Origin of the sequence: Streptomyces sp. NPDC090077 (assembly GCF_044747545.1) — a bacterium.
Classification (GTDB): domain Bacteria; phylum Actinomycetota; class Actinomycetes; order Streptomycetales; family Streptomycetaceae; genus Streptomyces.
In genome coordinates this window covers 113296-163935 of record NZ_JBIVEG010000016.1, presented here as the reverse complement: position 1 = coordinate 163935, position 50640 = coordinate 113296, and the positions used below count along the sequence as shown (strand labels likewise).

Here is a 50640-nt window from a genome sequence, read left to right as displayed (position 1 = left end):
CTCAAACGCCGGCGAGGCTGAAATCAGCCTCGCCGGCGTTTGAGGCGCGGGGGTCTGGGGGCGGAGCCCCCAGGGAACGGGCGAAGGGCGGGTAGGGGACCCAGCCCCGCGCTGCCGCCCCCGCGGCGACCGGTGCGGGTCCGTCCGGCCGGGGGGAGTGGAACGGCCCGGGCGGACCCGTGTCACCGGCGGAGCCGCTCCGGACCGGGCCGGTGGACGGACCCGGTACGGAGCGGCCCGGCTCCGGCGGGGTCCGGCGACCAACCGGACCACCGCGGAGCCGTGGTGCGCCGCCCGCGCCCGCCATGGAGTGTCGGGCAGACAGCAGGGGCGGGCGGCGCGGTGCCGGGTCGTCGCACTGTACGAGGGGGAGCCGACGACCGGGCGGCCTCCTTGGCGAGGCTCTTAAGTGAACCGCTCCGGACCCCCCGAGCGGCAGGGTGCGGAACGCATTTATGCGCGCACTCGGTTCACACCCCGTGTGAAGGAAACGCGGAACGCCCCCGCGCGCACCGCTCAGCCACTAGCCTGAGCCGGACGAGCCCTTGGAGGGGCCCATGCAGCCCAATGCACTGCTCGACGCCCTCCTCGCCGAGGCGGGCATGTCCCACGCCGGACTCGCCGCGCATGTCAACCAGGCGGGCCGGTCCCGCGGACTCGCGCTGCGCTACGAACACACCGCGGTCTCCCGCTGGCTGAAGGGGCAGCGCCCCCGCGGCCAGGTGCCCGACCTGATCTGCGAAGTGCTGGGCGGGCGGCTGCAACGGCCCGTCGCCCTCGACGACATCGGGCTCGGCGTCCCCGGCCGGCAGAGCCCGCACGGCACCCGGCTCAGCGGCTTCGTCGACCGTGCCACCGCGCTGTGGCGCTCCGACGAGCTGGGCCGGCCCGCGCAGCTCACGGCGCAGGCCCTCACCGGCACGCCGGCCGTGATCCCGGTGTGGGAGTGGGAGAACCCGCCCGAGGACGCCGACGTCTCCCGGGTGGGGCGGCAGCGGATCGGGCCCGAGCACATCGAGGTGCTGCGGGCCGCCCGCTCGCACTACGAGCTGATGTACCGCCGGGCCGGCGGGATGGCCACCCGGGCCCGGATCGTGCGCTTCCTCGGCAGCGAGACCGCCCCGATGCTGCGCGGGACCTACTCCGACGAGGTCGGCCGTCCGCTGCACCGGGCCACCGGGTCCCTGGTGGCCGTCGCGGGGATCTGCGCGTACGACTCCGACGCCCACGGTCTGGCCCAGCGCTACTTCCACCAGGCGCTGCGGCTCGCCAAGGCCAGCGGGGACCGGGGGCTCGGGGCGTACGTGATCGCCCTGCTCGTCAACCAGTCGCTGCACCTGAAGGAGTACCGCCAGGCGGTGGCCTTCGCCGAGGCGGCGCTGCGCGCCGCCGGCCCGGACACCACCCCGGCGCTGGCGGCCGACCTGTACGCGATGCAGGCCAAGGCGTACGCGCAACTCGGCGACACCTCGGCCGCGTTGGCCTGCATCCGGCGGGCCGAGGCGGCGGCCGCGCGGATCAGGCCCGGTACCGAGCCCGCCGAGACCGGGTACGTCCAGCCCGGCCTGGTCAACGTGCAGGTGGCGGAGGCGCTGTTGAGCCTGGGGGACCTCGCCGGGGCGCACGAGCAGGCGGCGGAGGCGGTGGGGACTCCGGCGCACGACCGGGGGCGGGTGCACCGGCTCGCGATGCTGTGCGAGATCCAGCTGCGGCAGGGGGAGGCGGACCGGGCGGTGGCGTCGGCGGCCGAAATGGCCGAGCGGGCCAAGGGGATGGAGTCCCTGCGCCTGCGGGACCGGCTGCGGGCGGTCCGGGAGCAGCTGCTGAGCAGCGGGTGTTCCGGCGCGGAGGAGACCGCGTACCTCATCGACGGGGCGCTGCGCGTTCCCCTGTGAGGGCGTCAACTGCTGCCATGTTGCCACCAACGGATGCGGAAGGTGGCATTACCGTGCAGTGGACGAACCTGAGTGAGCAGACCGTGTACAAGAACCGCTGGTTCGACGTGAACCTCGCGGACGTGGAACTCCCCGACGGCCGGCACCTGGACCACTTCGTCATCCGGCTGCGGCCGGTCGCCGTCGCCACGGCGGTCAACGGGGCGGACGAGGTGCTGCTGCTGTGGCGGCACCGGTTCATCACCGACAGCTGGGGCTGGGAGCTGCCGGCCGGGGTGGTCGAGGACGGGGAGTCGGCCGAGGCGGCGGCCGCGCGGGAGATGGAGGAGGAGTCGGGCTGGCGGCCCGGCCCGCTCCGCCACCTGATGACCGTGGAGCCCTCGAACGGGCTGACCGACGCCCGCCACCACCTCTACTGGGCGGACGGGGCCACGTACGTCGGTGAACCGGAGGACGCCTTCGAGTCCTCGCGCCGGGAGTGGGTCCCGCTCAAGCTGGTCCCGGACATGATCGCGCGCGGGGAGATCCCGGCCGCCAACATGGCGGCCGGGCTCCTGCTGCTGCACCACCTGAGGCTGGGCCGCCCCTAGGGGGTTCAGCCGTACGGGTAGAAGCCCGAGCCCGTCTTGCGGCCCAGGCGGCCGGCGTCCACCATGCGCTGGAGCAGCGGGGGAGCGGCGTACAGCGGCTCCTTGTACTCGGCGTACATCGAATCGGCGATCGAGACGATGGTGTCGAGGCCGATCAGGTCGGACAGCTTGAGCGGGCCCATCGGGTGGGCGCAGCCCAGCTCCATGCCGTTGTCGATGTCCTCGCGGCTCGCGATGCCCGACTCGAACATCCGGATCGCGGACAGCAGGTACGGCACCAGCAGCGCGTTGACGACGAAGCCGGACCGGTCCTGGGCGCGGACGGCGTGCTTGTTCAGCACGTCCCGCACCAGGGCCTCGGACCGCTTGACGGTCTCCTCGCTCGTCGTCAGTGCGGGGATCAGCTCGACGAGCCGCTGCACGGGCGCCGGGTTGAAGAAGTGGATGCCGATGACCTGGTCCGGGCGCGACGTCGCCACGGCCAGCTTGACCAGCGGGATCGAGGAGGTGTTGGAGGCGAGGATCGCGTCCGGGCGGGTGATCACCTGGTCCAGGACCTGGAAGATCTCCGTCTTGACCTGCTCGTTCTCGACGACGGCCTCGATGACGAGGTCGCGGTCGGCGAACTCGCCGAGGTCGGTGGTGAAGGAGAGCCGGGCCAGGGTGGCGTCCCGCTCCTCCTCGCTGATCTTGCCGCGTTCGGCGGCCTTGGTCAGCGAGTTGTGCAGCCGGGTGCGCCCGATCTCCAGGGCCTCCCCGGTGGTCTCGGCGACCTTCACCTCAAGACCGCTGCGGGCGCACACCTCCGCGATGCCCGCGCCCATCTGGCCACAGCCCACCACGCCGACCCTGGTGATGTCGGTCGGGAGGGTAGAGAGGTCCGTCACATCGTGCCTTTCGCTGCTCATCCATCGCGGGTCCCCCGTGTTCGGCAGTGGTAACTGCATCCCGGCGCCCGCCACGCCCCCCGACGTTACTCCCGCGTTGCCCCCGGTGGCGGGCCGGGGCGGGCATGCTGGGCCCACGCAGAGCATTGTCACGGAGAGGAGCGGAGTCGTCACATGACGTACATCGGGCGGCGGGGACTGCTGGCGGGGGCGGCGGGGGTGCTGGCCGCGACGGCCGCGGGCGGCGCGGAGGCGGGGGCTGCCGAGCCGGGGGAGGCAGCGGGGGCACGGGGTGCGGCCGGGCCGCCGGGGGCGCGGCCGGTGCGGGCCGGCGCCGGCGGCCGGGCGGGGACCGCGGAGTTCCGGGGCCTGTGGATCGCGACCGTACAGAACGTCGACTGGCCCTCCGAGAGCGGGCTGTCCGCCCGGGAGCAGCGTGCGCAGCTGATCCGGCTCCTCGACACGGCGGTGGCCCGCCGGCTCAACGCGGTCGTCCTCCAGGTGCGGCCGGCCGCCGACGCGTTCTGGCCCTCGACGCGCGAACCGTGGTCGCAGTGGCTGACCGGGGTGCAGGGGCGTGACCCGGGCTGGGACCCGCTGGGCACGGCCGTGGCCGAGGCGCACGCGCGCGGGCTGGAGCTGCACGCCTGGTTCAACCCGTACCGGGTGGCCAACCACACCGACCCGTCCCGGCTCACCGCCTCGCACCCGGCCCGGCGCAACCCCGGATGGACCGTCGCCTACGGCGGGAAGCTGTACTACAACCCGGGACTGCCCGCGGTGCGGGCCTTCGTCCAGGAGGCGATGCTCGACGCGGTCTCCCGCTACCGCGTCGACGCGGTCCACTGGGACGACTACTTCTACCCGTACCCGGTGGCCGGGGATTACTTCGACGACGACGACGCCTTCGCGGAGTACGGGGGCTCCTTCACCTCCCGCGCCGCCTGGCGCCGCAGCAACACCGACACCCTGGTCCGCGAGATGTCGCAGAAGCTGCGGGGGCGCAGCCCTGCGGTCCGGTTCGGCATCAGCCCCTTCGCGGTGTGGCGCAACCAGGGCACCGACCGGCTGGGCTCGGCCACGCGGGCGCTGCAGACGTACGACGACCTCTACGCCGACACCCGCAAGTGGGTGCTGGAGCGCTGGGTCGACTACATCGCCCCGCAGGCGTACTGGCACATCGGGAACTCCGCGGCCGACTACGCCGAGGTGGTGCGCTGGTGGGCGAAGACCGTCGCCGGCACCGGGGTGGACCTGTACGTGGGGGAGGCGCTGTACCGCTGCGACCCGGCGAGCTCCACCGCCGCCTGGCGCGATCCCGCGGAGCTGTCGAAGCACCTGACCCTGGCCCGCCGGTACGCCGAGGTCCGCGGCCACTGCTACTTCTCGGGGAAGTACGCGGTCGCGGACCCCAATGGAGCGCTGGCCAGGGTCGTCGCCGACCACTACCCGACGGCCGTGCCGCCGCGCTGACTCAGCGCCAGGTGGCGGACTTGCCCTCGGGCTCGTCCGGGTGGCGTACGACGCAGTCGGGGCCGGGGGACATGACGGCGTCGTGACCGTCCGGGAAGTGGACCCGGTACGGGGGGGCGCCGTTCTCGCCCAGGACCTCGACGATCTCGCCCACCCTGTCGTGCTGCCCCACGACCCTGCCGTGCTGCACCAGCTGGTCGCCCTCGGTCGCGCGCATCTGCTGACCTCCCTCGGAGCCGGTCCGATCCGGTGCCAGTAGTTTAGGCCGATCCGAGGCTATTTGACCCGTTGAGTCACGGTGATGCAGACGAGGACCGCGCAGGCGGCCAGCGGTGTGGCCGGGGACAGGTGCTCGCCGAGCAGCGCCACCGACCACACCAGGGTCAGCAGGGGCTGGGCGAGCTGGAGCTGGCTGGCGCGGGCGGTGCCGATCTCGGCCATCCCCCGGTACCAGACGTAGAGCCCGAGGAAGGTCGACCCGGCCGCCACCCACACCAGGCCGGTCACCCCGTGCCAGTTCAGGTGCACCGGCTCGGAGGCCAGCGCGAACGCCGTGCCGGTCACGCTCAGCGGCAGGCACAGCACCAGCGCCCAGCCGATCACCTGCCAGCCGGGCAGCGAACGGGCCAGCCGTCCGCCCTCGGTGTAGCCGGCCGCGCACACGAGCAGGGCCCCGAACAGGTAGGCGTCGCCGGCGGAGACGGTGCCGCCGCTCTGGGCCAGGGTGAAGGCGAGGATCACCACGGCCCCGGCGACGGCCGCGCCCCAGAACCGGCCCGACGGGCGGCTGCCCGTGCGCAGGGCCGCGAAGGCGGCGGTGGTCAGCGGCAGCAGCCCGACCACGACGGCGGCGTGCGAGGTGGTGGAGGTCCGCAGGGCCAGCGTGGTCAGCAGCGGGAAGCCCACCACCACCCCGCCCGCCACCACGGCGAGCCCGGCCCAGTGCTCCCGGGCCGGCAGCGGCACCCGCCCGGCCAGCAGGAAGGCGCCCGCTATCGCGCCGGCCAGGACGCTGCGCAGGGCGACCAGGGACCAGGGGCCGAAGCTCTCCAGGCCCCAGGCGGTGGCGGGGAAGGTCAGCGAGAAGGTGACCACCCCGAGCAGGGCGAGGGCGGTACCGCTGCGGGCGGCCGTCCGGCCGCCGCCCACCGGCACCGCTATCGGGGTCGGGAGAGTAGCGCTATTCTTTGCTGTCATGTACGAGCGTAGCAGTGTGGCCGAGCTGGCAGAATCCCTGCGATCCGAACTCGACCGCTACCCGGTGGGTGGAAAGCTCCCGTCGAGCCGGGCCATGGTCGAGCGCTACCGGGTCAGCCCCGTCACCGTGTCCCGGGCCCTCGCGCAGCTCGCCGCCGAGGGCCTCGTCGTCACCCGCCCCGGCGCCGGGGCCTTCCGGGCGCACCCGCGTACGAGCGGCCCCGCGCCCGGGGACACCTCCTGGCAGGAGGTCGCCCTCAGCGCCGAAGGCGCCGGGGAGGTCGTCCCGCGCTCCGTGGACGCCAGCGGCGTCGCCAACTCCCTCGCCGTACCCCCATCCGGGGTCATCGAGCTCAGCGGCGGCTACCTGCACCCCTCCCTCCAGCCCGAGCGGGCCATGGCGGCGGCCCTCGCCCGCGCCGGACGCCGCCCCGGGGCGTGGGGGCGGCCGCCCATGGAAGGGCTGCCGGAGCTGCGCGACTGGTTCGCCCGCGAGATCGGGGGAGCGGTCGGGTCGGTCGGCGCCGCCGACGTGCTGATCACCGCGGGCGGACAGAGCGCGCTGACCACCGCCGTGCGGGCGCTGGCCCCGCCCGGCGCGCCGATCCTGGTCGAATCGCCCACCTACCCCGGCCTGCTGGCCATCGCCCGCGCCTCCGGCTGCCGGCCGGTGCCGGTACCGGTGGACGCCGAAGGGGTCCGGCCGGAGCTGCTGGCCGCCGCCTTCGAGGCCACCGGCGCACGGGTCTTCGTGTGCCAGCCGCTGTTCCAGAACCCGACCGGCGCCGTGCTGGCCCCCGGGCGGCGCGCCGAGGTGCTGCGCATCGCGCGGGCCGCAGGCGCCTTCGTGGTCGAGGACGACTACGCGCGCAACCTCGCCCACGAGGACGCGGGCCCGCTGCCCCCGACGCTCGCCGCCGAGGACCTGGACGGGGTCGTGGTCCACGTCCGGTCCCTGACCAAGGCCACCTCGCCCAGCCTCCGGGTCGGCGCGCTCGCCGCCCGGGGGCCGGTACTGGACCGGCTGCGGGCCATCCAGGTCGTCGACAGCTTCTTCGTGCCCCGGCCCCTCCAGGAGGCCGCGCTCGAACTCGTCGGCGCCCCCGCCTGGCCCCGCCACCTGCGGACCGTCGCCGCCGAACTGCGCCACCGGCGCGAGGTCCTCGCGGGCGCCCTGCGGCGGGAGCTGCCCGGCGCCGAACTCACCCACCTGCCCACGGGCGGCTTCCAGCTCTGGGTGCGCCCCGGCGGCGACGGCGACGAGGCCGGCTTCACGGCGGCCGCCCTGCGCGCCGGAGTCGCCGTCACGCCGGGCCGCCCGTACTTCTGCGCCGAACCGCCCGCCGCGCACGTCCGGTTGAGCTTCGCCGGGGTATCGGGGCCGGGCGAGCTGGTGGAGGCCGTGCAGCGGCTGCGGGGAGGGCTGCCCGAGGGGCTGCTCGGAGGGAACGGCGGGCGCGGGTAAACCCCGTTGAGGGCCCGGCGGAACCCCTCTAACCTGCGGGTATGACCGAGATAGAGATCACGTCCCTGGCCGTCCGCCCCGAACTGGCGCCGCGGCTCTGGGACATGGAGGACTCCTGGCCCGAGTTCTCCCGGCACGACCCGATCGCCTGGCTGCTCTACCCGCGCCTGGTGGCCGAGTTCCCCGAGTACGTCTTCATCGCCACCGACGGCGACGAGGTCGTGGCCCGGGCCTTCAGCGTCCCCTTCGCGCTGCACACCCCCGAGCGCGACGGGGTGCTGCCCGGGCAGGGCTGGGACCGGGTGCTGATGTGGGCCTTCTCCGACCAGAGGCGGGGTGTGAAGCCGGACACGGTCACCGCCCTGGAGATCTCGATCGCCCGCGGCCGGCAGGGCGAGGGCCTGTCCGGGCGGATGCTCACCGTCATGCGCGAGGCGGCCCGCGCGGCCGGGTTCACCGAGGTCGTGGCCCCGGTCCGGCCCAGCGCCAAGCCCGCCGAGCCCGAGACGCCGATGGCGGAGTACGCGTACCGCACCCGCGAGGACGGGCTGCCGTACGACCCGTGGCTGCGGGTCCACGTCCGCGCGGGGGCCGTCATCGACTCGGTGGCCCCGGTGTCGATGACCATCAGCGGCACCCTCGACCAGTGGCGCCAGTGGACCGGACTCCCCTTCGACACCCCGGGCCCGGTCCGGGTGCCCGGGGCGCTCAGCACCGTGCACTGCGACCCGGAGCACGACCGCGCGGTCTACCTGGAGCCGAACGTCTGGGTGCGCCACCCGCTGGTCGCCGCCGCGGAGGTCTCCGGGTGATCGTGGTCCGGGCCGCCGGCCCGGGTGACGGCGACGCCCTCGGCGAGATCCACGCCGCCGCCTGGGAGGCCGCGTACGCCCCGTTCTTCGCGGCGGAGTTCGCCGCCGAGGGAGTCCGCAGCCGGCGCACCCGCTGGCACGCCCGGCTCGCCGAGGACCCCAGGACGCTGCTGCTGGCCGAGGTGGACGGCCGCCCCCTGGCCATGTCCTGGTCCTCCCCGTCCGGTACCCGGCCGGGCCTGGCGGAGATCCTGAGCTGCTACGCCCACCCCGACGGCTGGGGCACCGGCGTCGCCGCCGCGCTCATGGACGCGACGCTGGCCCGGCTGCGCGCGGACGGCTTCGCCCGCGCCCACCTGTGGACCCTGCGGGACACCCCGAGGTCCCGCCGCTTCTACGCCAAGTGCGGTTTCGCCGAGACCGGGGCGGTGCGGGGCACGGACTTCGGCGACGGCCGGCCGCTCGTACAGGTCGAGTACGAACGGGAGTGCTGATCCGGACCCCCCCTAGGGGGTCTTGCAGCGCTGGCTCGCCAGGGCGAGGGCGACCCCGGCGTCATAGCCCTGGCGGTAGCCCGGGTCCTTGTTGTCGCCCGGCGCGTTGACCTTCGTGCAGGACCTGAGGGCGTCCGCGAGCCCCTGCCGGTAGCCGAGCGCGTACTGGTCCTGGGCCTGGGTCCGGGCCTCCTCGACCGGGGTGCAGGCGGTCCGCTCGCTCCGGTCGGGGGTGGGGGCGTTCGCCCATTCGACGGTGTAGTTCCCCTGCGGGACCGGGATCGTCTCGGTCCCCTTGTGGATGACCATCTTGTACGCACCGCCCGTCTCGGTGACCTTCAGGTCGCCGCTGAACCCCGACACCGCCAGGAGCAGGGAGCCGGGCTTCGCCGGGTCGGGGGACGCGGTGCAGGAGGCGGCGGGCAGGGCGCCGGGGGCGGCCCCGGCGGGCGCGGCGGCGCCGAGGGCGGCCGCGGGGGCGAGCAGAGCGGCGAGGAGTGCCAGGCGGGTGTGCCGTTTTCTCATGTCGACCATCCGTTCCGTGAACGGGGCAACGGGGCGGGTGCACCGGAATGCGCGACCCTCAAGTATAGCGAGCGGGGCATTTCGGACCCGGCCGGTCCGGTCGACACCCCTGATCCGGCGCGTGAGCATGGAAGGGAGACGCCCGCCTCGTTCTGCCCCGCCGAAGGAAGTGATGGGCATGAGGAAAAGCACCCGGCTGTCCGTACTCGCACCCCTGCTGGTCTCCTCGCTCGCGATCGGGCCGGCGGCGTTCGCGCAGGCGCCCGCCGCGGACGCCCGCGTACCCGCCGGGACGTGCAAGCTCCAGGCCGGCGGCTACAACAATCCGTCGTCCCTGAAGCTCACCGGCAACGGGTTCCCGGAAAACACCACGGTGGAGATCAAGAGCGACGGCGGCTACGCCAACAGCTACAAGGTGCCCACCGGCGGCAACTTCCAGCTCAACGGCCTGCCCTACGGCACCTACACGGTCGCCGGCACCAGCTGTTCCGGAGGCGGCCCGGCGAAGCAGGGTGACCAGCAGCAGCCGAACACCGACGCGGCCAAGACCGAGTACGACAAGGGCTACCGGTCGGGCTTCCAGGCCGTCAAGGACAACTGCCAGGCCAAGCCCCCGCAGACCGCCGTCCCGCCGGACCAGAACTGGACGGACGGCTACAACGCCGGTGCCGCCCTCGCCGCCAAGACCTTCTGCGGCGGCGGCCAGAACACCGGCACGAAGGACAAGAAGCAGGAGCAGCACGACGCCGGCTACAAGAAGGGGTACGACACCGTCCAGCAGACCTGCAACACCTCGCCCCCGAAGACCGCCGTGGCCCCCGACCCCGACTGGCTCCAGGGCTACACCGAGGGAGCGGCCGCCGCGGCGGCCAAGTTCTGCAACTAGCGCCGACGGGATTCCGGGCGCGCCGACGGCCACCGCAGCAGACCTTTGCATAAAACTGCATAGGTACGTATAGTCATGCCATCGAGGAGGAGGGTCCGATGGTGGTACGTGTAGCGGTGGCCGGAGCGAGCGGATACGCGGGCGGTGAAGTCCTGCGCCTGCTGCTCGCGCACCCCGAGGTGGAGATCGGCGCGCTGACCGGCCACTCCAACGCCGGACAGCCCTTCGGCCCGCTCCAGCCGCACCTCGCCCCGCTCGCCGGACGGACCCTGGAGGCCACCACGCCCGAGGTCCTCGCCGGTCATGACGTGGTCTTCCTGGCCCTGCCGCACGGGCAGTCCGCCGCCGTCGCCGCGCAGCTCGGCGACGAGGTCCTCGTCGTCGACATGGGCGCCGACCACCGGCTGAAGGACTCCGCCGACTGGGACAGGTTCTACGGCGCCCCGCACGCCGGCACCTGGCCCTACGGGCTCCCCGAGCTCCCCGGCGCCCGGGCCGCCCTCGCCGGGACCCGGCGCATCGCCGTCCCCGGCTGCTTCCCGACGGCCGTCTCCCTCGCCCTCTACCCCGCCTACCAGGCGCGGCTCGCCGGGCCCGAGGCCGTGATCGTCGCCGCCACCGGCACCTCCGGCGCGGGCAAGGCCCTCAAGGCGAACCTGCTCGGCTCCGAGGTCATGGGCACCGTGACCCCGTACGGCGTCGGCGGCGCCCACCGGCACACCCCCGAGATGGTGCAGAACCTCTCCCCGCTCGCCGGGGAGCGGGTCTCCGTCTCCTTCACCCCGCACCTCGTACCGATGCCGCGCGGGATCCTGGCCACCTGCTCCGCCAAGGCCCTGCCGGGCACCAGCGCGGAGTCGCTGCGCGCCGCGTACGAGAAGGCCTACGCCGACGAGCCCTTCGTCCGGCTCCTCCCCGAGGGGCAGTGGCCCACGACCAAGGCGGTGTACGGCTCCAACGCCGTCCACGTCCAGGTCGCGTACGACGAGTCCGCGCAGCGGATCATCGCCATCAGCGCGATCGACAACCTCACCAAGGGCACCGCCGGCGGTGCGGTGCAGAGCATGAACATCGCCCTCGGGCTCCCCGAGGCGCTGGGTCTTTCCACGATGGGAGTGGCGCCGTGAGCGTGACGGCTGCACAGGGATTCACGGCGGCGGGCATCGCCGCCGGGATCAAGGCGAACGGCAACCCCGACCTGGCCCTCGTGGTCAACAACGGGCCGCGACTGGCCGCCGCGGGCGTCTTCACCTCCAACCGCGTCAAGGCCGCCCCCGTGCGCTGGTCCGAGCAGGTCCTGCGCGGCGCGACCGTCAGCGCCGTGGTCCTCAACTCCGGCGGGGCCAACGCCTGCACCGGCCCCAAGGGCTTCCAGGACACCCACGCCACCGCGGAGAAGGTGGCGGAGGTCCTCGGCGGCGAGCACAACGCGGGCGAGATCGCCGTGGCCTCCACCGGCCTGATCGGGCTGCTGCTCCCCATGGACAAGCTGCTCCCCGGCATCGAGGCGGCTGCCGCCGCGCTCTCCGCCGACGGGGGTGAGGACGCGGCCGTGGCGATCAAGACCACGGACACCGTGCACAAGACCGCCACCGTCTCCCAGGACGGCTGGACGGTGGGCGGGATGGCGAAGGGTGCGGGCATGCTCGCCCCGGGCCTGGCGACCATGCTCGTGGTGCTGACCACGGACGCCGACGTGGACTCCGCGACCCTGGACAAGGCGCTGCGGGACGCGACCCGCACCACCTTCGACCGGGTCGACTCCGACGGCTGCATGTCCACCAACGACACCGTGCTGCTCCTGGCCTCCGGTGCCTCCGGGCAGGTCCCCTCCTACGAGGCCTTCGCCGAGGCCGTCCGCACGGTCTGCGACGACCTGGCCCGCCAGCTGATCGGCGACGCCGAGGGCGCCAGCAAGGACATCCGCATCGAGGTGATCGGCGCGGCCAGCGAGCAGGACGCCGTCGAGGTCGGCCGGTCCATCGCCCGCAACAACCTCCTCAAGTGCGCCATCCACGGCGAGGACCCCAACTGGGGCCGGGTCCTGTCCGCGATCGGCACCACGAAGGCGGCCTTCGACCCGGACCGGCTCAACGTCGCCATCAACGGCGTCTGGGTCTGCAAGAACGGCTCCGTCGGCGAGGACCGCGACCTGGTCGGCATGAAGGACCGCGAGGTCCGCATCACCGCCGACCTCTCCACCGGCACCGAGACCGCCGTCATCTGGGCCAACGACCTCACCGCCGAGTACGTCCACGAGAACAGCGCGTACAGCTCATGAGCACCGCGAGGCGCCACACCGCGCTCCCCAAGGCCGAGATCCTCATCGAGGCGCTGCCCTGGCTGACCCGGCACAACGGCAAGGTCGTCGTCATCAAGTTCGGCGGCAACGCCATGATCGACGAGGACCTGAAGGCGGCCTTCGCCCAGGACGTGGTCTTCCTGCGCCAGGCCGGCCTGCGGCCCGTCGTCGTCCACGGCGGCGGCCCCCAGATCAACGCCCAGCTCGACAAGCAGGGCCTGGTCAGCGAGTTCAAGGCCGGCCTGCGGGTCACCACCCCGGAGGCCATGGACGTCGTCCGCATGGTCCTGGCGGGCCAGGTCCAGCGGGAGCTGGTCGGCCTGCTCAACCAGCACGGACCGCTCGCCGTCGGGATGACCGGCGAGGACGCCCACACCATCACCGCCACCAAGCACACCCCGCAGATCGAGGGCGAGGCCGTCGACATCGGCCGGGTCGGCGAGATCACCGCCATCGACACCGGAGCGATCGAGGCCCTGCTCGCGGACGGCCGGATCCCGGTCATCTCCTCCATCGCGCGCAGCGCCGACGACGGCCACGTGTACAACGTGAACGCCGACACGGCCGCAGCGGCGCTCGCCGCCGCGCTCGGCGCCGAGACGCTGATGGTCCTCACCGACGTCGAGGGCCTCTACGCGGACTGGCCCAACAGCGACGAGGTCATCAGCCGGCTCACCGTCAGCGAGCTGGAGAAGCTGCTGCCCGAGCTGTCCAGCGGCATGGTGCCGAAGATGGAGGGCTGCCTGCACGCGGTGCGCGGCGGCGTCAGCACCGCCCGCGTGATCGACGGGCGGGTCCAGCACTCGATCCTGCTGGAGATCTTCACCGACGAGGGAATCGGCACGATGGTCGTGCCCGACGCACAGGGAGGGGACAGCACGTGAGCGCCACCCAGGGGACGGCCGGTCAGGAGACCGGCAACGAGCGCTACGCCACCCGCTGGAAGGGGGCGCTGACCGACAACTACGGCACCCCCGCGCTGGCCCTCGTACGCGGTGCGGGCGCGCAGGTCTGGGACGCGGATGGCAAGCAGTACACCGACTTCGTCGGCGGCATCGCGGTCAACGCCCTCGGCCACGCCCACCCGGCCGTCGTCGCGGCGGTGACCGGGCAGATCACCACCCTCGGCCACGTCTCCAACCTCTACGCCTCCGAGCCGGTCCTCGCGCTCGGCGAGCGGCTGCTCCAGCTCTTCGGCCGCGAGGGGCGCGTGTTCTTCTGCAACTCGGGTGCGGAGGCGGTCGAGGCGGTCTACAAGATCGGTCGGCTGACCGGGCGGACCCACATGGTCGCCACCGACGGCGGCTTCCACGGCCGGACCATGGGCGCCCTCGCCCTCACCGGCCAGCCCGGGAAGCAGGGGCCCTTCCTGCCGCTGCCCGGCGACGTGACGCACGTCCCCTACGGAGACGTGGAGGCCCTGCGGGCCGCCGTCACCGAGGAGACCGCCTTCGTCCTCATCGAGCCGGTCCAGGGCGAGAACGGCGTGGTCGTCCCGCCCGCCGGCTACCTGACGGCCGCCCGGGAGATCACCCGGGCCACCGGGACGCTGCTCGCCCTCGACGAGGTGCAGACCGGCATCGGCCGCTGCGGCAGCTGGTTCGAGTACCAGCAGCACGAGGGGGTCGAGCCCGACCTCGTCACGCTCGCGAAGGGCCTCGGCGGCGGTCTGCCCATCGGCGCGGTGGCCGCCTTCGGACCGGCCGCGGACCTGCTCCGGCCCGGCCAGCACGGCACCACCTTCGGCGGGAACCCGGTCGCCTGCGCCGCCGGCCTCGCGGTGATCGACACCATCGCCGCCGACGGACTGCTCGACCGGGTCAAGGCCCGGGGCGAGCGGCTGCGCTCCGGAATCGAAGCTTCCGGCCACGGGCTGGTCTCCCACGTCCGCGGGTCGGGCCTGTTGCTGGGTATCGTGCTGACGGAGCCGCTCGCACCGAAGGTGCAGCTCGCGGCCCAGCAGGCCGGATTCCTGGTCAACGCGCCCGCCCCCGACGTGGTACGGCTGATGCCCCCGTTCGTCATCACCGAGGCCGAGGTGGACGCGTTCGTCCGGGCACTTCCCGGCATCCTCGACGAAGCGGGACGATCCGGAGAATGAGACGACGATGAGCCAGGCGCAGGAACCCGAGCAGAACGGCGGCCCCTCCGTTCCGCAGACCCGCACCGCCCGCCACCGCCGGATCGTGGACATCCTCAACCGGCAGCCGGTCCGCTCCCAGAGCCAGCTGGCCAAACTGCTCGCCGACGACGGGCTGAGCGTCACCCAGGCGACGCTCTCCCGCGACCTCGACGAGCTGGGCGCGGTCAAGATCCGCAACACCGGCGGCGAGCTGATCTACGCGGTCCCCAGCGAGGGCGGCTTCCGCACCCCGCAGGCCCCGCTCGGCGAGTCGGCGAAGGAGGAGCGCATGCGGCGCCTCTCCGGCGAACTGCTGATCTCGGCGGAGGCCTCCGCGAACCTCGTGGTCCTGCGCACCCCGCCGGGAGCGGCCCAGTTCCTCGCCTCGGCGATCGACCAGGCCGAACTCCACGCGATCCTCGGCACCATCGCGGGCGACGACACCCTGATGCTCATCAGCCGCGACCCGGCCGGCGGCCAGGCCCTGGCCGACCACCTGCTGCGGCTGGCGCAGAAGGAGGGCTAGCAGGCCCTCCCTCAGTACCGGGTCACGGCCAGCGGGCCGTCCTCGGTGCCGATCGCGATGTGCGGGCGGCGGCGGGGGTCGGCCCAGCGCAGCAGCTCGCGCAGGGCGCGGCGGGGGACGGAGACGCAGCCGGCCGTGGCGCCCTTGCCGTTCACGTGCAGGAAGATGCCCGCGCCGCGGCCGCGCACCGGCTCGTCGTAGTTGAAGCCGATGACCAGGGCGTGCGCGTACTGCTGCTCGTACGTCACCAGGTGCTCGGACTCGCCCGGCGCGCAGTCGGCGGGCAGCGGTTCCGTCCAGCGGTTGTAGGCGGCCGAGGCGTTGTCCTGGCACCACCACGAACGGTCCGTCACCCGCCGGTACCGGTAGGACGTTCCGGCCGGTGCGTGCGCGATGCCGAAGGCGTACGGCAGCCCGAACAGGCCCGTCGGGGTGGTGTCCGTGCCCTGGATCCGGGTGGTGCCCTCGGTCAGGCCGTTCGCGCCGAACCGGGCCGGCGCGCGGCCCGCCTCGAACCAGCGGCCCGCCCGTTTGTCCCACCAGGTCAGCACCCCGGTCGTGGACCCGGGCGCCGGGGCGACGGCGGTGATCAGCTGGCTGCCGCCGCCGGTGTCGGCGAGGCGGGCGGGGAGCGGGCCGGGGCCGTACGGGAACAGCCCGGCGAGGATCAGCGAGCCCGTGAGCAGGGCGGTACGCAGCACCTGTCAGACGGTACGGCCGCCCGGCCCGGCGGCCGCGCAGGCAGGCCGTGGCGGGGTGTCACAGCAGCCGCAGGTGACGGACGTCCAGGACCTGGGCCGCCCGTGCCAGCAGCGCGCCGAGCTCCGCCCGGTGCGCCTCGCCTTCGCCGAGGGTGCTGAGCCAGTTCCAGTTGATCACGGTGCTCCGCGCGTACCGGCCCAGCACCGGATCCGGGTCCGTCATCATGGCGACGGAGGCGCGCAGTTCGGCGCTCCCGCCCCGGCCGCGCAGCAGCCGGAACGCGGCCCTTCGGGTGTGCGCGGGCCACTCGGGGCCGGTCCGGTCGGCCAGCGCGTCGGCGTCCGGCCGTTCGGCGACGCGGAGCAGGCCGAGCGCGGCCTCGCGGGACACCGAGGCGGAGGGGTCCTCCAGCAGCGCGAGCAGCACCGCGTCCTCGACGACGAGGCCCAGCCCGCGCAGCGCGGCCAGGGCGGCGGCCCGCACCGCGCCGTCGGGGTCGTGCAGCAGGGGGTACAGCAGCGGCCCGTCGGCCTGTTCGGCCACCTCGCGAAAGCCCTTCACCGCGTACGCGCTCACCCGCTCCGGGTCCGTGACGAGCGCGCAGAGGTACGCGTACGGGTCGCCGCCGTCCTGGCGCAGCAGCCAGCGGGCGCAGGCCCGCACCCGGCCGGCCCGGTCCGTCAGGTGGTCGACGGCCTCGGCCGCCCGCCCGGCCCGGCGCAGCGCGGTGACCCCGGCGGCCCGCACGGGCGCGAAGCGGGAGGCGAGCAGGGCGTCGACCGCCCCGTCGTCCGGCCCGCCGGCGGCCATCGCGGCCAGTGCGGCGTCGGTCCACGTCCGGGCCGTCACCGGATCGCGCTCGGTGGCGGCCCGCCGGGCGAGCTCCTGTGCGCCGTACTGCCCGCAGGCGGCGGCGACCCGGGCCGCGAAGCGGCGCGTCGGCCGGTCGGCGCTGTCGGCCAGGTGCTCGAACATGCCCTCGCGCTGCCGGGCGGTCAGCGAGTTCCAGCTCCAGGTCGTCGAGGCCAGCCCGGGACGCCACCATGCCGCGAGGAGGGAGTACCGGCCGCTCAGGGCGGCCTCCAGCTGCTCCACCGCCCAGCCGCCGTGCGCGCGCCCGCCCAGCCGCAGGGCGAGCGGGACGAGGGCCGTCAGTACGCGGGCGGGGTCGTCGGCCATCGGCAGGTTCAGCGCCCGGCGGGCCCGGTCCCGGTTGCGGACGGGGTGCTGGGCCACCACCTGGCCCAGCACCCTGCGGGCGCGCCGGCGGACCTGGGGGACCCGGTCGGCGCACCGGATCAGGACGAGTTCGAGCGGCGGCCGGCGCCACGCGGCGAGCGCGGCCTCGCGTATCCGCCCGTCGGGGTGGCAGAGCCGGGCCTCCAGGCGGCGGGCGCCCTCGGGGGTGCCGTGGGAGAAGCGCAGGACGCGGCGCACCTCCTCGTCGAAGGCGATCCAGGCCTCCGGGCCGTTGCCCAGGAGCCGCCCGGCGACGGGGGAGAGGTCCCCCTCCAGCAGCCCCCCGGCCACCGTGCGCCCGTACGACGCGTGCTCGGCCGCGCTCCACATGTGCCCTCCCCGGATCGGTGCGCCCGATCGTAGGCGGCCGCGGGCGGAACCCGCCCCCGATATACGGGCAGGTCAGCGGTGGGGCACCGGAGCTCGATTGACGAAACATACGGAGCAATGCATAGTTATGCCTACACCCCGGCCGGTCGCGCGTCGCATCCCGCCGTGAATCGTTTGACGCTGTACCGAGACGGACTCCCCGCTTCCTGCGCGGCGGGGAGACCGTCGCACCACCACCCTCATGAGGAGCAGCAGCTGTGAGCAGCAACAACGGTGACGTCCGGCTCTGGGGCGGCCGGTTCGCCGACGGCCCGTCCGAGGCCCTCGCGAAGCTGTCCGCGTCGGTCCACTTCGACTGGCGCCTCGCGCCGTACGACATCGCCGGCTCGCGCGCCCACGCCCGCGTCCTCGCCAAGGCGGGCCTGCTCACGGCCGACGAGCTCGGCCGCATGATCGCGGGCCTCGACGCGCTGGAAGCGGACGTGGCCGACGGCTCCTTCACCGGCACCATCGCCGACGAGGACGTGCACACCGCCCTGGAGCGCGGCCTGCTGGAGCGGCTCGGCCCCGACCTCGGCGGCAAGCTGCGCGCGGGCCGCTCCCGCAACGACCAGGTGGCCACCCTCTTCCGGATGTACCTGCGCGACCACGCGCGGATCATCGGCGGGCTGGTGGCCGACCTCCAGGACGCGCTGGTCGGCCTCGCCGAGGCGCACCCGGACGTGGCCATGCCCGGCCGCACGCACCTCCAGCACGCCCAGCCCGTCCTGTTCGCCCACCACGTGCTGGCCCACGTGCAGTCCCTGTCCCGGGACGCGGAGCGGCTGCGCCAGTGGGACACCCGGACCGCGGTCTCCCCCTACGGCTCGGGCGCCCTCGCCGGCTCCTCGCTCGGCCTGGACCCGGAGGCGGTCGCGGCCGACCTCGGCTTCGAGCGGGGCTCGGTCGGCAACTCGATCGACGGGACGGCCTCGCGCGACTTCGTCGCCGAGTTCGCCTTCGTCACCGCGATGATCGGGATCAACCTGTCCCGGATCGCGGAGGAGATCATCCTGTGGAACACGAAGGAGTTCTCCTTCGTCACCCTCCACGACGCCTTCTCCACCGGCTCGTCGATCATGCCGCAGAAGAAGAACCCGGACATCGCGGAGCTGGCGCGCGGCAAGTCGGGCCGCCTCATCGGCAACCTGACCGGTCTGCTGGCCACCCTCAAGGCGCTGCCCCTGGCCTACAACCGGGACCTCCAGGAGGACAAGGAGCCGGTCTTCGACTCCTGCGACACCCTGGAGGTGCTGCTGCCGGCCTTCACCGGGATGATGGCCACCCTCACGGTGAACCGGGAGCGGATGGAGGAGCTGGCCCCGGCGGGCTTCTCGCTCGCCACCGACATCGCCGAGTGGCTGGTCAAGCAGGGCGTGCCCTTCCGGGTCGCGCACGAGGTCGCCGGCGAGTGCGTCAAGGAGTGCGAGGGGCTCGGCATCGAGCTGGACGAGCTCACCGACGAGCAGTTCGCGAAGATCTCGGAGCACCTGACCCCCGAGGTCCGCACGGTCCTGAACGTGCCCGGCGCGCTGGCCTCCCGCAACGGCCGCGGCGGCACCGCCCCCTCGGCGGTCGCGGTCCAGCTCACCGAGCTGAAGGCGGACCTGGTCATCCAGCACGCCTGGGCGGCCCACAAGCAGTAGCCCTACGGCACTGCCCCGAACCCCCGCGGCCCTGCGGCCCGCACGCCCGGACCCCCGGGCCCTGCACCACCGCACGCCGCGGCACGCCCGGAGGGGCGGCCGGAGCACCGCTCCGGCCGCCCCTCCGTCGTTCACCGGGCCCAGTCGGCCAGGGCGTCGAAGTCCGCCCGGGTCAGGCCGATCCGCTCGTCCACGTACATCAGCAGGGCGTGCGCCGGATGGTGCTGGTCGACGTACTCGCGGTCCATGGCCGTGATGTCGTCGTCGATCCAGGCGAAGGGCCGCGCGCCCGCGTACTCCAGGACGTACTGCGTCTTCCAGAACGTGCCGCGCGGCGCCCGGCCGTGCATCACCGGCCAGTCGACGAAGGGGAGCCGGGGCAGCCCGAGGTGCGGCCCTATCCAGTCGTTCGCCTCGTCCTTCCAGGTGGTGGCCCAGACCAGGTCGTACGCGTCGGCCAGCGCGAGCAGCTCCGCCCCGTGGCCGTGGTTCAGCCACACCCGCAGCGGCTTGCCGTCGGTGAAGCCGGTGGGCCGCATCCGGTGGGTGGTGTAGCCCTCGGGGCGGCGCTCCGCCTGGGCGGCGTAGGGGTTCAGGGGGCCGTCGACGTCGATCAGCAGCAGTGGCTTCATGGCTCCAGGCTTCCTCTCACGGTGCCCTGCGGGCAGCCGATTTTCCTTGATCGAATCGAATGAGTGAGACAACGACGTCTCATTCGGGTTATGCTTGTCTCATGGCCATGGATCGTGACCAGGTGCTCCGCGACGCGGCGGCCCTGCTTTCCCGCAAGTCGACCGCGACGATGGACGAGGTCGCCCGCGCGGCCGGCATCGGCCGCGCCACCCTCCACCGGCACTTCGCCGGCCGCGACGCCCTCGTGCGCGCCCTCGAAGAACTCGGCATCCGCGAGTTCGAAGGGGCCTTCGACCGGGCGTGCCTCGACGAGGGCCCGGCCGTACAGGCCCTGACGCGGCTGGTCGCCGAGGCCGAGCCCAACGCCCAGCTGCTGGCCTTCCTCGTCACCGAGAACCAGCTCTTCGAGGGCGACCAGGTCAACGAGGGCTGGGCCCGCCTCGACGCCCGCGTCAACGCGCTCTTCAAGCGCGGACAGCAGGAGGGCGACATCCGCATCGACCTGAGTGCCGCATGGCTCACCGAGGCCCTCTACGGCCTCATCGGCGCCTGCGCCTGGGCCGTGATGGACGGCCGGGTCGCGGCCAGGGACTTCCAGTACATGATCACCGAGTTGCTGCTCGGTGGCGCACGACGGAGTGTGGAGTGATGAGCCGTACCGAACAGCTGAACCGGCGGACGGGGGCGGAGGAGAAGAGCGGGGGGCGCTGGCTCGCCCTCTCCGTGCTCGTCCTCGCCGTCCTGCTGGTCGCGGTCGACGCCACCGTACTCGGCCTCGCGACCCCCGCCCTCAGCGAGGACCTCAAGCCGTCCGGCACCCAGCTGCTGTGGATCGGCGACATCTACTCCTTCGTCATCGCCGGCCTGCTCGTCTCCATGGGCTCCCTCGGCGACCGCATCGGCCGCAAGAAGCTCCTCCTCACCGGCGCCACCGCCTTCGGCGCCGTCTCGGTCCTGAACGCCTACGCGACCAGCCCCGAGATGATGATCGTCGCCCGCGCCCTGCTCGGCGTCGCCGGCGCCACCCTGATGCCGTCCACCCTCGCGCTGATCCGCAACATCTTCCACGACCCGCGCGAACGCAGCCTCGCCATCGGCATCTGGGGCGCCACCGCCTCCGCCGGCGCGGCCGTCGGCCCCGTCGTCGGCGGAGCCCTGCTCCAGCACTTCTGGTGGGGCTCGGTCTTCCTCATCAACCTCCCGGTGATGATCGCCCTCGTCCTCGTCGGCATCCGGCTGCTGCCCGAGTCCAAGAACCCCGTCGCGGGCCCCTGGGACCTGATCAGCGTCGCCCTGTCCCTCGTCGGCGTCATCAGCGTCGTCTACGCCGTCAAGGAAGCCGCCACCCACGGCGCCACCCCCGGCGTCTGGATCGCCGCCGCCCTCGGCGCCGGCTGCCTCTACGCCTTCGTCCGACGCCAGTTCGCCCTGGCCTCCCCGCTGCTCGACATGCGGCTCTTCAAGCACCGCGGCTTCTCCGGCGCGGTCCTCGCCGACCTGCTGACCGTCTTCGGCCTCTCCGGGCTCGTCTTCTTCCTCTCCCAGTTCTTCCAGCTGGTGCAGGGCCGCGACCCCCTCGAAGCCGGCCTCGCCGAACTGCCCGCCGCCATCGGCGCGGTGGCCACCGGCCTGGTCGCCGGCCGGTACGCCCGCAAGTACTCCGTACGCGTCATCGTCACCGGCGGCCTCGCCGCCATAGGCCTGGCGCTGGCGGCGCTCACCGTGATCCACCGCGAGACCGGGTACCCGCTGCTCGGCGCCGCCCTGCTCGTCGTCGGCCTCGGCGCCGGGTTCTCCTTCACCGTCACCGCCGACGTCATCCTCTCCAGCGTCCCCAAGGAGCAGGCCGGTTCGGCCTCCGCCGTCTCCGAAACCGCGTACGAACTCGGCGCCGCCCTCGGCATCGCCCTGCTCGGCTCCGTCGTCACCGGCGTCTACCAGGGCTTCACCGCCCCGCCCTCGGTCCCCGCACCGGTGGCCGACGCCGCGCACGAATCGCTCGGCGGCGCCGTGGAGGCCGCCAAGGCCCTGGACCCCGCCACCGCCCACACCATGGTCGGCGCGGCCCAGGACGCCTTCGTGGACGGCCTGCGGCTCGCCTCGGGCGTCGGGGCCGCCGTCCTGCTGGCCACCGCGGCGGCCGCCTGGTTCCTGCTCAGGGGCCAGAAGCTCCAGGACGGCGTCGAACACTGACGCACCGCCGGGCGGTGGTGTCCCGTACCGGTCCACGGAATTGACAGTCCGTCGGACCCCGGGACACCATCCCGGCGATGGAGATCAACGACCTGACCCCGGCCGAACGCCGCGTCGTCGTCGCCTTCCCGCGCGGCGAGGCGGTCGACTTCCGCGAGCGTCCCGACGAGACCTCCCACGACGGCGCCGACTGGGGCCCCGGACGCAGCGTCCGCGCCGAGGTGCTGCGCAACCTCCTCGTCGGGGGCGCGGCGGAGGAGGGGCACGTCGCCGGGATCAAGCTCTACGGCGCCCGGATCACCGGCAAGCTCGACCTGAAGTACGCGGTCGTCGACCACCCGATCCGGATGCGGTCCTGCTGGTTCGAACGCAAACCCATGATGTACGGGGCCCAGCTGCGCGCCCTCGTCCTCGGCGACTCCACCCTGCCGGGCCTGACCGCCGCCACCGTACGCGTCGAGGTCGTGCTCAGGCTCTCCGGCTGCCGCATCGACGGCCCCGTCCGGCTCGCCGGAGCGAAGATCGCCGGCGGCCTCTTCCTCCAGGGCGCCGTCATCCGCCAGGGCGCCCTGCCCGACGAGGCGGACGAGCCCCCGCTCCAGCTCAACCACGCCGAGATAGGCACGGACATCATGGCCGACGGCCTCACCGTCCACGGCCAGTTCCGCATCAACGGGGCCGGCGTCGCCGGACAGATCAGCCTCGACGGCGCCCGGCTCGTCAACCCCGGCGGCATCGCCCTGCACGCCGAGACCCTGACCGTCGGCAGCGACGTACGCGGCCACCGGCTGCACGCCGAGGGCATGCTCAACCTCACCGGCGCCCGCATCCCGGGCCAGGTGATACTGACCGGCGCGCGCCTGTCCAACCCCGGCGGCGTCGCCCTGCGCGCCAGCTCCGCCGTCATGGGGGAGTTCTGGCTGCGCAAGGCCCCCACCATCGACGGCATCGTCAACCTGCGCCGCAGCCAGTTCGACATCCTCTGGGTCGAGCCGTCCGTCTGGCCGCCCCTGGTCCGCACCGACGGGCTCAGCTACCGGCTGCTGCACCCCCACCTGCCCGCCGAGGAGCGGCTGCCGCTGCTGGAACGCGAGGAGGACGGCTACCTGCCGTACGCCTACGAGCAGCTGGCCGCCGCCTACCGCACCGTCGGCGACGAGGCCGGCGCCCGCACCGCCCAGCTGGCGAAGCTGCGCCGCCACCGGCGCACCCAGCCCCGGCACACCCGCCTGTGGGGCCTGCTCCAGGACGCCACCGTCGGCTACGGCTTCCGCCCGATGCGCGCGGCGGCCTGGCTGCTGGCCCTCACGCTCACCGGGACCGTCGCCTACGGGATCACCCCGCCGCGGGCACTGAAGGCGGGGGAGGCGCCGGAATTCAACCCGCTCTTCTACACCCTGGACCTGATGCTGCCGATCATCGGCTTCGGCCAGGAGGGCGCCTTCGCCCCGGCCGGCTGGTACCAGTGGCTGTCCTACCTGCTCATCGTGACCGGCTGGCTGCTCGCCACCACCACGGCGGCGGGCGTCAGCCGGTCACTCCAGCGCCAGTGAGCCCGACCGGACTCAGGCGGCCTTCGCCTTGGTCGCGTACATGTCCACGTACTCCTGGCCCGACAGCCGCATGACCTCGGCCATCACCGAGTCCGTCACGGCGCGCAGCACGTAGCGGTCGCGGTCCATGCCCTCGTAGCGGGAGAACTCCATCGGCTCGCCGAAGCGGATCGTGACCCGGCCCGGGCGCGGCATGCCCGCGCCGCCGGGCTGCAGCTTGTCCGTGCCGATCACCGCGAACGGGATCACCGGGGCGCCCGTCATCAGGGTCAGGCGGGCGATGCCCGTGCGCCCGCGGTAGAGCCGGCCGTCGGGGGAGCGGGTGCCCTCGGGGTAGATCCCGAAGATCTTGCCCTCCTCCAGGATCCGCCGGCCCGTCATCAGCGCGGCGACGCCGCCGTTCGCACCGTCCCGGTCCACCGGGATCATGCCGGCGCCCGTGAAGAACCACGCCATCAGGCGGCCCTTGAGGCCCTTGCCCGTCACGTACTCGTCCTTGCCGATGAAGTGCACCGTGCGGTCGCACACCAGCGGCAGGATCATCGAGTCGATGAAGGTCAGGTGGTTGCCCGCCAGGATCACCGGCCCCGTCCCCGGGATGTTGTCGAGCCCCTCCACCTTGGTGCGGAACATCAGGCGCATGACCGGTCCGACAGTGGCTTTGATGAGCGCGGTACGGAACAACGTGAGCCCTCCGGCATCGAAAAGCGGCTTTCGCACCACACGGCGGTAGTGCAGGTGAGGACGATACTCGCGGGTCGCCCCTGTTGGCACATCGGGTTCACGAGGTGGATACGCAGTGTTGACACACGTTTCCGCCATGTTCCGGCGGAGCCCACCCCCGCGCCACCCTCCTTTGCCTACCATCGCCACGCCGATCCGGGCCTGAACGCCCCCCGGAGATCCCGGGGCCGCGGGCCCGTTCCAGAGCGAGGAGTGGCACGGATGACACAGGGTGGGGCAGCGCGGCGCACGGTGCTCGGAGCGGCCGTACTGGCGGCCGGAACCGGAATCACCGGACTGACGGCGGGAACCGCCTCCGCGGCGGACGACCGCTCCGACAGCGGCCACGGTGACGGCGGCTACCGCGACCTGCCCGTCCCGCTGGTCATCGGCCACCGCGGCGCCAGCGGCTACCGCCCCGAGCACACCCTCGGCTCCTACCAGCTGGCCCTCGACCTCGGCGCCGACGTCATCGAGCAGGACCTCGTCCCCACCAAGGACGGCCACCTCGTCTGCCGCCACGAGAACGAGATCGGCGGCACCACCGACGTCGCCGACCACCCCGAGTTCGCCTCCCGGCGCACCACCAAGACCGTCGACGGGGTCTCCGTCACCGGCTGGTTCACCGAGGACTTCACCCTCGCCGAGCTGAAGACCCTCCGCGCGAAGGAGCGCATCCCCGCCGTCCGCCAGCGCAACACCCTCTACGACGGCCGGTGGGCGGTCCCCACCTTCGAAGAGGTGCTGCGCTGGGCCAACCGCGAGGGCCGGCTGCGCGACAAGCGGATCTGGCTGCACGTCGAGACCAAGCACCCCACCTACTTCCGTGGACTGGGCCTCGGCCTGGAAGAGCCCCTCGCCAAGCTGCTGCGCCGCTACGGCCGCGACGGCCGCGACGCCGCCGTGTTCCTCCAGTCCTTCGAGCCCTCCAGCATCCAGCGGCTCTCCCGCCTGGTGTCCGCCCCGCGCGTGGTCCTGCTCTCCGCCGCCGGCACCCGCCCCTGGGACTTCGAGGTGGCCAAGGACCCGCGTACGGTCGCCGACCTGGTCAAGCCCGAGGGCCTCAAGTGGATCGCCGGCTTCGCCCAGGGCATCGGCCCCACCCTCGACCTGATCGTGCCGCGCGACGCGGCCGGCAAGCTCGGGACCCCCACCACCCTCGTGCGCGACGCCCACGCCAAGGGCCTGGTCCTGCACCCCTACACCGCGCGCAACGAGAACAGCTTCCTGCCCGCCGAGTACCGCAAGGGCACCGACCCCGCCGCCTACGGGGACGCCTTCGGCGCCTTCAAGAAGTACTTCGAACTGGGCATCGACGGAATCTTCACCGACAACCCGGACACCGGACTCCTCGCGGCGGAGGCCTTCCGCCCCGGCCGCGGCGTCAACCGCTAGGCCCCCGCGCCCGAACGGGTGGGCCGGGCCCGGCGGGGAAACCGCCCGGCCCGGCACCCGCGTCCCGCCCGGCATGGACCTGATACAGGAACCCGACCTGCTCACGGAGCTGGGCCCGCTGCTCTCCGCCGAAGCGGCCGCGGAGGCCCCGGCCGCCGGAGTGGAAGCCGCAGACCTGGAACAAGCCGTCTGGGTACGGTTGCTGGAGCGCGGCCCGCGCACCCCCTTCCCCGCCGGCCGCGCCCGCTGGCTGCGCCGGGCGGTGCGCGCCGAGGCCCGCCGCGCACGGCGGCGGGCGCGGCGCGAAGTCCCGTACGGGGCCATCCCGGCGGACGTGACCGGAGAGCCCGAGGGCGCCCTGCTCCACGGCGAGGAGAACCGGGCCCTCCGATCGGCGGTCGCCCGATTGCCGGGACGCTGTCCGGAACTGATGGCCGCACTTCTGTCGCCCAGGGACCTGACTTACCGTGAAATCGCAGGAGAGTTGGGTATCTCACAAGGAAGTTTGGGACCAGTACGTTCCCGTTGCCTGGGATGTCTGCGCAGAATGCTGGCTGTCGAGGTTGCGGCTCCCGACCCATGGGGAAAGGAGCGGTAGACCGGAGAGCTACCAGGTGAGCGGGAGGCATGCGCACATGGGCATGAGCGTGACCATTTCGGCGGCGGCCGCCGAAGACGCCGAGCAGATTTTCAAGCTGCAGTATCTGGCGTTCCAGCGGGAGGCCGAGCTGTACGGCAACTACCTCATCCAGCCCCTCACCCAGTCCCTGGACTCCCTGAAGGCGGAGCTGGCCTCGGACACGGTCCTGGTGGCCCGTCTCGGCGACGAGGTGGTGGGCGCAGTGCGCGGCAGCGTCGGCGAGGACGGCACGGCGAGCATCGCCAAACTGTGCGTGCACCCCCGCCTCCAGGGCCACGGCCTGGGCGCCCGGCTGCTGCGCGGGGTCGAGCAGGCCCTCGCCGGGGACGGCGGCACGACCCGCTTCCGCCTGCACACGGGCCACAAGAGCGAGTCCAACCTGCGGCTCTACCGCAAGGCCGGCTACGCGCAGGTCGGCAACCGCACCGCCTCCGACGGCGTGCACCTGGTGATCCTGGAGAAGGACGCCAAGGACACCGACTACGCCGTCAGCGCGTAGCGCCCTTCCGGTCCGGGGGCGTTCCGCAGCAACGGCGGAACGCCCCCGGACCGGTTCCACGGCCGGGTGCCGCAGGGTTCGGCGCCGGGAGCTAGCGCTTCGAGCGGAGCCAGAGCATCCCGGTGACCGGCAGGATCACCGGGATGAAGAGGTAGCCCATCCCGAAGTCCGACCACACGGTCGCGTCGGGGAAGGCCTCGGGCCGCACCAGCGTCCACGTCCCGACGGCGAGCACCCCGGCCAGTTCGACGCCGCAGCACACGAGCGCCGCCCGGCGGGCCCTCTCCCCGCCCCGCACCAGCGAGTACGTGATGAAGGCGTAGGCCACGGCCGCCGCCGCCGAGAGCGCGTACGCCAGCGGTGCCCGGTCGAACTCGGTGGCGATCTGGTAGACCGACCGCGAGAGCGCGCCGACCACCATCACCCCGTAGAGCCACACCAGCAGCAGCCCCGGACCGGAGACCAGTCGCTTGCGCCCGGCGGGCGGGGCGGTCGTCGTGTCAGGCACCGGATCCCCAGATGTCGTAGAGCCGTACTTCCAGCACGGCGAGGACGACCGCGCCCGCGGCCACCGTCACCGAACCCCACTTGGTGCGCTCGGTCAGCGAGAGCATCCCGGCCGCCGGGACCGCCGCGAAGGCGCCCAGCAGGTAGGCCACGAAGATCACCGTGCCCTGTTCGGGCTTCTCGCCCCGGCCCAGCTGGACCAGGCCGATCACCAGCTGCGCCAGGACCAGCACGGTCACCACGGCCATGCCGATGAAGTGCCAGTCCTTGGTCGGCTGGTCCCGCCATGCGGCGTGGCCGCACCAGGCGGCGAGGGCGAGTGCGGCCGCGCCGATGGCGACCGTCAGGGCGACGAGCATGCAGCGAGGGTATTACGGGCCTAAAGACCCGATGCGCCCGCCCCTCGGGGCGGGCTTTCCTGGAACGCATGAAGATGCACGCCGAAGCCCTGCTGTTCGACAACGACGGCACCCTCGTCTCCTCCATGGAGTCGGTCCACCGCTGCTGGGCCCGATGGGCCCGGGAGCACGGCATACCGGAGGAGGAGTTCGCCCGGGTGGAGCTGCACGGCCGCCCGGCCGCCGAGATCATCGCCGAGCTGCTGCCCGAAGGCGTACGGGCGGACGCGCTGGCCCGCGTCCAGGTCCTGGAGCTGGCGGACGTGCCCGGCGGCGTGGTCCTCCTCCCCGGCGTCAAGGAGCTGCTGAACGCCCTGCCCGCCGCCCGCTGGGCGGTGGTCACCTCCGCCACCCGCCCGCTGGCCGAGGCGCGGCTGCACGAGGCGGGGATCGACTTCCCGGAACTGGTGACCGCCGAGGACGTCACGCGCGGCAAGCCCGACCCGGAGCCGTTCCTGCTGGCCGCGCGGCGGCTGGGCGTGGACCCGGCGCGCTGCGTGGTCTTCGAGGACGCTCCCGCGGGGCTGGCGGCCGGCCGGGCGGCCGGCATGCGGACCGTGGCCTTGACCACAACGCACCCGGCCGCCGAGCTTGCTGCGGACGTGGTCGTCAGGGACCTGTCGGCCGTGTCCGTGCTGGTCAGCAGGGGTGGAGTCACCCTGGAGACGGAGGCCTGAAGGTGACTGGTTCAGTCCAATCCTGTCCGGAATGCGATCGGATCCTGTCCGCTATCCGGACAGCATTGATCGGTGAGTCGCCATGTCTGCTTTACTGGGGCACATGACCACGACGAGCAGCCGCACCCTTGCGACCGAGGCGACGATGACGCCCGGTGCTCGTTGTATGTGTCGAATGTGCGCCTTCTGAGGGCCCCTTCACGCAGTCTCGCGCCCCGAAGCGAGACCGGCCGAGCAACTCCGCCGCTCCAGTCGCAACACGCTGCCGACTGACCCCCGGTACGGACCGCTCCTGCCCCGCGCACGCGTCGACGCCATCCTTTTGTGACGGTTAGACCCGTATCGCGTCCCCAGATGTTTGCCCCGTGCACGGCATCCGCACCCCGTGCACTCGACAGCGACGGAAATCCTGTGATCACCACATCGGGCCTCACGAAGGTCTACCAGTCCCGTGGCCGCGAGGTCACCGCCCTGGACGGCGTCGACCTGCACGTCCGCGAGGGCGAGGTCTACGGAGTCATCGGCCAGAGCGGTGCCGGCAAGTCCTCCCTCATCCGCTGCGTGAACCTGCTGGAGCGCCCCACCACCGGCACCGTGACCGTGGACGGCGTCGAGCTCACCGCCCTCGCCGGCCGCGGCCGCCGCGCCGGCAAGGAGCTCCGCGAGGCCCGCAGTCGCATCGGCATGGTCTTCCAGCACTTCAACCTGCTGTCCTCGCGCACCGTGCAGGCCAACATCGAGCTCCCCCTGGAGATCCTCGGCGTCTCCGGCCGCGAACGCTCCCGCAAGGCCCTGGAACTCCTCGACCTCGTCGGCCTCGCCGACAAGGCCAAGGCCTACCCCACCCAGCTCTCCGGCGGCCAGAAGCAGCGCGTCGGCATCGCCCGCGCCCTGGCCGGCGACCCCAAGGTGCTCCTCTCCGACGAGGCGACCAGCGCCCTCGACCCCGAGACCACCCGCTCCATCCTCCAGCTGCTGCGCGACCTCAACCGCCAGCTCGGCCTCACCGTCCTCCTCATCACCCACGAGATGGACGTCGTGAAGACCATCTGCGACTCCGCCGCCCTCATGAAGAAGGGCCGGATCATCGAATCCGGCACCGTCGCCGAACTGCTCGCCACCCCCGGCTCCGAGCTCGCCGGCGAACTCTTCCCGGTCAGCGGTGCCGCCACCGGACCCGACCGCACCGTCGTCGACGTCACCTTCCACGGAGAGGCCGCCACCCAGCCGGTCATCTCCCAGCTCTCCCGGACGTACAACATCGACATCTCGATCCTCGGCGCCGCGATGGACACCGTCGCCGGCCGCCAGATCGGCCGCATGCGCATCGAACTCCCCGGCCGCTACGAGGACAACGTGGTGCCCGTCGGCTTCCTGCGCGAGCAGGGCCTCCAGGTCGACCTCGTCGACGACGACTCCGACCTCGACTCCGAGATCGCCGCACTGGTCAAGGATGGTGCCAAGTGACCTGGTCCGAGATGCAGCCCCTGCTCACCCAGGGCACCTACGACACCCTCTACATGGTGCTCTGGTCCACCCTGGTGACCGTCCTCGGCGGACTGCCCATCGGCATCCTCCTCGTCCTCACCGACAAGGGCGGCCTCCTGCAGAACCAGCCGCTCAACAAGGTCCTCGGCGTGATCGTGAACATAGGCCGCTCGCTGCCGTTCATCATCCTGCTGATCTTCCTGATCCCGGTCACCACCGCCGTCGTCGGCACCTTCATCGGCCCCACCGCCATGATCGTCCCGCTCGCCATCGGCGCCGTCCCCTTCTTCGCCCGGCTCGTCGAGACGGCCGTCCGCGAGGTGGACCACGGCCTCATCGAGGCCGTCGAGTCCATGGGCGGCGGCATCCCCACCCTCATCGGCAAGGTCCTCCTCCCGCAGGCCCTGCCCTCCCTGGTCGCCGGCGTCACCACCACCGTGATCACCCTCGTCGGCTACTCCGCCATGGCCGGCGCGGTCGGCGGCGAAGGACTCGGCTCCAAGGCCATCACCTACGGCTTCCAGCGCTTCGAGACCGGCTTCATGTTCGCCACCGTCGCCGTCCTCATCGCCCTCGTCACGGTCATCCAGCTGATCGGAGACGGCGTGGTGCGCGTCCTCGCGCGCCGCGGCCGGACAGCCTGACCGGGCCGCCCCCCACGGGCGTCCCCACGGGCGTCCTCCCCAGACTTCCCCACAAAGGAAAGCCCGCACTTGTCGTGCTTGGGCAACCACCCCGCGAACACCCGCGAAAAGCAAGAAAGGCACTCTTCGTGCGCAAGAACACCAAGCTCACCGCCATCGCCGCCGTCTCCGCCGCGCTCGCCCTCGGCCTCACCGCCTGCGGCAGCTCCTCGGACCCGTCCACGGCCAAGAAGACCGAAGGCGGCAAGGTCGACGAGACCAAGCCGCTGGTGATCGCGGCCTCCCCGAGCCCGCACGCCGACATCCTGAACTTCGTCAAGGACAAGCTCGCGGCCAAGGACGGCCTCAAGCTGGAGGTCAAGGAGTTCACGGACTACGTCCTGCCCAACACCGCCACCGAGCAGGGCCAGGTCGACGCCAACTACTTCCAGCACAAGCCGTACCTCGACGACTTCAACAAGAAGAACGGCACGCACATCGTGCCCGTCGTGAACGTCCACCTGGAACCCCTCGGCCTCTACTCCAAGAAGGTCAAGGCCCTCACCGACATCAAGCCGGGCCAGACCATCGCCGTCCCCAACGACACCACCAACGAAGGCCGCGCCCTCCAGCTGCTCGCCGCCAACAACCTGATCACCCTCAAGGACGGGGTCGGCACCGGCGCCAAGCTGTCCGACATCACCGACAAGAAGGGCCTGGAGTTCAAGGAGCTGGAGGCCGCCACGGTCCCGCGCGCCCTGAACGACGTCGACGCCGCCGTCATCAACGGCAACTACGCCCTGGAGGCCAAGCTCTCGCCCGCCAAGGACGCCCTGGTCCTGGAGAAGGCCGAGGGCAACCCGTACGCCAACTTCCTGGCGGTCAAGGACGGCAACCAGAACGACCCGCGCATCCAGAAGCTCGCCAAGCTCCTGAACTCCGACGAGGTCAAGAAGTTCATCGAGGAGAAGTACCAGGGCTCGGTCATCCCGGCCCCCGGCACCCCCGGCGCCTGACCCAGGACCCCCTGGTAGACGCCGCATTCCCGGCCCCGCGCACCCACCCGGGCACGCGGGGCCGCGGGCTTGCCGGAGCCTGCCCGCTTCCGGGCAGCCCGGCCCTGCACATCCCCCGGCCGATGCTGCATGCTGTGGCTACGACCCGCACAAACGGTCCCGCACAAACGGTCCCGCACCGGCGGTCCCGTACGAACGGGCCGGCACGAACGGTCCCGCCCCACGGTCCCAGGCATGGAGCTGCGCATGACTACCACCTTCCCGGACGTCACCATCAGCACGGACCGGCTGGTGCTGCGCCCCTTCGAGGAAGACGACGTCACCGCGCTCACCGAGATGATGAACGACGAGCAGGTCACCGCCTGGACCTCCGTCCCGCACCCCTACACCCCCGCCGACGCCCGCGCCTGGGCCGCCGTCCGCTCCCACGCCGAGCGGACCGAGGGCCGCGGCATCGTCTTCGCCGTCACCGAATTCCTCACCCAGCGCCTCGTGGGCACCGTCCACCTCCGCAACACCGACTGGCACACCCGCACCACCGAAGTCGGCTACGTCACCGCCCCCTGGGCCCGCGGAGAGGGCTACGCCAGCGAATCCGTCCTTGCCGTCGCCCAGTGGCTCCTGCGCGACCGGCGCTTCGAGAGACTCGAACTGCGCACCGCCGCCGACAACACCGCCTCCCAGCAGGTCGCCCAGAAGATCGGCTGCATCAGCGAGGGCGTCCTGCGGAACGTGGCCATAGTGCGCACCCAGGACGCCGACGGCAGCTGGACCGACACCCGTACCGACCTCATCGTCTGGAGCCTGGTCCCCGAGGACCTCGACGACACCGACGAGTACGACGTCTACGAGAACCGCCACGCCCGCCCCGGCCCCGCCGGGCGCCCCGGCCACGACGACGGCTACCCCCTGCGCCGGCGCGCCGACGCACACGGCTACGCCGTCGGCGCCGACCGGCACTGACCCGGCGACCGGGTAGTCTCACCGTGACCCCCTGAAACACCCCGAACCTCCCTGACGAGGCCCGAAGCGCCGACGCAGAGGCTGGTGCTGGTGCTGGTGCTGGTGCTGGTGCTGGTGCTGGTGCCGACGCCGGTGCCGCGAGGCTCGGCCGAACGCGTACCCACCTCCCACCCCCCACCCCAGGAGACCGACGACGATGGCCGACCGGGTCACGGTGATCGGCTGGGACGGCTCCCCCCTGACCGAGGCCGCCCGCTCCGCGCTCTCCGCCGCCACCCTCGTGGCCGGAGCCGCCCACCACCTCGCACTCCCCGAGGTCCCGCCCGGCGCGGAACGCATCCGCCTCGGCAGCCTCGGCCTCGCCGCCCGCCGCATCGCCGGCCACCGCGGCACCGCCGTCGTCCTCGCCGACGGCGACCCCGGCTTCTTCGGCGTCGTCCGCACCCTGCGCGCCCCCGAACACGGCCTCGAAGTCGAAGTCGTCCCCGCCGTCTCGGCCGTCGCCGCCGCCTTCGCCCGCGCCGGAATGCCCTGGGACGACGCCCAGGTCGTCGTCGCCCACCCCCGCACCCTGCGCCGCGCCGTCAACGTCTGCCGCGCCCACACCAAGGTCGCCGTCCTCACCTCGCCCGGCGCCGGCCCCGCCGAACTCGCCCTGCTCCTCGAAGGGATCCACCGCACCTTCGTCATCTGCGAAGAACTCGGCACCGACCGCGAACGCGTCACCGTCCTCACCTCCGACGCCGCCGCCGACCACAGCTGGCGCGACCCGAACGTCGTCATCGTCATCGGCGGTGCCGGCCACGCCCCCGCCACCGCGGACCCCGGCTGGCTGCTCGGCCGCGGCCCCGGACCCGCCCCCGTACGCGGCTGGGCCCGCCCCCAGCCCCCCGCCGACGGGCCCCGGCCCGGCGAAGGGGAGTCCGTCCAGCTGCGCGCCGCCCAGCTCGCCCGGCTCGGCCCCCGCACCGGCGACCTCGTCTGGGACATCGGAGCCGGTTCCGGAGCCCTCGCCGTCGACGCCGCGGCCCACGGCGCCGCCGTCATCGCCGTCGACGCCGACCCCCGCGCCTGCGAACGCACAACCGCCGCCGCCCGCAAGCGCGGTGTCCAGATCCAGGTGGTCTCGGGCCGCGCTCCACACGTACTGGAGAACCTCCCCGAACCCGACGTGGTCCGCGTCGGCGGCGGCGGCCCCGCCGTCGTCGCCGCCGTCGCCGAACGGCGCCCCGAACGGATCGTCAGCCACGCCTCCACGCGCGACGAGGCCGAGGCCATCGGACGCGCCCTCGCCGAACACGGGTACGCCGTCGAGTGCGCGCTGCTGCAGTCCGTCGGCCTCGACCCGCGGACCTGGGCGGAACAGGAGCGTTCCGTGGTGTTCCTGCTGGCAGGCGAACGCCCAGTGAACCGCTGACCCGGAGCCCGGGGTAGGCTGGCCGATCGTCGTACCGCCCTGGTGGACGCGCGACGTGGCGCAGTCCACAGCGGACCGTGCCGGTTTCTGGCCGACACCGGGGCCGACGAGCGCGACAATGCTCAGGAGTTGTTGTGCGTGCGCCCGCGAGACGGCGCACCGCGACGACCCGGACGGCAAACTCCGCACGGCGGACCCTGTGGGCGGCCGGGCGATCGAAGAGGCAACACCGATGGGCGAGGGGTACGCATGACTGACACCGGCCAGGTCCCGGGCGAGGGTCACCCGGACAACACGGGCATGGTGGATCAGCAGGGCATTCCCGCTCCGGTCCCCCCGATGCCGCCCCTCCCGCCGATGCCGCCGCAGGCCCCGGCCGGCTACGCCTTCCAGGACCTCGTCGACGACCCGTCCGAGGCCGAGGACGAGGAACTCCTGCTGATGCCGAGCGGCCACGGACAGGGCTCCTGGAGCGACCCGCAGGTGGTCCCGCAGGTCCCGGCCTTCCCCGGCGAGTTCCCGGCGGAGCCCGTCTACACCGAGTACCCGCAGCCGCCCGTCACCGGCTACCCCGAGCCCGGACACCTCGGCTTCCCCGACCCCGGCTATCCCGAGGCCTTCCCCGCGGCCGGACAGCCCGCCCCCGGCTTCCCCGACGCCGGCTACCCCGTCCCCGGCACCTTCGCCGACCCCGCCGCGTACAGCGCGGGCGCGCACGAGACCGGCGGCCGCGACTCCGGCTCCCTGGACCTCGGCGGCCTCGTGGTCCCGTCCGGGGCCCCCGTCGCCGGGCAGGTCCCGCCCGCCGCCGCCGTCATGCCGCCGCGCCGCCCGCTGCACATGGGCCCGCCCGTGCCCGACGCCACCGGGGGAGTCGTACGCTCCCTCGCCGACCGGGGCCCGGCCGCCGCGCCGGTCCAGCCCGCCGGCGCGGTGGCGCCGGGGGTCCAGGCGGTTCCCGGGGTCCAGGTGGTACCGGGGGTGCAGGTCGCTCCTGAGGTGGCGCAGGGCGTTCCGGGGGAGCAGGCTGTTCCGGTGGAGCAGGGCGTTCCGGTGGAGCAGGCTGTTCCGGTGGAGCAGGCTGGTGTCGCCGAGCAGGCCGTACCGGTCGAGCAGGCCGTTTCGGTGGAGCAGGCTGTTCCGGTCGAGCAGGCCGCCGTGCAGGCGCAGGCCGGCGTGGCGGAGGCTGTCGTGGCCGAGCCGGTCGTGGCCGAGCCTGTCGTGGCTGAGCCTGTAGTGGCCGAGCCTGCAGTGGTCGAGGTCGCCGTGGCCGAGGCCGTTGCCGTCGCGCCGCAGGCCCCGGCCGCCGAGCCGGTGGTGGCGGAGGCCGTGGTGGCCGAGCCCGCTCCGGCCGAGGCCGTCGCCGCCGAGCCCGTCGTGGTGCTGGCCCCCCAGGTGGCCGCCGCCATCCAGGCCGCCGAGGCCGCCGCCGCGCAGGCCGCCGCGCCCGCCGCCGAGGCCCTGCCGGCTCCCGAGCCGGTGCCCGCCACGGCCGAGGCCGACCCCGCCGCCCCCGGCCCCGAGTACCTCGACCTGGGCCCCGCCGCACCGCAGGCCGGGGACGTCCCGCCGCAGGCCGGTACCCCGTGGACGGCCGAGCCGGTCGTCGCCGAGGCCGTCGCCGCCGAGCCGGCCGTCGCCGCTCCTGTCGTGGCCGTCGCCGAGGAGAGCGTTCCGCAGGCCGCTCCGGTCCCCGAGGAGGCCCCGACGGCCTCCGAGGCTCCCGCAGCCCCCGGGGCCGCCGCTCCCGCCGCCGACGCCCCGGCCGAGGCCGCGCAGCCCGCCCCGGAGGCCGAACCCGTCGCCGAACCCGCTGCCGACGCCGTGGCCGAGGCGCCGGCACCCGCCGAGCCGGCGCAGGCCGCCGAGCCCGCCGAGGCGCCCGACGCCGTGGCCGCCGTCGCTGCCGGGGCAGACCCCGCGGAAGCGGCGGGCCTGCCCGAGGCGCCCGCCGTAGCCGCCGCCGAGCCGCAGCCCGAGCCCGTACAGCCCGCCGAAGCGGCGGAGCCCGCCCCGGCCGGAGCCGAAGCCGCCGTGGCCGCCGCCGACGCCGAGGCCCCCGCCGCCCCGGCGGAGCCCGTCGGCGAGCCGGCCCCCGGGTACGCCGACGCGGAGCGCGAGGCCGTCCTGCGGGTCATGCGCGAGCGCCGCGACATCCGCAAGGGCTTCCGCACCGACCCCATCCCGCACGAGGTGCTGCTCCGCGTCCTGGAGGCGGCCCACACCGCGCCCAGCGTCGGCCACTCGCAGCCCTGGGACTTCGTGGTCATCCGCTCCGCCGAGACCCGCCGGACGATGCACGAGCTCGCCCAGAAGCAGCGCGAGGCCTACGCCAAGTCGCTGCCCAAGGGCCGGGCCAAGCAGTTCAAGGAACTGAAGATCGAGGCCATCCTCGACACCCCGGTGAACATCGTCGTCACCGCCGACCCCACCCGCGGCGGCCGCCACACCCTCGGCCGGCACACCCAGCCGCAGATGGCCCCGTACTCCTCCGCCCTCGCCGTCGAGAACCTCTGGCTCGCCGCGCGCGCCGAAGGCCTCGGCGTGGGCTGGGTCAGCTTCTTCGACGAGCGCGAAATGGTCCGCGCCCTCGGCCTTCCCGAGCACCTGGAGGTCGTCGCCTACCTGTGCGTCGGGTACGTCGACGAGTTCCCCGAGGAGCCGGAGCTGATGCAGGCGGGCTGGTCGCAGCGGCGTCCGCTGGCCTGGGTCGTCCACGAGGAGACGTACGGGCGCCGCGCGCTGCCCGGCGAAGCCCCGCACGACCTGCTCTCCGAGACCGTCGCCAGCATCCGCCCGCTCGACGCGAAGGCGCTCGGCGAGGCCTGGGAGCGGCAGAAGCGCATGACGAAGCCCGCGGGCGCGCTCGGCATGCTGGAGATCATCTCCGCGCAGCTGTCCGGCCTGTCGAGGGTCTGCCCGCCTCCGATCCCGGAGCCGGCGGCCGTCGCGATCTTCGCCGGTGACCACGGTGTCCACGCCCAGGGCGTCACCCCGTGGCCCCAGGAGGTCACCACCCAGATGGTGGCCAATTTCCTGGGCGGCGGGGCCGTCTGCAACGCGTTCGCCAACCAGGTCGGCGCCGAGGTCTGCGTCGTCGACGTGGGCGTGAAGGGCGACCTGCCCGCCACCCCCGGCCTGCTGCCCCGCAAGGTCCGGCCGGGCACCGACGACCTGTCCGTCGGGCCCGCGATGTCCCGCGAGGACGCCATCGCCGCCATCGAGGTCGGCATCGAGACGGCGCGCGACCTCGTCGCGGCGGGCAACAAGGGCCTGCTGACGGGCGAGATGGGCATCGCGAACACCACGGTGTCCGCCGCTCTGATCTCCGTCTTCACGGGGGTCGACCCGGCCGAGGTCACCGGGCGCGGCACCGGGATCAACGACGAGACGCACGCCAGGAAGGTCGACGTCGTCCGGCGCGCCCTGGAGCTTCACCAGCCCGACCCGAACGACCCCATCGGCGTCCTCGCTGCCATCGGCGGCCTGGAGCACGCGGCGATCGTCGGCCTGATCCTCGGCGGCGCCTCCCTGCGCACGCCGGTCATCCTCGACGGCGTGAGCGCCGGCGCGGCCGCCCTGGTGGCCCGCGCCATCGCCCCCGAAGCCCTGTCGGCCTGCATCGCCGGCCACCGCAGCGCGGAACCGGGCCACGTGGCGGCGCTCAACAAGCTCGGCCTGCGCCCCCTGGTCGACCTGGACCTCCGCCTCGGCGAAGGCACCGGCGCCCTCCTGGCCCTCCCCCTGGTCCAGAGCGCGGCCCGCGCGATGCACGAGGTGGCCACGTTCGACTCGGCGGGCGTGACGGAGAAGTAGGACCCCCGCTTCCCGACCGGGCCCGGTGTCTCCCCTTGAGATGCCGGGCCCGGTCGGCGTTCGGGGCGAGGACCGGCATCCCCCGGGGCGGTGTCAGGGAGGGTTTGGGGGCTTCCCGGCAGTCCATCGTCCTTCAGTGTCGGGCCGGTCCCTCAAGGGCGCTCCTTCGTCGCGTCGCTTCGCGATCGCCTTCGGCGACCCTTGACCGACCGACCCGCCCCGGAAAGCCGAAAGACTGCCGGGAAGCCCCCAAAAGAACGGTCACGGGGAGAAGGGGCAGGGACGGCCCCGTCAGCGACGAGACGACGGGCCGGGGGCCGGCTGACTGTACGAGGGGCCGACCAGTACCCCCTGCGGAGCACTCGTGCGCAGCAGATCGCTACGCGCTCCTCATGTCTCGGCGTCCGACGACCGTCTGTGGCCGCTGCTGTCACGAGACGCCGACCGGGACGGCGAGGGGGCTCGGTAGGGTGACCGCCATGGACGATCACTCGGGACCGGGGTCCAGCGTCGCGTTATCGGCCCTGCTCGGCATCGGTGGTGACTGGGTGCCCGTCACCACCGGCGAGTCGGGGGCCTTCGTCTTCCGCAGTGCGGACGGCGGCCGGTACGCCAAGTGCGTTCCCGGGGCGGATGCTGCGGAACTGGCGGCGGAGCGCGACCGGATCGTCTGGCTGGGCGGTCAGGCGGTACCGGGGCCGACCGTCCTCGACTGGTACGCCACCGGCGGGGGAGCCTGCCTGGTCACCAGTGCCGTCCGGGGCGTCCCCGCCGACCAGGTGTCCGTCGGGGATCTGCGGGGCGCCTGGGACCGCATCGCGGACGCGGTCCGTCGGCTGCACGAGGTACCCGTGTCGCAGTGTCCGTTCGAGCGGGGCCTGGACACCGTGGTCACGCTGGCGCGCGACGTCGTCGCCCGTGACGCCGTGAACCCGGAGTTCCTCCCCGACGAGCAGCAGCACACCCCTCCCGCCGACCTGCTGGCCCGCCTGACCGGGCAGGTGCCCGTGCGACGGGAGCAGGAGGCCGGTGACGCGGTCGTCTGCCACGGGGACCTGTGCCTGCCCAACATCGTGCTCGATCCGGCGACCCTGGACGTGTCCGGCTTCATCGACCTGGGCCGCCTCGGACGGGCCGACCGCCACGCCGATCTGGCCCTGCTCCTGGCCAATGCGCGGGAGACATGGACGGACGAGGAGCGGGCACGGGCCGCGGACACGGCGTTCGCCGAGAAGTACGGCACCACCCTGGACCACGAACGTCTGCGCTTCTACCTCCACCTCGACCCACTGACCTGGGGCTGACCCCTCCGTCCACCCCCACCCCGACCAGCCGAAACCCCGTGTCCGAACTTCGGCCCCGCAGGTACGACCAGCGCCGATGGGTCGTATCGTGGTCCCGGACGGGCGCCCCGCACCGCGTGTCCGATCAGCCGCTCCAGCGCAGCAGCGGCCGCCGCCGACCACACCCGCCGCATCAGGAGCCGCAACCGCCATGGCAAACCCGGCACACCCCGCCTACCCCGTAGGACTCCGTCTGGCAGGGCGCCGCGTCGTCGTCATCGGCGGCGGGCAGGTCGCCCAGCGCCGGCTGCCCGCGCTCGTCGCGGCCGGCGCCGACGTGCTGCTGATCTCCCCTTCCGCGACGCCCTCCGTGGACGTGATGGCGGAGACCGGCGAGATCCGCTGGGAGCGCCGCCGGTACCAGGAGGGCGACCTCGACGGGGCCTGGTACGCGCTGATCGCGACCAGGGACCGGGCCGCCAACGACGCCGCCTCCGCCGAGGCCGAGGCGCGCCGGGTCTGGTGCGTGCGCGCCGACGACGCCGATGCCGCCACCGCCTGGACCCCGGCCACCGGCCGGGTCGAGGGCGTGACCGTCGCCGTGCTCAGCGGCAACGACCCGCGCCGCTCCGCCGCCGTCCGCGACGCGGTCGTCGAGGGGCTGCGCGACGGCTCGCTCACCGCCGCCCGCCCCCGTGTCCCCGGCGTCGCCCTCGTCGGCGGCGGGCCCGGCGACCCGGACCTGATCACCGTGCGCGGCCGCCGCCTGCTCGCCGAGGCCGACGTGGTCATCGCCGACCGGCTCGGCCCCCGCGACCTGCTCGACGAGCTCCCGCCGCACGTCGAGGTCATCGACGCCGCGAAGATCCCGTACGGCCGCTACATGGCCCAGGAGGCCATCAACAACGCCCTGATCGAGCACGCCAAGGCCGGCAAGGCCGTGGTCCGGCTCAAGGGCGGGGACCCGTACGTCTTCGGCCGCGGCATGGAGGAGCTCCAGGCCCTCGCCGCCGAGGGGATCGCCTGCACCGTCGTGCCCGGCATCTCCAGCTCCATCTCGGTCCCGAGCGCCGTCGGCATCCCCGTCACCCACCGCGGGGTCGCGCACGAGTTCACCGTGGTCAGCGGCCACGTCGGGCCGGACGACCCGCGTTCCCTCGTCGACTGGGCGGCCCTCGCCAAGCTCACCGGCACGATCGTCGTCCTCATGGGCGTCGACAAGATCGGCCTGATCGCCGAGGCGCTGGTCCGCCACGGCCGCTCCGCCGAAACCCCCGTCGCGGTCGTCCAGGAAGGCACCACCGCCGCCCAGCGCCGGGTGGACGCCACCCTCGCGACCGTCGGCGAGACGGTCAAGGCGCAGGAGGTCCGGCCGCCCGCCGTCATCGTGATCGGCGACGTCGTCCGCGTCAACGCACCCCTCGCCGGCGCCTGACAGGCCGTTGGCACCGCACCCAGGACAAGGCAGTATCACCCTGTGGCTGATCTCATCACCATCGAAGACCCCGACGACCCGCGCCTGCGCGACTACACGGGCCTGACCGACGTCGAGCTCCGGCGCCGCCGCGAGCCCGCCGAGGGCCTGTTCATCGCCGAGGGCGAGAAGGTCATCCGGCGGGCCAAGGACGCCGGGTACGAGATGCGCTCGATGCTGCTCTCGGCGAAGTGGGTCGACGTCATGCGCGACGTCATCGACGAGCTCCCCGCCCCGGTCTACGCCGTGAGCCCGGACCTCGCCGAGCGGGTCACCGGCTACCACGTGCACCGCGGCGCCCTCGCCTCGATGCAGCGCAAGCCGCTGCCCACGGCCCAGGAGCTGCTGGCCTCGGCGCGCCGGGTGGCCGTCATGGAGGCGGTCAACGACCACACCAACATCGGGGCCATCTTCCGCAGCGCCGCCGCCCTCGGCATGGACGCGGTGCTGCTGTCGCCCGACTGCGCGGACCCGCTGTACCGGCGCTCGGTGAAGGTGTCGATGGGCGCGGTGTTCTCCGTCCCCTACGCGCGCCTGGAGGCCTGGCCCAAGAGCCTGGACACGGTCCGGGAGGCGGGCTTCAAGCTCCTCGCCCTCACCCCGCACGAGAAGGCCTCGCCGATCGACGTGGCCGCCCCGCAGACCCTGGACCGCGTCGCGCTGATGCTCGGCGCGGAGGGCGACGGGCTGTCCACGCAGGCGCTGGTCGCCGCCGACGAGTGGGTGCGCATCCCGATGGCGCACGGCGTGGACTCGCTGAACGTGGGCGCGGCCGCGGCCGTCGCCTTCTACGCGGTGGCCGGCAGCGGCCGCGCGTAGCCGCCGGAACGTACCGGAGGGGGTGCCCCGCCCACGAGGCGGGGCACCCCCTCCGGCCTTTCCCGCTCAGAGCTTCTGCGCGAGGGCGATGCCCAGGGCCACGATCAGGGTGACCACGACGAACACGATCAGCCGCTGCCGCAGCAGCTTCGGGTCCGGCCGGGACGGGCGGCGCCCGGTGCCGGTCGTACGCGGGCCGGGGCGGCCCCCCGTGCGCCCTGCGGTGGATCCGGGGTTCCGGGACGACGAGGGCCGCGACGGGGGCCCGCCGTGGGGGCCCTGCGGCCTGGCGACGGGGGTCGCACCGCCGGTACGCCGTTCCGTGCTGCGGTCCGCCTGGCCCGGGCCCCGCACCTCCGGCCGCGCCACGGGCCGCTCGACGCGGGCCCGCTGCGCGGGCGGGCGCCCGTCGCCCAGCCCCTGCGCCTCGCGGGCGGCGATCTCCTTGAGCCGCATCGACAGCTGGAGCGTGGTCGGCCGTTCCTCGGGGTCCTTGGCCAGGCAGGCCCGCACGAGCGGTGCGAGCGCGTCGGGGACGCCGACCAGGTGCGGCTCCTCGTGCACCACGCGGTACAGCATCACCTCGGAACTGCCGTGCCCGAAGGGCGAGTCGGCGGTGGCCGCGTAGGCGAGGGTGGCGCCGAGGGCGAACACGTCCGTGGCCGGGGTGACGGCGGCGCCGCGCACCTGCTCGGGCGCGAGGAACCCGGGGGAGCCGACCGCGGTGCCCACGTGGGTGAGGGTGCTGGCCCCGGTGGCCCAGGCGATGCCGAAGTCGATGATCCGGGGGCCCTTGGGGGAGAGCAGGATGTTCGAGGGCTTCAGGTCCCGGTGGACCACTCCCGCCTCGTGCACGGCGACCAGGCCCTCGGAGAGCGCGGCACCGATCGCGGCGATCTGCGCGGCCGTCAGGGGCCCTTCCTCGGCGACCTTGTCGTGCAGCGAGGGGCCAGGCACGTACTGGGTGGCGAACCAGGGGCGCTCCGCCTCCAGATCGGCGGCCACCAGCCGGGCCGTGCAGCCGCCGCGGATCCGCCGGGCGGCGGACACCTCGCGCGCGAACCGGGAGCGGAACTCCTGGTCCTCGGCCAGGTCGGGCCGGATCACCTTGAGGGCCACGCGCTGCCCGCGCCGGTCCGAGCCCAGGTAGACCACGCCCATGCCGCCGGCACCGAGCCGCCGGTGCAGTCTGAACGAGCCGACGACACGCGGGTCCTCGCGCCGGAGCCGCATCATCGCCATGTCCACCCCGCTGACGGTCGTCCTGCTGACCTGGCACAGCTTACGGACCATCCGGCACGAGCGCTCAGAGGCCGCGCCCTCCCGGGGAGATTCGATTGTCAGTGCGGGGCAGGCCACTTGAGGGTGTGGAGTCCCCCGCCCCCCTCCGCTGCCCGCGCCCCGCGCCCTGCACCAAACGGCCCTCGCCCCAAGGGGGTTGGCGCCACTGCCGCCCCCACGGCACCCCCTGCCCGAGCGGCCCCGTACCGGCCCGGCGGAGGGGGGCGTCAACACCCCGCCAGACGACACGCGTGTGCGGGGAGTGACGGAAGTGAGCGAAGTCACTACCCTCCGGTCATCCCCCGTCTCCCTTGCCCCCTCCGGGAAAACCCCCACTACGGGGGAGGGATCTACACCCAGGGGAGTAGGCGGGGGGCGGGACCCTCATCCTCCTGGAGGCCCGGCAAGGGGTACGAGGGCATGAGGCCAGGAGCCTTTCCGGCGCCTAGTGTTGAAGACAAGCGGCGGGTGGCGCACTCGTCCCCCGAGGTCACGGCCCGCCGCTGCCAGACGACAGGGAGAGGACCATGGCGGACATCGCACGGCAGGGGCGCAAGGCATTCGCGTTCAACGGCCATGAGTCCGGTACGCGCCACCCGCTGGTGGCCGCGGCCATGGTCCTCCCCCTGGCCGCCCTCCTGCTCTTCCTCTTCGGAGGCTTCGAGCAGGTGGCGGCGCAGGCGTCGTCCGTGGGCGTGATGCTGGGGCGCTGAGCGGCGCCCCGGGTCCGGAAGAGCGGTCCGGACCGGGCCATCGGCCTGTCGTACCCCGTGGGGACGGGGGAGCGACGGACGGCAGGTGAAGGGTGCTGCCCGTACGACTGGGGAGTCGGACGGGCAGCACCCTTTCTCGCGTCCCCACGCGCCGGCACAACGCGGAAGCCCCGGCCGTCGAGACGGCCGGGGCTTCCGGTGCGGTGCGCGATACTGGGATTGAACCAGTGACCTCTTCCGTGTCAGGGAAGCGCTCTCCCGCTGAGCTAATCGCGCGGGCTGCGGCAAAGAACCGCAGGTCGAACAAGGTGGTGCAGGTACTGCGTGCGCGATACTGGGATTGAACCAGTGACCTCTTCCGTGTCAGGGAAGCGCTCTCCCGCTGAGCTAATCGCGCGGGGATCCTTGCGGATCAGGTCCTTGCGGACCAGTGGACGATACTGGGATTGAACCAGTGACCTCTTCCGTGTCAGGGAAGCGCTCTCCCGCTGAGCTAATCGTCCTTGGAGGTGGAGACGGGATTTGAACCCGTGTAGACGGCTTTGCAGGCCGTTGCCTCGCCTCTCGGCCACTCCACCTCGGAGTGTGCAGGGGTTCTCGGGAAGATCCCCCACTCAGAGCGGACGACGAGACTCGAACTCGCGACATCCACCTTGGCAAGGTGGTGCTCTACCAACTGAGCTACGTCCGCAGTGTCACCGTGTTCGCTCCGGGGTTTTTCCCGGCGCTCCCTGGCGACGTGTTGAACTCTAGCGGATTCCCGGGCCAGCTCAAAAACGCGTTTCCGCAGCGTGCTGCCACCCGATCACCGGAGGTCACCCGTCGGTCACCTCACCGGCGCCATCGCGCCACCGGTCATAGACTCGCAGCCGTGCACGACCTGCCTCCCCTGGCCCGCTTCGGCGGCCTTCTCGCGACCGACCTCCGAGACGTCACCGGCGACCCCTCGGCCCTCGACTCCTCCGGGTTCTGGGCGGTGACCGCAGACTTCGAAGGCCGGCTGGTCTGCGCGCGCTTCGGGGACATACGCCCCGACCCCGTCCCCGCACCCGTCCCCGGGGCCTGGCGCGGGCCCGCCGCCGACCGGTGGTCCTCCTCGCTCGACCGCTCCGCGTACGTCGCGGGCGTCCGGCGGATCCGCGAGTACATCGCGGCGGGGGAGGTCTACCAGGCCAATCTCTGCCGCGTGATGTCCGCCCCGCTGCCGGACCCGGCCACCGCCGACGTGGACGCCCTGACCTCGCTCCTCGCGCGCGGCAACCCCGCCCCCTACGCAGGAACGATTCGGCTCAGGGCCCACGGGGTCGAGGTCGCCACCGCATCCCCCGAGCTCTACCTGCGCCGCGACGGCCGCCGCATCGAGTCCGGCCCCATCAAGGGGACCGGCCGCACCGCCGCCGACCTGCTGCCCAAGGACCACGCCGAGAACGTGATGATCGTGGACCTCGTGCGCAACGACCTCGGCCGCGTCTGCTCCACCGGCTCCGTCGCCGTCCCCGAGCTGTGCGCCCTGGAGGAGCACCCCGGCCTGGTCCACCTGGTCTCCACCGTCAGCGGCGAACTCGCCGAGGACGCCGGCTGGCCCGAGCTGCTCGCTGCCACCTTCCCGCCCGGCTCGGTCACCGGCGCCCCCAAATCCTCCGCCCTGCGGATCATCGAAGAGCTGGAGACGGCCCCCCGCGGCCCCTACTGTGGGGGCATCGGCTGGGTCGACGCCGACCGCGGCACCGCCGCGCTCGCCGTGGGCATCCGCACCTTCTGGATCGACCGCGAGGCCCCCGGCGGCCCCCGCCTGAGCTTCGGCACCGGCGCCGGGATCACCTGGGGCTCCGACCCCGAACGCGAATGGGCCGAGACCGAGCTGAAGGCCGCCCGGCTGGTCGCACTGGCCTCCGGCGGCCCCCTGCCCGGCGCGGACGGCACGAAGCACGACCTGAGTGGAGGAACCGTACGGTGAGGATCTGGCTCGACGGCACGCTGCGCGACGCCGATGAGGCGAAGGTGTCGGTACTGGACCACGGGCTGACCGTGGGCGACGGCGTCTTCGAGACGGTCAAGGCCCGGCAGGGCACCCTCTTCGCCCTCACCCGCCACCTGGAGCGGCTGACCCGCTCCGCGCGCGGCCTGGGCCTGCCCGACCCCGACCTCGACGAGGTGCGCCGTGCCTGCGCCGCAGTCCTGGAGGCCAACCCCGTCCCCCTCGGCCGGCTCCGGATCACCTACACCGGCGGTCTGTCCCCGCTCGGCTCCGACCGCGGTGACAGCGGACCCACCCTGGTCGTCGCCGTCGGCGCGACCACCCGCCGCCCCGACACCACCGCCGTGATCACCGTCCCCTGGGTGCGCAACGAACGCTCCGCGCTGACCGGCCTCAAGACCACCTCCTACGCCGAGAACGTGGTCGCCCTCGCCCGCGCCGACCGGGCGGGAGCCTCCGAGGCCCTCTTCGCCAACACCGTCGGCCGGCTCTGCGAGGGCACCGGCTCCAACGTCTTCGTCGTCCTCGACGGCGAACTCCACACCCCGCCCGTCGCCTCGGGCTGCCTCGCCGGGATCACCCGCGCGCTGGCCGTCGAATGGACCGGCGCCCAGGAGACCGACCTCCCCTTCGACGTCCTGGAACACGCCGAGGAGGTCTTCCTGACCTCCACGCTGCGCGACGTCCAGGCCGTCCACCGCGTCGACGGGCGCGTCCTGACCGGCGCTCCCGGACCCGTCACGGCCAAGGCCATGCGGGTCTTCGACGAGCGCGCCGCGTCCGACATCGACCCCTGAGGGCCCCCGGGGCGCCCCGCGCACCGTGGTCACGGCGGCGCGGGGCGGGTAGAACTCGACGATGACCACCACCCTGCGGCCGAGCGGGCCGCTTCAGCAGAGCGACTCCGGCGCGCGCTCGCGCCCGTACGAGGTCCGCGTCAACAGCAGGCGCGTCGGGGCGCTGCTGATCGCCGCCGACACGCCCTTCGGGCCGACGGTGGGGGAGATCCGCGACCTGGTGATCGAAGAGCCGGACCGCCGCCGCGGCCGTGCCACCGTCGCGGCCCTCGCCGCCGAGGAGGTGCTGCGCGGCTGGGGCTGCCGCCGGGTGCGGATCTCCGTCCCGGCCGGCTCCCCGGGCGGGCTCAGGCTCGCCGCGGCCCTCGGGTACACCGAGTCCAGCCGGAACATGGCCAAGGAGCTGCCCGCCGCCCCGCCCGCCCTCTCCGCGGGGGTCCGGGGCCGGCTCATGACGCCGGACGAGTACGCGGCCTGGGACGCACGGGCCCGCGCCGACTACGAGGCGACCTGGATCGCGCGCGGCATGCCGCAGGAGGCCGCCCGGGCCAAATCGCTGGCCGACCACGACGCGCAGCTCCCGCAGGGGCAGGCCACCCCCGGGGTCGTCTTCAGCGTCCTGGAGGCGGCCGGCACGCCTGTCGGCCACGTGTGGGTGGCCCCCGCAGGGGAGGGCTCGTACGTCTACGACGTCGCCGTCGCCGAGGAGCACCGCGGCCACGGGTACGGCCGCGACCTGATGCTGCTCGCGGAGCGCACGGCCCTCGCCGCCGGCCACCGCCTGCTGGCGCTCCACGTGTTCACCACGAACACCCCGGCCCTGCGCCTGTACGAGTCCCTCGGCTACCGTCCCACCCACCTCAACTGCGGCAAGGAGCTGATCTAGGCGGCCATGGGTGTCAGGGAGCGTGAGCGCAAGGTGTACCGGCCGCTGCGGCGGGCCGGGCTGGAGGTGATCCCGGACGCGGTGCCGGACGGCATCGTGCCGTTCGTCGGCGGGTACGGGGGCGAGGACTGCTCGGGGGGCTTCTCCCACCCGTACGACACCCCGCGGCTCGTGGAGCGGCTCAACGAGGACTGGTACGCGCTCGCCGTCTCCACGGGCCTCTTCGACCACCGGCGCGAGTTCCTCGTCATGCTCCCGCAGGGCACCCGGACGCACGCCACGGTCCTGCGGAACATGCGCGAGGGCCGCGAAGCATCGCCGGCGCTGTGGACGCGGGTGCGGCTGCTGGAACGCTGGGACGTGATGGGCCGGGGCGCGGGTTCGGCGTTCCTCGGCGTGCGCGCAGGCCACCCGGGCTTCGGGATGATGGCGCTCGACGGCAGCGTGTACCTCATCTGCTCGACGGGCGAGCGGGGCGTCGACGTGGCCGCGGTGCCCCACCCGCACCGTTCGGAGAACGTCCTGCGGCACCTGGAGTGGTTCGCGGGCTGGGACTACCCCGTGGGCAATCCCGAGCTCAGGCGGCGGATCGCCGCCTGGCTCGCGGCCCGCGGGCCCGCGGCGGCGGGCGCCTCCGCGTCCGCCGTGCCCCCGGGCGTCGCCTAGGCGCTCTCGCCCGCGAGCAGCCGGTCCGCGATCCCCTCGATGCGGGCGCGCAGGCCCTCCTGGCTCTTGCCGCCGTCCAGGCGCTCGCCGCCGATCACGTACGTCGGGGTGCCGGTCACGCCGATGGCCTTGCCCTCGGCCTGGTCGGCGTCGACGATCAGGATGTGCCGGCCGTCGATCAGAGCGGTGTCGAACTCCTCGACGTCCAGGCCGAGTTCACGTGCAACGTCCAGCAGTACGGCCTCGCCGCGCTCGCCCAGTTCGGCGGTGCGGGCGAGTACGGCCTCCGCGTACGGCCAGCCCTGGCCCTGTTCCGCGGCCTCCTCGGCGGCCTGCGCGGCGGCGAAGGCGTGCTTGTGCTTCTCCAGCGGGAAGTGCCGCAGCCGGATGTCCAGCCGGTCGCCGTAGCGGGCCCGCAGGGCGCGCACGTCGTCCAGGGCGCTGTGGCAGTCCGGGCACTGGAGTTCGCACCAGACTTCGAGGATCACGGAATCGGTCATGCGGACAGTCTCCCAGACCCCCTGAGGAGGAGATCCGACCCCGAGATGTCCCGGAGATCCGCGGGGACGGGCCCCCGGGCGTGGCCCCCGGCGCGGGGGCCGGTGCAGGATGGAAGGGACAGCTCACCCGCCGCCCACCGCCGGAGGACCGCATGCTCGCCGAGACCATTTGTTCCGCGGTGTCCGCGGCGGGCCTGGGCATCGCCGCGCTGACCGCGTACCGCAGGCGGTTCCTCGCCGCGACGCGGATCGCGGCGTACTCGCTGGTGCCGGTGGGCCTGGTGCTGACCGGCGTGGTGGCGTGGGTGTCCGGGATGGTCTTCAAGCCGACCGTCTGGATCGGCTTCGGCCTGCTGGGGCTGGCCTGGGTGCTGTTCATGGCCACCCGGGCCGTGGAGCGCCGCGGCCTGGGCCGGGCCCCCAAGGCCCCGAAGCCGGCCGAGGGCGCCCCCGGCCGGGAGGCCGTCGCCCCGGGCGCCTCGGTCCCCTCGCCGGGCACCGGAGGCCGTCAGACCGCCCGGCCGGCCCCGGCCCCCGCGGACGACTTCTCCGACATCGAGGCGATCCTGAAGAAGCACGGGATCTAGGGGTTCCGGAGCTTCACGAGAGGCCCACGGTGAACGCCGCGCGGTAGCCGGTGCCGTCCTGGGCGGGGGTCAGGGTCATCCGGCCGTCGGCCGCCCGGTAGCGGTCGTCGTTGCCGTTCGGGTCGCGGGGGGCCTTGCGGCGCGCGTACGGCTGCCGCCCGTAGACCTCCTTCAGGAAGGCGTCCGGGAGGAAGAACTGCGAGGTGGTCTCGGAGCGCGCGTCGGGCCGGACCTTGAAGTGGATGTGCGGCGCCAGTCCCGCGTACCAGCCCGGCACGATCGTCCCGAAGGAGGCGCGGCCGGCGGCGTCGGTGACCTGGACCCCGCGCAGCCAGGTTTCCTTGCCCTCCGAGTACACGCCCGACGCGTCGGCCTGCCAGATGTCGACGGCGGCGCCCGCGAGCGGCCGGCAGCCGTCCTTCACGCTCACCACGGTCAGCTCCAGCCGCAGCGGTACGCCCTCGCGGCCCTCGGTGACGTCCGAGCGGGTCCGGCCGCGGCCGACGTAGTTCGGGCCCGCGCCCGAGGTCACCGCCAGCACGCAGCCGGGGGTGGCCCCGCCCGACGGCGCCGGGGCGGCCCTGCCGGGCGTGGCCGGGCGGGCGCAAGCCGCCGTCAGTGCGGCGATCCCGGCGGTTCCCGCGGTCAGCAGGAGGGCCCGCCGGCTGGTCGGGAAGGTGTCCTCGTCGGTCATGCGGAGCCTCTCGCGCGTGCGCCCGGGGCCGTCACGTGCGGACGGCCGCCCACCGCGCCCACCGTCCCGCACCCCGGCGGCCGGGCCCGCGACCGACACACGGCCGACCGGGTCCTGCGGCGGACATCTCGTAGCGGATGCGGGGGCCGGTGCGGGGGAGAAGCCGGGGGGAACCACCTGATCTGACGAGAGACGGCGAACTGCCGCGCCGATCATGGCGTGTTGGGGGCGGGACCGGGGCGGGCTGCGCGATCATCGCCCCGACATGCTCGACACATCGCAGGGTGAGCCGCCGGCTCCCGCCCCCGAGGCCCCCATCGCCCGGGCCGCCGCCGTTCTGGCTCCCGAGACCCCGCAGGCCGCGGCCGTCGCCACGGCGGCGGCGTCGGAGGGCCGGGGCTGTCTCTTCGCGCTCTCCCAGCCGCCGCTGATGATCTTCCTAGCGGTGGTCGGGACCCTGCTGCTGCTCGCCGCCCTGCACGACCTCTATCTGCTCTGAGCCCTCGGGCCGGCCGTCCGCCTCCTTGCGGCGGGCCCGGTACGCGGCCACGTGCAGCCGGTTCCCGCAGGTCCGGCTGTCGCAGTAGCGCCGCGAGCGGTTGCGGGACAGGTCCACGAAGGCCCGCCGGCAGTCCGGGGCCTCGCAGCGGCGCAGCCGCTCCTGCTCGCCGGAGACCACGATGAAGGCCAGCGCCATGCCGCCGTCCGCCGCCAGGTGGTCGCCCACCGAGGCGCCCGGCGCGAAGTAGTGCACGTGCCAGTCGTAGCCGTCGTGGTCGGTCAGCTGCGGGGTGGTGCCGGCCGTGGCCACCAGCTCGTTGATGAGTGCGGCCGCCGCACGGGAGTTCGGTGCCGCGAAGACCTGGGCGAACTTGCCCCGGACCGTCCGCACCCCCGCGAGGTCGCGGGCGCCCAGGTCGCCGACGTCGCTGATCGCGTGCTCCTCGACGAAGCCGCGCAGCGCCCCGAGGTCGGGCAGGCCGTCGGGCTGCGCCGGTTCGGCCGCGGTGTTCACCAGCGCGACGACGACGTCGAGCGCGCGACGGGTGTCGTGGGGGATCTGCACGGGGTCGCTCCCTGGGTGCCGGGCCTTGCGGCGGCGGGCCGCTGCCGCCCGCTGGGGGCCGACAATAGCGCTTACCGCGGGAAAGGTACCCGAGCACACCGGCGCCGCCCCCGCGGGTGGCTTCCGCGGGGACAGCGCAGGCACTGCCGTATGTGGTTGTCCGTCCCGCACCGTCGCCCCGAGTCGGACGGTGGCGGGCTGGGGGCCTGGCTCAGCTTTCGGCCA

The 50640-nt window shown here is 73.5% G+C and carries 51 protein-coding genes and 5 tRNA genes (1 of these 56 only partly in view); 36 read left to right on the top strand and 20 right to left on the bottom strand.

Annotation, left to right across the window (positions count from 1 at the left end):
• Window positions 1-557: 557 nt before the first annotated feature.
• Window positions 558-1895 (top strand): transcriptional regulator, encoded by a 1338-nt coding sequence (locus ACIPW5_RS25220; protein WP_401249026.1) that lies wholly within the window; start codon window positions 558-560, stop codon window positions 1893-1895.
• 53 nt (window positions 1896-1948) lie between these two features.
• Window positions 1949-2485 (top strand): NUDIX domain-containing protein, encoded by a 537-nt coding sequence (locus tag ACIPW5_RS25215; RefSeq protein ID WP_401249023.1) that lies wholly within the window; start codon window positions 1949-1951, stop codon window positions 2483-2485.
• A gap of 5 nt (window positions 2486-2490) precedes the next feature.
• On the opposite strand, the gene ACIPW5_RS25210 is transcribed toward ACIPW5_RS25215, so the two are convergent.
• Window positions 2491-3393 (bottom strand): 3-hydroxybutyryl-CoA dehydrogenase, encoded by a 903-nt coding sequence (locus ACIPW5_RS25210; protein WP_401249020.1) that lies wholly within the window; start codon window positions 3391-3393, stop codon window positions 2491-2493.
• A gap of 153 nt (window positions 3394-3546) precedes the next feature.
• Between ACIPW5_RS25210 and ACIPW5_RS25205 the strand changes: the two genes are divergently transcribed.
• A complete protein-coding gene (locus ACIPW5_RS25205) occupies window positions 3547-4845 on the top strand; it encodes a glycoside hydrolase family 10 protein (RefSeq protein WP_401249017.1) in 1299 nt (432 codons plus the stop codon).
• 1 nt (window position 4846) lies between these two features.
• Here ACIPW5_RS25205 and ACIPW5_RS25200 read toward each other — a convergent pair whose 3' ends face one another.
• Both ACIPW5_RS25200 and ACIPW5_RS25195 read right to left on the bottom strand, forming a co-directional pair.
• Window positions 4847-5062 carry a DUF1918 domain-containing protein gene (locus tag ACIPW5_RS25200; RefSeq protein WP_401249015.1) on the bottom strand — a complete coding sequence of 72 codons (216 nt, stop codon included), beginning with the start codon at window positions 5060-5062 and terminating at the stop codon, window positions 4847-4849.
• Between the two features lie 59 nt (window positions 5063-5121).
• A complete protein-coding gene (locus ACIPW5_RS25195) occupies window positions 5122-6042 on the bottom strand; it encodes a DMT family transporter (RefSeq protein WP_401249012.1) in 921 nt (306 codons plus the stop codon).
• Between ACIPW5_RS25195 and ACIPW5_RS25190 the strand changes: the two genes are divergently transcribed.
• From ACIPW5_RS25190 to ACIPW5_RS25180, 3 genes are read left to right on the top strand one after another with little or no spacing between them, the layout of a single operon-like run.
• The gene (locus ACIPW5_RS25190) at window positions 6041-7507 is read left to right on the top strand and encodes a PLP-dependent aminotransferase family protein (RefSeq protein WP_401249009.1); all 1467 of its coding nucleotides are present in this window, start codon (window positions 6041-6043) and stop codon (window positions 7505-7507) included. The two genes, ACIPW5_RS25195 and ACIPW5_RS25190, sit on opposite strands and share 2 nt — an antisense overlap.
• 41 nt (window positions 7508-7548) lie before the next feature.
• Window positions 7549-8319: an N-acetyltransferase gene (locus tag ACIPW5_RS25185; RefSeq protein ID WP_401249006.1), complete on the top strand. Its 771-nt coding sequence runs from the start codon at window positions 7549-7551 to the stop codon at window positions 8317-8319.
• A complete protein-coding gene (locus ACIPW5_RS25180) occupies window positions 8316-8813 on the top strand; it encodes a GNAT family N-acetyltransferase (protein WP_401249003.1) in 498 nt (165 codons plus the stop codon). Before ACIPW5_RS25185 ends, ACIPW5_RS25180 begins: the two co-directional genes overlap by 4 nt.
• A gap of 12 nt (window positions 8814-8825) precedes the next feature.
• Here the strand turns inward: ACIPW5_RS25180 and ACIPW5_RS25175 are convergent, their stop codons facing one another.
• The gene (locus tag ACIPW5_RS25175) at window positions 8826-9338 is read right to left on the bottom strand and encodes a hypothetical protein (protein ID WP_401249000.1); all 513 of its coding nucleotides are present in this window, start codon (window positions 9336-9338) and stop codon (window positions 8826-8828) included.
• A 178-nt stretch (window positions 9339-9516) separates the two neighbouring features.
• Here ACIPW5_RS25175 and ACIPW5_RS25170 point away from each other — a divergent pair, with 178 nt between their 5' ends.
• From ACIPW5_RS25170 to ACIPW5_RS25145, 6 genes are all read left to right on the top strand, one after another.
• Window positions 9517-10224 (top strand): hypothetical protein, encoded by a 708-nt coding sequence (locus tag ACIPW5_RS25170; RefSeq protein ID WP_401248997.1) that lies wholly within the window; start codon window positions 9517-9519, stop codon window positions 10222-10224.
• A gap of 98 nt (window positions 10225-10322) precedes the next feature.
• The gene (argC, locus tag ACIPW5_RS25165) at window positions 10323-11351 is read left to right on the top strand and encodes an N-acetyl-gamma-glutamyl-phosphate reductase (protein ID WP_401248994.1); all 1029 of its coding nucleotides are present in this window, start codon (window positions 10323-10325) and stop codon (window positions 11349-11351) included.
• The gene (gene argJ, locus ACIPW5_RS25160) at window positions 11348-12505 is read left to right on the top strand and encodes a bifunctional glutamate N-acetyltransferase/amino-acid acetyltransferase ArgJ (protein ID WP_401248991.1); all 1158 of its coding nucleotides are present in this window, start codon (window positions 11348-11350) and stop codon (window positions 12503-12505) included. Before argC ends, argJ begins: the two co-directional genes overlap by 4 nt.
• Window positions 12502-13410, top strand: a complete 909-nt coding sequence (argB, locus tag ACIPW5_RS25155) for an acetylglutamate kinase (RefSeq protein WP_401248988.1) — start codon at window positions 12502-12504, stop codon at window positions 13408-13410. The genes argJ and argB overlap by 4 nt, the downstream gene beginning before the upstream one ends.
• Window positions 13407-14627 (top strand): acetylornithine transaminase, encoded by a 1221-nt coding sequence (locus tag ACIPW5_RS25150; protein ID WP_401248985.1) that lies wholly within the window; start codon window positions 13407-13409, stop codon window positions 14625-14627. The genes argB and ACIPW5_RS25150 overlap by 4 nt, the downstream gene beginning before the upstream one ends.
• Before the next feature lie 7 nt (window positions 14628-14634).
• Window positions 14635-15174, top strand: coding sequence for an arginine repressor (locus tag ACIPW5_RS25145; protein WP_007263124.1), 540 nt, complete (start codon window positions 14635-14637; stop codon window positions 15172-15174).
• A gap of 11 nt (window positions 15175-15185) precedes the next feature.
• Here the strand turns inward: ACIPW5_RS25145 and ACIPW5_RS25140 are convergent, their stop codons facing one another.
• Window positions 15186-15872, bottom strand: a complete 687-nt coding sequence (locus ACIPW5_RS25140) for a L,D-transpeptidase (RefSeq protein ID WP_401249038.1) — start codon at window positions 15870-15872, stop codon at window positions 15186-15188.
• Between the two features lie 61 nt (window positions 15873-15933).
• Window positions 15934-17445, bottom strand: a complete 1512-nt coding sequence (locus ACIPW5_RS25135) for a hypothetical protein (protein ID WP_401248982.1) — start codon at window positions 17443-17445, stop codon at window positions 15934-15936.
• A gap of 257 nt (window positions 17446-17702) precedes the next feature.
• Here ACIPW5_RS25135 and argH point away from each other — a divergent pair, with 257 nt between their 5' ends.
• Window positions 17703-19130, top strand: a complete 1428-nt coding sequence (gene argH / locus ACIPW5_RS25130; RefSeq protein ID WP_401248979.1) for an argininosuccinate lyase — start codon at window positions 17703-17705, stop codon at window positions 19128-19130.
• Window positions 19131-19261: 131 nt separating this feature from the next.
• On the opposite strand, the gene ACIPW5_RS25125 is transcribed toward argH, so the two are convergent.
• Complete coding sequence (locus ACIPW5_RS25125) at window positions 19262-19762, bottom strand: HAD domain-containing protein (RefSeq protein WP_401248977.1); 501 nt, start codon at window positions 19760-19762, stop codon at window positions 19262-19264.
• 101 nt (window positions 19763-19863) lie between these two features.
• Between ACIPW5_RS25125 and ACIPW5_RS25120 the strand changes: the two genes are divergently transcribed.
• From ACIPW5_RS25120 to ACIPW5_RS25110, 3 genes are all read left to right on the top strand, one after another.
• Entirely contained in the window at window positions 19864-20412 is a 549-nt protein-coding gene (locus ACIPW5_RS25120; protein WP_401248974.1) for a TetR/AcrR family transcriptional regulator, read from the top strand.
• Window positions 20412-21956, top strand: coding sequence for an MFS transporter (locus ACIPW5_RS25115; protein WP_401248971.1), 1545 nt, complete (start codon window positions 20412-20414; stop codon window positions 21954-21956). The genes ACIPW5_RS25120 and ACIPW5_RS25115 overlap by 1 nt, the downstream gene beginning before the upstream one ends.
• 77 nt (window positions 21957-22033) lie before the next feature.
• Window positions 22034-23509, top strand: coding sequence for a membrane-associated oxidoreductase (locus ACIPW5_RS25110; RefSeq protein ID WP_401248968.1), 1476 nt, complete (start codon window positions 22034-22036; stop codon window positions 23507-23509).
• A gap of 12 nt (window positions 23510-23521) precedes the next feature.
• Here ACIPW5_RS25110 and ACIPW5_RS25105 read toward each other — a convergent pair whose 3' ends face one another.
• Entirely contained in the window at window positions 23522-24151 is a 630-nt protein-coding gene (locus ACIPW5_RS25105; protein WP_401248965.1) for a lysophospholipid acyltransferase family protein, read from the bottom strand.
• Between the two features lie 303 nt (window positions 24152-24454).
• Between ACIPW5_RS25105 and ACIPW5_RS25100 the strand changes: the two genes are divergently transcribed.
• The 3 genes from ACIPW5_RS25100 to ACIPW5_RS25090 all read left to right on the top strand — a co-directional run bounded on the left by ACIPW5_RS25100 (window position 24455) and on the right by ACIPW5_RS25090 (window position 26766).
• Window positions 24455-25627: a glycerophosphodiester phosphodiesterase gene (locus ACIPW5_RS25100; RefSeq protein WP_401248962.1), complete on the top strand. Its 1173-nt coding sequence runs from the start codon at window positions 24455-24457 to the stop codon at window positions 25625-25627.
• 73 nt (window positions 25628-25700) lie between these two features.
• Window positions 25701-26225 (top strand): RNA polymerase sigma factor, encoded by a 525-nt coding sequence (locus tag ACIPW5_RS25095; RefSeq protein WP_401248959.1) that lies wholly within the window; start codon window positions 25701-25703, stop codon window positions 26223-26225.
• Between the two features lie 37 nt (window positions 26226-26262).
• Complete coding sequence (locus ACIPW5_RS25090; RefSeq protein WP_401248957.1) at window positions 26263-26766, top strand: GNAT family N-acetyltransferase; 504 nt, start codon at window positions 26263-26265, stop codon at window positions 26764-26766.
• Between the two features lie 91 nt (window positions 26767-26857).
• Here the strand turns inward: ACIPW5_RS25090 and ACIPW5_RS25085 are convergent, their stop codons facing one another.
• Entirely contained in the window at window positions 26858-27274 is a 417-nt protein-coding gene (locus tag ACIPW5_RS25085; RefSeq protein ID WP_401248954.1) for a hypothetical protein, read from the bottom strand.
• Window positions 27267-27632, bottom strand: coding sequence for a hypothetical protein (locus tag ACIPW5_RS25080; RefSeq protein WP_125597304.1), 366 nt, complete (start codon window positions 27630-27632; stop codon window positions 27267-27269). The genes ACIPW5_RS25085 and ACIPW5_RS25080 overlap by 8 nt, the downstream gene beginning before the upstream one ends.
• Window positions 27633-27700: 68 nt before the next feature.
• On the opposite strand from ACIPW5_RS25080, the gene ACIPW5_RS25075 reads away from it, so the two are divergent.
• From ACIPW5_RS25075 to ACIPW5_RS25030, 10 genes are all read left to right on the top strand, one after another.
• Window positions 27701-28348, top strand: coding sequence for an HAD-IA family hydrolase (locus tag ACIPW5_RS25075; RefSeq protein ID WP_401248951.1), 648 nt, complete (start codon window positions 27701-27703; stop codon window positions 28346-28348).
• Window positions 28349-28759: 411 nt separating this feature from the next.
• A complete protein-coding gene (locus ACIPW5_RS25070) occupies window positions 28760-29815 on the top strand; it encodes a methionine ABC transporter ATP-binding protein (RefSeq protein ID WP_401248948.1) in 1056 nt (351 codons plus the stop codon).
• Complete coding sequence (locus ACIPW5_RS25065) at window positions 29812-30480, top strand: methionine ABC transporter permease (protein ID WP_401248945.1); 669 nt, start codon at window positions 29812-29814, stop codon at window positions 30478-30480. The genes ACIPW5_RS25070 and ACIPW5_RS25065 overlap by 4 nt, the downstream gene beginning before the upstream one ends.
• A gap of 128 nt (window positions 30481-30608) precedes the next feature.
• Entirely contained in the window at window positions 30609-31475 is an 867-nt protein-coding gene (locus ACIPW5_RS25060; RefSeq protein ID WP_401248943.1) for a MetQ/NlpA family ABC transporter substrate-binding protein, read from the top strand.
• A gap of 246 nt (window positions 31476-31721) precedes the next feature.
• Complete coding sequence (locus tag ACIPW5_RS25055; protein ID WP_401248939.1) at window positions 31722-32438, top strand: GNAT family N-acetyltransferase; 717 nt, start codon at window positions 31722-31724, stop codon at window positions 32436-32438.
• 196 nt (window positions 32439-32634) lie between these two features.
• The gene (cbiE, locus tag ACIPW5_RS25050; protein WP_401248936.1) at window positions 32635-33855 is read left to right on the top strand and encodes a precorrin-6y C5,15-methyltransferase (decarboxylating) subunit CbiE; all 1221 of its coding nucleotides are present in this window, start codon (window positions 32635-32637) and stop codon (window positions 33853-33855) included.
• A 249-nt stretch (window positions 33856-34104) separates the two neighbouring features.
• Window positions 34105-37671 carry a nicotinate-nucleotide--dimethylbenzimidazole phosphoribosyltransferase gene (gene cobT / locus ACIPW5_RS25045; protein WP_401248933.1) on the top strand — a complete coding sequence of 1189 codons (3567 nt, stop codon included), beginning with the start codon at window positions 34105-34107 and terminating at the stop codon, window positions 37669-37671.
• A gap of 479 nt (window positions 37672-38150) precedes the next feature.
• A complete protein-coding gene (locus ACIPW5_RS25040) occupies window positions 38151-38975 on the top strand; it encodes an APH(3'') family aminoglycoside O-phosphotransferase (RefSeq protein ID WP_401248930.1) in 825 nt (274 codons plus the stop codon).
• Window positions 38976-39165: 190 nt separating this feature from the next.
• Window positions 39166-40389, top strand: coding sequence for a uroporphyrinogen-III C-methyltransferase (gene cobA / locus ACIPW5_RS25035; protein ID WP_401248928.1), 1224 nt, complete (start codon window positions 39166-39168; stop codon window positions 40387-40389).
• A 42-nt stretch (window positions 40390-40431) separates the two neighbouring features.
• Complete coding sequence (locus ACIPW5_RS25030; RefSeq protein ID WP_007263096.1) at window positions 40432-41247, top strand: RNA methyltransferase; 816 nt, start codon at window positions 40432-40434, stop codon at window positions 41245-41247.
• Between the two features lie 66 nt (window positions 41248-41313).
• On the opposite strand, the gene ACIPW5_RS25025 is transcribed toward ACIPW5_RS25030, so the two are convergent.
• Entirely contained in the window at window positions 41314-42489 is a 1176-nt protein-coding gene (locus ACIPW5_RS25025; protein WP_401249035.1) for a protein kinase, read from the bottom strand.
• A gap of 542 nt (window positions 42490-43031) precedes the next feature.
• On the opposite strand from ACIPW5_RS25025, the gene ACIPW5_RS25020 reads away from it, so the two are divergent.
• Complete coding sequence (locus ACIPW5_RS25020; RefSeq protein WP_386382226.1) at window positions 43032-43241, top strand: hypothetical protein; 210 nt, start codon at window positions 43032-43034, stop codon at window positions 43239-43241.
• A gap of 204 nt (window positions 43242-43445) precedes the next feature.
• Here the strand turns inward: ACIPW5_RS25020 and ACIPW5_RS25015 are convergent.
• From ACIPW5_RS25015 to ACIPW5_RS24995, 5 genes are all read right to left on the bottom strand, one after another.
• Window positions 43446-43517: transfer RNA gene (locus ACIPW5_RS25015), tRNA-Val, on the bottom strand.
• Between the two features lie 49 nt (window positions 43518-43566).
• Window positions 43567-43638 (bottom strand) — tRNA-Val (locus tag ACIPW5_RS25010).
• 34 nt (window positions 43639-43672) lie between these two features.
• Window positions 43673-43744 (bottom strand) — tRNA-Val (locus tag ACIPW5_RS25005).
• A gap of 1 nt (window position 43745) precedes the next feature.
• Window positions 43746-43819, bottom strand: a tRNA-Cys gene (locus ACIPW5_RS25000).
• Between the two features lie 40 nt (window positions 43820-43859).
• A tRNA-Gly gene (locus tag ACIPW5_RS24995) sits at window positions 43860-43932 on the bottom strand.
• Window positions 43933-44112: 180 nt separating this feature from the next.
• On the opposite strand from ACIPW5_RS24995, the gene ACIPW5_RS24990 reads away from it, so the two are divergent.
• The 4 genes from ACIPW5_RS24990 (at window position 44113) to ACIPW5_RS24975 (ending at window position 47568) form a co-directional block, all read left to right on the top strand.
• Window positions 44113-45198 carry a chorismate-binding protein gene (locus ACIPW5_RS24990; protein WP_401248925.1) on the top strand — a complete coding sequence of 362 codons (1086 nt, stop codon included), beginning with the start codon at window positions 44113-44115 and terminating at the stop codon, window positions 45196-45198.
• Complete coding sequence (locus tag ACIPW5_RS24985) at window positions 45195-46016, top strand: aminotransferase class IV (RefSeq protein ID WP_401248922.1); 822 nt, start codon at window positions 45195-45197, stop codon at window positions 46014-46016. The genes ACIPW5_RS24990 and ACIPW5_RS24985 overlap by 4 nt, the downstream gene beginning before the upstream one ends.
• 61 nt (window positions 46017-46077) lie before the next feature.
• The gene (locus tag ACIPW5_RS24980; protein WP_401248919.1) at window positions 46078-46902 is read left to right on the top strand and encodes a GNAT family N-acetyltransferase; all 825 of its coding nucleotides are present in this window, start codon (window positions 46078-46080) and stop codon (window positions 46900-46902) included.
• Window positions 46903-46908: 6 nt separating this feature from the next.
• The gene (locus ACIPW5_RS24975) at window positions 46909-47568 is read left to right on the top strand and encodes a hypothetical protein (RefSeq protein WP_401248917.1); all 660 of its coding nucleotides are present in this window, start codon (window positions 46909-46911) and stop codon (window positions 47566-47568) included.
• On the opposite strand, the gene ACIPW5_RS24970 is transcribed toward ACIPW5_RS24975, so the two are convergent.
• On the bottom strand, window positions 47565-48068 hold the full coding sequence (locus tag ACIPW5_RS24970; protein ID WP_401248914.1) for a DsbA family protein: 504 nt from the start codon (window positions 48066-48068) through the stop codon (window positions 47565-47567). The two genes, ACIPW5_RS24975 and ACIPW5_RS24970, sit on opposite strands and share 4 nt — an antisense overlap.
• Window positions 48069-48220: 152 nt before the next feature.
• Between ACIPW5_RS24970 and ACIPW5_RS24965 the strand changes: the two genes are divergently transcribed.
• Window positions 48221-48655 carry a hypothetical protein gene (locus ACIPW5_RS24965; protein WP_401248912.1) on the top strand — a complete coding sequence of 145 codons (435 nt, stop codon included), beginning with the start codon at window positions 48221-48223 and terminating at the stop codon, window positions 48653-48655.
• Between the two features lie 13 nt (window positions 48656-48668).
• On the opposite strand, the gene ACIPW5_RS24960 is transcribed toward ACIPW5_RS24965, so the two are convergent.
• Window positions 48669-49349 (bottom strand): intradiol ring-cleavage dioxygenase, encoded by a 681-nt coding sequence (locus ACIPW5_RS24960; RefSeq protein ID WP_401248909.1) that lies wholly within the window; start codon window positions 49347-49349, stop codon window positions 48669-48671.
• 265 nt (window positions 49350-49614) lie between these two features.
• On the opposite strand from ACIPW5_RS24960, the gene ACIPW5_RS24955 reads away from it, so the two are divergent.
• Window positions 49615-49848, top strand: coding sequence for a hypothetical protein (locus tag ACIPW5_RS24955; protein ID WP_401248906.1), 234 nt, complete (start codon window positions 49615-49617; stop codon window positions 49846-49848).
• On the opposite strand, the gene ACIPW5_RS24950 is transcribed toward ACIPW5_RS24955, so the two are convergent.
• Window positions 49789-50415: a CGNR zinc finger domain-containing protein gene (locus tag ACIPW5_RS24950; RefSeq protein WP_401248903.1), complete on the bottom strand. Its 627-nt coding sequence runs from the start codon at window positions 50413-50415 to the stop codon at window positions 49789-49791. The two genes, ACIPW5_RS24955 and ACIPW5_RS24950, sit on opposite strands and share 60 nt — an antisense overlap.
• A gap of 211 nt (window positions 50416-50626) precedes the next feature.
• Window positions 50627-50640: the final stretch of an SsgA family sporulation/cell division regulator gene (locus ACIPW5_RS24945; protein WP_030011909.1), read on the bottom strand. The gene runs 400 nt beyond the window's last position; 14 of the gene's 414 nt are visible here — the last part of the coding sequence; the start codon falls outside the window, past its right edge — the gene reads right to left on this strand; it ends in the stop codon at window positions 50627-50629.

Excerpts from the sequence above, each read along its gene's own strand:
- ACIPW5_RS25220 (WP_401249026.1), top strand. The coding sequence starts at position 558 with ATGCAGCCCAATGCACTGCTCGACGCCCTCCTCGCCGAGGCGGGCATG.
- ACIPW5_RS25210 (WP_401249020.1), bottom strand. The coding sequence starts at position 3,393 with ATGAGCAGCGAAAGGCACGATGTGACGGACCTCTCTACCCTCCCGACC.
- ACIPW5_RS25205 (WP_401249017.1), top strand. The coding sequence starts at position 3,547 with ATGACGTACATCGGGCGGCGGGGACTGCTGGCGGGGGCGGCGGGGGTG.
- ACIPW5_RS25200 (WP_401249015.1), bottom strand. The coding sequence starts at position 5,062 with ATGCGCGCGACCGAGGGCGACCAGCTGGTGCAGCACGGCAGGGTCGTG.
- ACIPW5_RS25190 (WP_401249009.1), top strand. The coding sequence starts at position 6,041 with ATGTACGAGCGTAGCAGTGTGGCCGAGCTGGCAGAATCCCTGCGATCC.
- ACIPW5_RS25195 (WP_401249012.1), bottom strand. The coding sequence starts at position 6,042 with ATGACAGCAAAGAATAGCGCTACTCTCCCGACCCCGATAGCGGTGCCG.
- ACIPW5_RS25185 (WP_401249006.1), top strand. The coding sequence starts at position 7,549 with ATGACCGAGATAGAGATCACGTCCCTGGCCGTCCGCCCCGAACTGGCG.
- ACIPW5_RS25175 (WP_401249000.1), bottom strand. The coding sequence starts at position 9,338 with ATGAGAAAACGGCACACCCGCCTGGCACTCCTCGCCGCTCTGCTCGCC.
- ACIPW5_RS25170 (WP_401248997.1), top strand. The coding sequence starts at position 9,517 with ATGAGGAAAAGCACCCGGCTGTCCGTACTCGCACCCCTGCTGGTCTCC.
- argC (WP_401248994.1), top strand. The coding sequence starts at position 10,323 with ATGGTGGTACGTGTAGCGGTGGCCGGAGCGAGCGGATACGCGGGCGGT.
- argB (WP_401248988.1), top strand. The coding sequence starts at position 12,502 with ATGAGCACCGCGAGGCGCCACACCGCGCTCCCCAAGGCCGAGATCCTC.
- ACIPW5_RS25145 (WP_007263124.1), top strand. The coding sequence starts at position 14,635 with ATGAGCCAGGCGCAGGAACCCGAGCAGAACGGCGGCCCCTCCGTTCCG.
- ACIPW5_RS25135 (WP_401248982.1), bottom strand. The coding sequence starts at position 17,445 with ATGTGGAGCGCGGCCGAGCACGCGTCGTACGGGCGCACGGTGGCCGGG.
- ACIPW5_RS25125 (WP_401248977.1), bottom strand. The coding sequence starts at position 19,762 with ATGAAGCCACTGCTGCTGATCGACGTCGACGGCCCCCTGAACCCCTAC.
- ACIPW5_RS25120 (WP_401248974.1), top strand. The coding sequence starts at position 19,864 with ATGGCCATGGATCGTGACCAGGTGCTCCGCGACGCGGCGGCCCTGCTT.
- ACIPW5_RS25115 (WP_401248971.1), top strand. The coding sequence starts at position 20,412 with ATGAGCCGTACCGAACAGCTGAACCGGCGGACGGGGGCGGAGGAGAAG.
- ACIPW5_RS25110 (WP_401248968.1), top strand. The coding sequence starts at position 22,034 with ATGGAGATCAACGACCTGACCCCGGCCGAACGCCGCGTCGTCGTCGCC.
- ACIPW5_RS25105 (WP_401248965.1), bottom strand. The coding sequence starts at position 24,151 with ATGCGCCTGATGTTCCGCACCAAGGTGGAGGGGCTCGACAACATCCCG.
- ACIPW5_RS25100 (WP_401248962.1), top strand. The coding sequence starts at position 24,455 with ATGACACAGGGTGGGGCAGCGCGGCGCACGGTGCTCGGAGCGGCCGTA.
- ACIPW5_RS25095 (WP_401248959.1), top strand. The coding sequence starts at position 25,701 with ATGGACCTGATACAGGAACCCGACCTGCTCACGGAGCTGGGCCCGCTG.
- ACIPW5_RS25090 (WP_401248957.1), top strand. The coding sequence starts at position 26,263 with ATGGGCATGAGCGTGACCATTTCGGCGGCGGCCGCCGAAGACGCCGAG.
- ACIPW5_RS25080 (WP_125597304.1), bottom strand. The coding sequence starts at position 27,632 with ATGCTCGTCGCCCTGACGGTCGCCATCGGCGCGGCCGCACTCGCCCTC.
- ACIPW5_RS25075 (WP_401248951.1), top strand. The coding sequence starts at position 27,701 with ATGAAGATGCACGCCGAAGCCCTGCTGTTCGACAACGACGGCACCCTC.
- ACIPW5_RS25055 (WP_401248939.1), top strand. The coding sequence starts at position 31,722 with ATGACTACCACCTTCCCGGACGTCACCATCAGCACGGACCGGCTGGTG.
- cbiE (WP_401248936.1), top strand. The coding sequence starts at position 32,635 with ATGGCCGACCGGGTCACGGTGATCGGCTGGGACGGCTCCCCCCTGACC.
- cobT (WP_401248933.1), top strand. The coding sequence starts at position 34,105 with ATGACTGACACCGGCCAGGTCCCGGGCGAGGGTCACCCGGACAACACG.
- ACIPW5_RS25040 (WP_401248930.1), top strand. The coding sequence starts at position 38,151 with ATGGACGATCACTCGGGACCGGGGTCCAGCGTCGCGTTATCGGCCCTG.
- cobA (WP_401248928.1), top strand. The coding sequence starts at position 39,166 with ATGGCAAACCCGGCACACCCCGCCTACCCCGTAGGACTCCGTCTGGCA.
- ACIPW5_RS25025 (WP_401249035.1), bottom strand. The coding sequence starts at position 42,489 with ATGGCGATGATGCGGCTCCGGCGCGAGGACCCGCGTGTCGTCGGCTCG.
- ACIPW5_RS24980 (WP_401248919.1), top strand. The coding sequence starts at position 46,078 with ATGACCACCACCCTGCGGCCGAGCGGGCCGCTTCAGCAGAGCGACTCC.
- ACIPW5_RS24975 (WP_401248917.1), top strand. The coding sequence starts at position 46,909 with ATGGGTGTCAGGGAGCGTGAGCGCAAGGTGTACCGGCCGCTGCGGCGG.
- ACIPW5_RS24970 (WP_401248914.1), bottom strand. The coding sequence starts at position 48,068 with ATGACCGATTCCGTGATCCTCGAAGTCTGGTGCGAACTCCAGTGCCCG.
- ACIPW5_RS24965 (WP_401248912.1), top strand. The coding sequence starts at position 48,221 with ATGCTCGCCGAGACCATTTGTTCCGCGGTGTCCGCGGCGGGCCTGGGC.
- ACIPW5_RS24960 (WP_401248909.1), bottom strand. The coding sequence starts at position 49,349 with ATGACCGACGAGGACACCTTCCCGACCAGCCGGCGGGCCCTCCTGCTG.
- ACIPW5_RS24955 (WP_401248906.1), top strand. The coding sequence starts at position 49,615 with ATGCTCGACACATCGCAGGGTGAGCCGCCGGCTCCCGCCCCCGAGGCC.